30 protein-coding genes and 1 pseudogene (1 of these 31 only partly in view) are annotated in these 45,186 nt (G+C 60.8%); 13 read left to right on the top strand and 18 right to left on the bottom strand.

Annotated features, from left to right (window positions below):
* The 5 genes from AB4Z20_RS03080 to AB4Z20_RS03060 all read right to left on the bottom strand — a co-directional run.
* Positions 1-8,369, bottom strand: an 8,369-nt coding sequence (locus AB4Z20_RS03080) for an amino acid adenylation domain-containing protein (protein ID WP_442089315.1), incomplete at its 3' end; no start/stop codon positions are given.
* A 58-nt stretch (positions 8,370-8,427) separates the two neighbouring features.
* Entirely contained in the window at positions 8,428-11,490 is a 3,063-nt protein-coding gene (locus tag AB4Z20_RS03075; protein ID WP_442089314.1) for a non-ribosomal peptide synthetase, read from the bottom strand.
* Between the two features lie 111 nt (positions 11,491-11,601).
* Positions 11,602-12,648, bottom strand: a complete 1,047-nt coding sequence (locus AB4Z20_RS03070) for a TauD/TfdA family dioxygenase (RefSeq protein WP_253473885.1) — start codon at positions 12,646-12,648, stop codon at positions 11,602-11,604.
* A gap of 18 nt (positions 12,649-12,666) precedes the next feature.
* Complete coding sequence (locus AB4Z20_RS03065) at positions 12,667-16,095, bottom strand: condensation domain-containing protein (RefSeq protein ID WP_442089313.1); 3,429 nt, start codon at positions 16,093-16,095, stop codon at positions 12,667-12,669.
* 7 nt (positions 16,096-16,102) lie between these two features.
* The gene (locus tag AB4Z20_RS03060; protein WP_442089312.1) at positions 16,103-17,080 is read right to left on the bottom strand and encodes a TauD/TfdA family dioxygenase; all 978 of its coding nucleotides are present in this window, start codon (positions 17,078-17,080) and stop codon (positions 16,103-16,105) included.
* 248 nt (positions 17,081-17,328) lie between these two features.
* Here AB4Z20_RS03060 and AB4Z20_RS03055 point away from each other — a divergent pair, with 248 nt between their 5' ends.
* Both AB4Z20_RS03055 and AB4Z20_RS03050 read left to right on the top strand, forming a co-directional pair.
* Positions 17,329-19,392 (top strand): TonB-dependent receptor, encoded by a 2,064-nt coding sequence (locus AB4Z20_RS03055; RefSeq protein ID WP_442089311.1) that lies wholly within the window; start codon positions 17,329-17,331, stop codon positions 19,390-19,392.
* Between the two features lie 107 nt (positions 19,393-19,499).
* On the top strand, positions 19,500-20,921 hold the full coding sequence (locus tag AB4Z20_RS03050; RefSeq protein ID WP_320390325.1) for a diaminobutyrate--2-oxoglutarate transaminase: 1,422 nt from the start codon (positions 19,500-19,502) through the stop codon (positions 20,919-20,921).
* Positions 20,922-21,110: 189 nt separating this feature from the next.
* Here AB4Z20_RS03050 and AB4Z20_RS03045 read toward each other — a convergent pair whose 3' ends face one another.
* The gene (locus tag AB4Z20_RS03045) at positions 21,111-21,611 is read right to left on the bottom strand and encodes a methyl-accepting chemotaxis protein (protein ID WP_223471818.1); all 501 of its coding nucleotides are present in this window, start codon (positions 21,609-21,611) and stop codon (positions 21,111-21,113) included.
* Positions 21,612-21,983: 372 nt separating this feature from the next.
* Positions 21,984-23,138: pseudogene (locus AB4Z20_RS03040) on the bottom strand (FIST signal transduction protein); the annotation flags it as partial.
* A 455-nt stretch (positions 23,139-23,593) separates the two neighbouring features.
* Between AB4Z20_RS03040 and AB4Z20_RS03035 the strand changes: the two are divergent.
* The 10 genes from AB4Z20_RS03035 to AB4Z20_RS02990 all read left to right on the top strand — a co-directional run bounded on the left by AB4Z20_RS03035 (position 23,594) and on the right by AB4Z20_RS02990 (position 33,095).
* Positions 23,594-23,977, top strand: a complete 384-nt coding sequence (locus tag AB4Z20_RS03035; RefSeq protein WP_442089310.1) for an SMI1/KNR4 family protein — start codon at positions 23,594-23,596, stop codon at positions 23,975-23,977.
* A 74-nt stretch (positions 23,978-24,051) separates the two neighbouring features.
* Complete coding sequence (locus AB4Z20_RS03030) at positions 24,052-24,345, top strand: hypothetical protein (protein WP_442089309.1); 294 nt, start codon at positions 24,052-24,054, stop codon at positions 24,343-24,345.
* Positions 24,346-24,425: 80 nt separating this feature from the next.
* On the top strand, positions 24,426-24,695 hold the full coding sequence (locus AB4Z20_RS03025; RefSeq protein ID WP_442089308.1) for a DUF7660 family protein: 270 nt from the start codon (positions 24,426-24,428) through the stop codon (positions 24,693-24,695).
* 397 nt (positions 24,696-25,092) lie between these two features.
* Entirely contained in the window at positions 25,093-25,491 is a 399-nt protein-coding gene (locus AB4Z20_RS03020) for an SMI1/KNR4 family protein (protein ID WP_442089307.1), read from the top strand.
* A gap of 244 nt (positions 25,492-25,735) precedes the next feature.
* Entirely contained in the window at positions 25,736-26,374 is a 639-nt protein-coding gene (locus AB4Z20_RS03015; protein WP_442089306.1) for a T6SS immunity protein Tdi1 domain-containing protein, read from the top strand.
* Between the two features lie 607 nt (positions 26,375-26,981).
* Positions 26,982-27,476, top strand: a complete 495-nt coding sequence (locus AB4Z20_RS03010; protein ID WP_442089305.1) for a hypothetical protein — start codon at positions 26,982-26,984, stop codon at positions 27,474-27,476.
* Between the two features lie 551 nt (positions 27,477-28,027).
* Positions 28,028-28,477 carry a hypothetical protein gene (locus tag AB4Z20_RS03005; RefSeq protein WP_442089304.1) on the top strand — a complete coding sequence of 150 codons (450 nt, stop codon included), beginning with the start codon at positions 28,028-28,030 and terminating at the stop codon, positions 28,475-28,477.
* Positions 28,478-29,541: 1,064 nt separating this feature from the next.
* On the top strand, positions 29,542-29,832 hold the full coding sequence (locus AB4Z20_RS03000; RefSeq protein WP_053179162.1) for a DUF3077 domain-containing protein: 291 nt from the start codon (positions 29,542-29,544) through the stop codon (positions 29,830-29,832).
* Between the two features lie 147 nt (positions 29,833-29,979).
* On the top strand, positions 29,980-31,215 hold the full coding sequence (locus AB4Z20_RS02995) for a hypothetical protein (protein WP_442089303.1): 1,236 nt from the start codon (positions 29,980-29,982) through the stop codon (positions 31,213-31,215).
* A 353-nt stretch (positions 31,216-31,568) separates the two neighbouring features.
* Complete coding sequence (locus AB4Z20_RS02990) at positions 31,569-33,095, top strand: FAD-dependent monooxygenase (protein WP_442089302.1); 1,527 nt, start codon at positions 31,569-31,571, stop codon at positions 33,093-33,095.
* A 25-nt stretch (positions 33,096-33,120) separates the two neighbouring features.
* Here AB4Z20_RS02990 and yghU read toward each other — a convergent pair whose 3' ends face one another.
* The 5 genes from yghU to AB4Z20_RS02965 form a co-directional block, all read right to left on the bottom strand.
* Positions 33,121-33,960, bottom strand: coding sequence for a glutathione-dependent disulfide-bond oxidoreductase (gene yghU / locus AB4Z20_RS02985; protein ID WP_442089301.1), 840 nt, complete (start codon positions 33,958-33,960; stop codon positions 33,121-33,123).
* Between the two features lie 44 nt (positions 33,961-34,004).
* Positions 34,005-34,739, bottom strand: a complete 735-nt coding sequence (locus tag AB4Z20_RS02980) for a substrate-binding periplasmic protein (RefSeq protein WP_214511840.1) — start codon at positions 34,737-34,739, stop codon at positions 34,005-34,007.
* 26 nt (positions 34,740-34,765) lie between these two features.
* Positions 34,766-36,109, bottom strand: coding sequence for a diguanylate cyclase (locus AB4Z20_RS02975; protein ID WP_214511839.1), 1,344 nt, complete (start codon positions 36,107-36,109; stop codon positions 34,766-34,768).
* A gap of 1 nt (position 36,110) precedes the next feature.
* Complete coding sequence (locus AB4Z20_RS02970; RefSeq protein WP_442089300.1) at positions 36,111-36,869, bottom strand: substrate-binding periplasmic protein; 759 nt, start codon at positions 36,867-36,869, stop codon at positions 36,111-36,113.
* Positions 36,870-36,992: 123 nt separating this feature from the next.
* The gene (locus AB4Z20_RS02965) at positions 36,993-37,988 is read right to left on the bottom strand and encodes an aldo/keto reductase (RefSeq protein WP_442089299.1); all 996 of its coding nucleotides are present in this window, start codon (positions 37,986-37,988) and stop codon (positions 36,993-36,995) included.
* 113 nt (positions 37,989-38,101) lie between these two features.
* Here AB4Z20_RS02965 and AB4Z20_RS02960 point away from each other — a divergent pair, with 113 nt between their 5' ends.
* A complete protein-coding gene (locus AB4Z20_RS02960) occupies positions 38,102-39,025 on the top strand; it encodes a LysR family transcriptional regulator (RefSeq protein WP_442089298.1) in 924 nt (307 codons plus the stop codon).
* 681 nt (positions 39,026-39,706) lie between these two features.
* Here AB4Z20_RS02960 and AB4Z20_RS02955 read toward each other — a convergent pair.
* The 6 genes from AB4Z20_RS02955 to AB4Z20_RS02930 form a co-directional block, all read right to left on the bottom strand.
* Positions 39,707-39,892, bottom strand: coding sequence for a nucleoid-structuring protein H-NS (locus AB4Z20_RS02955; RefSeq protein ID WP_442089322.1), 186 nt, complete (start codon positions 39,890-39,892; stop codon positions 39,707-39,709).
* A 239-nt stretch (positions 39,893-40,131) separates the two neighbouring features.
* The gene (gene phnE, locus AB4Z20_RS02950; RefSeq protein ID WP_258690983.1) at positions 40,132-40,899 is read right to left on the bottom strand and encodes a phosphonate ABC transporter, permease protein PhnE; all 768 of its coding nucleotides are present in this window, start codon (positions 40,897-40,899) and stop codon (positions 40,132-40,134) included.
* Positions 40,896-41,723 carry a phosphonate ABC transporter, permease protein PhnE gene (phnE, locus tag AB4Z20_RS02945; RefSeq protein ID WP_258690984.1) on the bottom strand — a complete coding sequence of 276 codons (828 nt, stop codon included), beginning with the start codon at positions 41,721-41,723 and terminating at the stop codon, positions 40,896-40,898. The genes phnE (AB4Z20_RS02950) and phnE (AB4Z20_RS02945) overlap by 4 nt, the downstream gene beginning before the upstream one ends.
* The gene (locus tag AB4Z20_RS02940) at positions 41,717-42,514 is read right to left on the bottom strand and encodes a phosphonate ABC transporter ATP-binding protein (protein ID WP_253473923.1); all 798 of its coding nucleotides are present in this window, start codon (positions 42,512-42,514) and stop codon (positions 41,717-41,719) included. Before AB4Z20_RS02940 ends, phnE (AB4Z20_RS02945) begins: the two co-directional genes overlap by 7 nt.
* Entirely contained in the window at positions 42,511-43,362 is an 852-nt protein-coding gene (locus AB4Z20_RS02935; RefSeq protein WP_442089297.1) for a putative selenate ABC transporter substrate-binding protein, read from the bottom strand. The genes AB4Z20_RS02940 and AB4Z20_RS02935 overlap by 4 nt, the downstream gene beginning before the upstream one ends.
* Positions 43,363-43,902: 540 nt before the next feature.
* Positions 43,903-45,186, bottom strand: the 3' portion of a protein-coding gene (locus tag AB4Z20_RS02930) for an inorganic phosphate transporter (protein ID WP_258690986.1). Its footprint extends 336 nt past the window's final position; 1,284 of the gene's 1,620 nt are visible here — the last part of the coding sequence; the start codon falls outside the window, past its right edge; it ends in the stop codon at positions 43,903-43,905.

Below are 45,186 nucleotides of genomic sequence, written 5' to 3'. Positions count from 1 at the left end.
GTCTTTTGCAGCACACGGTCGTTCGGGCCAATCGGGAAGGCGTCCTGCATCCAATGCAGACGGTTCATCAAGGCGCCGTGTTCGTTCATCACGCCTTTGGGTTGGCCGGTGGAACCGGAGGTGTAGAGCACGTAGGCCAGGTCGTGGGCCTCAACACTGATCGGCTCGAAGGCTTCAGCGTTTGGCAATGCCTCCAGCGTCCAGGCGTCATGCCCGGCTGGCAGGCGCGATAGCCATTGTGCTTGGGTCAAGGTGACCCGGGCGTCGGCGTCTTCGATCAGGAACGCCAGGCGCACGGCAGGCAACGCTGGGTCCAGCGGCAGCCACGCGGCGCCGGCATGGACGATGCCGAGCAAGACCACGACCATCTCCACCGAACGTTCCATGCACACCGGCACGATGCTGTCGGTGCCCACGCCGGCGGCGCGCAGGGCGCGGGCGACGGCTTGTGCCCGTTGGTCCAGCTCGGCATAAGTCAGGCGCTGGCCTTCGAACACCAGCGCCGGGGCGTTGGGGCTCAGGGCGGCTTGTTGGCTCAGGGCGGTGTGCAGGTTGGTTGGGCCGCTGTAGTGGCGGTCGGTGGCGTTCCACTCGATCAACTGGCGATGACGCTCTACCGCCGGCAACGGTGTCCAATCCCTGAGGCGGGTTTGTGGTGCTTCGAGCATGGCCTCCAGCAGTTGTTGCCACTGTTCCAGCCAACGCCGGGCGGTGGTTTCGCTGAACAGCGCGGCGCGGTATTCCAGCAACACCGACAGCACCTCGCCGTCATGCACTTCCCAGTTCAGGTCGTACTTGGTGGCCTGGGCGGTCACGGCGCGTTCGCTGACTTGCAACTGCGGCCATGGCTGGCTCGACGAATCGGCGTTCTGCATGGCGAACAGCACTTGGAACAGCGGCGTCTGACCGAGGCTGCGCGAAGGTTTCAAATGCTCGACGACCTGGTCGAAGGGCACGTCCTGATGCTGCTGGGCATCCAGCACACGGTTGCGCACCTGGCCCAGCAAACCTTCGAAATCCAGCGCCGGATCAAGGTCGGCACGCATGACCACGGTGTTGACGAAGCAGCCGATCAGCGGCTGCAGCTCAGCGAATGGACGCTGGGCCACCGGGCTGCCAACGCGCACATCACGCTGGTTGGCGTAGCGGCCCAACAGCAACTGCGCAGCGCCGAGCATGAGCATGTACAGCGTGGCACCACGCTGTTGGGCGAACTGCCGCAGGCGTTCCACCAGGGCAGGCGGCAATTGCAGTTGCACCGCGCCGGCCGCCGGGGCGAGCTGGTTTGGCCGGCCCTGTTCGGTTGGCAGGTCCAGCAGGTAGTCGCCGTCCTCCAGTTGGTTGCGCCAGTATTCCAGTTGGCTGCTGAACGCGGTCTGTTGAGCGGGTTCGCGCTGCCAGAGGGCGTAATCGGGGTATTGCAGCGCCAGCCCTGGCAGTGCCGCCGGGGTGCCCTGGCACTGGGCGGTGTAGAGCTGTCGCAGTTCATCCAGCAGGTTCTGGCTGGAGGCGTCGTCGGTGGCGCAGTGGTGCACGCTGAGCAACAGCAGCGACTGTGCAGCGCCGCTGCGTTGCAGCAGCATGGCACGGACCGGCACTTCGGCGGCGAGGTCGAAGCGGCGGCCGGTTTCTGCGTGGATCGCGGCGCCGGTCAGTTGCTGCCATTGCTCGTCGCTGGTCGCTTGCAGTGCCGTTACCTGCACACTGATATCGACCTGCGGTTCGATCACCAGCGCCAACTCGCCGTCGCTCTCGCGCACGATGCGGCTGCGCAGGATCTCGTGGCGTTGGACCACGCTGTTCAGGGCCGTGCGCAGGGCCTGGACGTTGAGTTCGCCGTCCAGTTGCACGGCGCTGACCACGTTGTACTCGCCACCGCCGGTGCTCAGTTGTTCAAGGAACCACAAGCGTTGCTGTTCGAACGACAGCGGCAGGCGCGGCGGACGCGCTGCCGGGACAAAGGTCGCCGCCGGGGCGTGCAGGGGATCGCCCAGCAGCGCGGCCAAGGCGTCGAGGGTCGGGTGTTCGAACACCGCCCGCAACGGCGGCACGCTGGCGAACTGTTGGCGCAGGCGGGCAAACAGCGTCGCCGCCAGCAGCGAGTGGCCGCCGAGGTAGAAGAAATGGCTGTCTCGGCCGATCTGCGACGACGGCATCTTCAGCAGTTCGGCCCACAAGGCCGCCAGTTGCTGTTCGGCGGCACTGCGGGGCGGATCGAGGGCGTCTGGCGCGGCTTGGATGTCCGGGGCCGGCAAGGCCTTGCGGTTGAGTTTGCCGTTGTCGGTCAGCGGCAGTTCATCGAGCAGCACGAATGCCGAGGGCACCATGTAGTCGGGCAGGGCGGCGCCAATGGTTTTGCGCCAGGCGTGGATGTCGGCTTGCTGGTCGCACGTCACGTAGGCGACCAGGCGCTTGTCGCCGGGCACGTCTTCACGGGCCAGTACCACGGCCTGGCGCACGCCCGGTTGGGCGCCGATCAAGGTTTCTATTTCCCCCAGTTCGACACGGAAACCACGGATCTTCACTTGATGATCCATGCGTCCCAGGTATTCGAGCTGGCCGTCGGGCAACCAGCGCACCAGGTCGCCGGACTTGTACATCCGTGCCCCGGCCACCGCTGAGAACGGGTCTTCGATGAACACCTTCGCGGTCTGTTCGGCGCGGTTGAGGTAACCCAGGGTCACGCCGGCACCGCCGATGTGCAGCTCCCCCGGGACGCCCACCGGCATCGGGTTGAGGAAGGCATCGAGCACGTAGGTGCGCACGTTGGCGATAGGCCGGCCGATGATTGGCCGCTGCGGGAAGTCGTCCACCGCGCAACCGGTAGCATCCACCGTGCATTCGGTCGGGCCGTAGGTGTTGAAGAAGCGGCTGCCGGCAATCGACGGCAGGCGTTGCCACAGTTGCGCGTCCACCGCATCGCCACCGAACAGCACGAAGCGCGGCAGGTACACCTCGCCACGCCGAACGCCGTCGCTTTCAAGCAGAGCCTTGAGCTGTGCCGGGGTGCATTCGAAGGCGTCCAGGCGGGTGTCGCGGAAGAAACCGGCCAGGGCCTCGGGGTCGTAGCGCACGTCTTCCGGGGTCAGGTACAGGCTGTGGCCGTCGAGCAACAGGATCAGCTCGGCCACCGAACTGTCGAAGGCGAACGAGTAGTTGAAGCTGGTGCGCATCGGCTGGTCGGTGTAGCGGCGATACAAGCCATGGATACGCGCCCAGGCCAGGTTGACCACCGAACCGTTGGTCACCAAGGTGCCCTTGGGCTTACCGGTCGAACCGGAGGTGTACATGATGTAGGCCAGGTCTTGCGGCCCGGCGAGCGGGGCCGGGTTGCTGTCCGGCTGGTTGGCGAACAGGGCTGCGTCGCTGTCCAGGCGCAAGCGTGGCAGTTCGGCGCCCAGCTGTTCCAACAGGCCTTGCTGGCCGAGGAACAGTGCCGGTCGGGCGTCCTCGAGCATGTACGCCAGGCGATCCACCGGGTAGGTCGGGTCCAGCGGCACATAGGCGCCACCGGACTTGAGGATGCCCAGCAGGCCGACCAGCAGTTCCAGCGAACGCTCGACACACAGCGCCACCGGGCTGTTGGCGCCGACGCCGCGGCTGCGCAGGTAATGCGCGACCTGGTTGGCGCGCCGGTTGAGTTCGCCGTAGCTCAGGCTGCGGCCTTCGAAGCACAGGGCGTCACGTTCCGGGGTACGTTCGGCCTGTTGTTCGAACAACTGGGCGAAGGTCAGGTGTGTCGGCACCGCCATCTCGGTGCGGTTCCACTCGACCACGGTGCGTTGCCATTCCGCTTCCATCAGCAGCGGCAAGGCCGCGACCGGACGCTGCGGCTCGGCGAGCATGTGTTCGAGCAGGTGTTCCAGGCGTGCCAGGGTCTGGCGGGCGCTGTCGGCGACGAACAGGTCGAGGGCGAACATCAGCTCCAGCTGGATCGGCGCATTGGCCGGGCACAGCACGTGCAGGTCCAGGTCGCATTCGGAGTGCCGCAGCGGCGTGTCCAGGGCTTCGAATGCCAGCCCGGGGAAGCGCAACCGCGACTCCATGGCCAGTTGCTGGGCGACCATCACCTGGTACAGCGGCGCATGGCTGAGGCTGCGGGGCAGTTGCAGGCTGTCCACCAGTTGCTCGAAGGGCAGGTCCTGATGCAGCAGGCCACTGCGCAGACGTTCGGCCACCTGTTTGACCAGGGCGGTGAAGCCGGCTTGCGGCTCGAAGTCCGCACGGATCGCCAGGTTGTTCAACAAAATGCCCAGCAGGCCTTCGGTGCCTGGCTGTTCACGGTGGGTGACCGGGGTGCCGACCAGCACCGTGGCATCGCCGCTCAAACGGTGCATCAGCACGGCGAAGCCGGCGAACAGGACGGTGAACGGCGTGGTGCCGAGGCGGCTGGCAAAGGCCTGTACCCGAGTGCTGAGGTCGGCGCTGAGTTCACGCTGCACGATCCCGGCGCGGTAGCTTTGCACCGGCGGCCGGGGATGATCGGTGGGCAAGGCCAGCAACGGGCTGGCGTCGCTGTCGCGCCGGTCCAGGGTGGTGGTCCAGTAGTCGAGTTGGCGCTTGAGTTCGGCGCCTTGCAGGTGTTCGCGTTGCCAGAGGGCGAAGTCGGCGTATTGCAGCGCCAGGGCCGGCAGTTCGGCGGGAGCGCCGTTGCAACGGGCTTCATAACCCAGGGCCAGCTCGCGCAGGGCGATGGTGGCCGACCAGGCGTCCGAGACCAGGTGATGCAGGGCGATGCCGAGCACGTGCTCGCCCGGCGCCAGGCGCAGCAAGCGCGCACGCAGCAGCGGCGGGCAGGTCAGGTCGAACGGCTGCTCGAAGGTGTCTTGCAGGGCATTGAACTGCGCGCCGGCGCGAGCGGTGGCGGTCAGCCCCGACAAGTCTTCGAAGGGCAGCGCGATGTCCAGCGCTGGGCTGATGCGCTGGCACGGCACGCCGTCGGTGCTGTGGATGCCGGTGCGCAGGATTTCGTGGCGTACCAGCAGGTCGTTCAGGCTGGCGTGCAGCGCCTCGACATTGAGTTCACCCTTGAGGTGCAGGGCGAACGGGATGTTGAACAGGGTGGTGCCCGGCGTCAGTTGCTCGATGAACCACAGGCGTTGTTGCGAGAACGACAGCGGCAGCAACGTCGGGCGTGGCTGGGCCTTGGGCACGCTGATCGCGCTGGCTTGCGGTGCGGCGGCCTGGGCCTGGCGTGCGGCGATGGCCACGGCCAGCAAGGCCACGGTCGGCTGTTCGAACAGCACCCGCAACGGCAGGTCGAGCTTGAATTGAGTGCGCAGGCGGGCAACGATCTGGGTCGCCAGCAGCGAGTGTCCGCCGAGGGTGAAAAAGTTGTCTTCCACGCCCACCGTATCGCGTCCCAGGACCTCGGCCCAGATCGACGCGACGGTGGTTTCCAGCGCGTTGCGCGGGGCGATGCTTTGCTGGGTGTCGGCCTGCCAGTCCAGCTCCCGGGCGGCCAGGGTCTTGCGATCGACCTTGCCGTTATTGTTCAGGGGCAGTTTGTCCAGGCAGACGAAGGCCGCCGGCACCATGTACGGCGGCAGTTGCGTGCGCAGGTGTTCGCTCAGGCCGTCGCTGCCCTGGGTCTCGTCATGGGCCGACCAGTACGCCACCAGCCAGGCTTCGCCGACGGTGTTTTCCCGCAGCAGGACGGCGGCTTCGCGTACGTTGGGGTGCTGGGCGAGACGGTGTTCGATTTCCGTCAGTTCGATCCGGTGCCCGCGCAGTTTTACCTGCTGGTCGCGGCGGCCGAGGTATTCGATCACCCCGTCTGCACGCCAGCGTCCCAGGTCACCGGTGCGGTACAGGCGACCTTCAAATTGAGGGTGTTCGATAAACGCGTCTGCGGTGCGCTGCGGGTCGTGCAGATAACCGCGGCCAACGCCGACGCCGCCGACACAGATTTCCCCGGCCACGCCCACCGGCACCGGACGCAGGGCTTCGTCCAGCACATACAGGCGGTTGTTGGCCGTCGGTTGGCCGATGGGCATGTGGCTGACCTCGGCCCCCGGTGCTGTGAAGATCGGCTGGAAGGCCACGTCGTCGGCGCATTCGGCCGGCCCGTAGGCGTTCATCAGGGCGATGTCGGGGAACCGTGCGAACCAGTCGCGGGCCACGGTCGGCGGCAGGGCTTCGCCGGTAGGCAACACCCAGCGCAGGTCCGGCAGTTGCAAGTCGCACGGGCACAGCGCGAGCAAGGTGCGCATCAGGCTCGGGACGATTTCCAGCACGTTCAGGCGCTCGCTGGCGAGCACTTGCAACAGGCGTTGCGGGTCGTGGGCGACTTCATCCGGAAGAATGTGCACCGTGGCACCGAGCACCGGCGCGGCGAGGAACTGCCACACCGAGATGTCGAACGCCACCGAGGCGGTCTGGGGAATCCGGTCGGCGGCGCTGAGCCCCAGGGCCGGTACTTTGCCGAAGATGTTGTTGAGCATGCCGCGCTGTTCGATCATCACGCCCTTCGGCGTGCCGGTCGAACCCGAGGTGAACAGCACGTAGGCCAGGCTGTCGGGGTTTGCGAGCACCGGCAGTGGCGCATCGTTGCCGGACGTCCAGCAGGCTTCGGCGAACAGCGCCTCGGGTGCCTGGTCGAGGCCGCTGAGCAGTTGATCGAGCAGGCCGCTGCAGGCTTCGCTGGCAACCAGGAGCGGGGCGCGGGACAGCCCGAGGATTTCCCGCAGGCGCTCGGGCGGGTGATTGACTTCAAGGGGCAGCATCGCCGCACCGGCCTTGAACACGGCCAGCATCATGGTCAACAGCGCCAGGCCACGGGGGGCCACCAGCGCAACCAGTTGGTCTTCAGCGGCGCCGGCCTCGCGCAAGGCGTGGGCCAGGCGTGTGGAGCGCAGGTCCAGCTCGGCGTAGGTCAGCAACTCCCCGTCGCAGGTCGCGGCGACCTGATCACTGCGCTGGGCGACCTGGGCGGCAAACAGCTCGGCGTAGCTTTGCTCCAGCGGAAAATCATGCGGGTTGAGCGCCCACTCACCCAGCAACTGCTGGCGTTCTTCGGCGGCCAGCAGCTCAAAGCTGGCCAACGGCGCCTCGGGTGCGGCGAGCATGCTGCGCACCAGGCTGGCGATGTGGCCCAGCAGGCGTTGCACGGTGGCGGCTTCGAAACGTTCGCGGTCATAGGAGACGCGGATGCCCAGCTGTTCACCCGGCAGGATCACCACGGTCAAGCCGTAGTGGGTGTGCACGCTGTGGTCCATGCCTTCGAGGCTGAACTGGAAGCCGCCTTCGAGAATCTGTTCGTCGATGGGCGCGTTTTCGAACACCAGGATGCTGTCGAACAGGGTTTCGCCCCGGGGGAAATCGCTCCAACCCTGGATGTCGGTCAAGGGCGTGTGTTCGAAGTCGCGCATGTCGACGTTGAGCTTTTGCAGGTCGCCCAGCCAACTGCCGAGCGCGGCGTTCGGGTCCACCGAAACCCGCAGCGGCAAGGTGTTGATGAACAGGCCGATCATTTCCGCAACGCCGGTCAGGTCGGCCGGACGCCCAGCCACGGTGACGCCGAAGACCACGTCCTGCTGCCCGCTGTAACGTGACAGCAGCAGCGACCAGACGCCCTGGAAGAACGTGTTCGGGGTGATCCGGCGACTGCGGCAGAACGCCGCCAGTGCCTGGGTTTGCTGTTCGTCGAGGTGGATCAGTTGGTCGTCCACCAGCACCGCATCGGTGTAGCGGTCGCGGGTCACGCCGTTGTCCACGGTCAGTGGCGTGGGGGCATTGAGACCTTGCAGCTGGCCGCGCCAGAACTGTTCGGCCTTGCCCGCATCCTGGCGTTGCAGCCACTGGATGTAATCGCGAAACGGCCGCGGGCTTTTCAGCTCTGGCGTGCGGTCGTTGCACAGTGCTTCGTAGACTTTGAGGAAGTCCACGGTCACCAGGGAAATGCACCAGGCGTCCATCAGGATGTGGTGGAAGCTGCGAATGAACTCGTAGGATTCATCGCCCAGGCGCACCAACCGGAAGCGAATCAGCGGAGGCTTGGACAGGTTGAAGCCGACTTTCTGCTCGTCTTCCAGCAGCGTACGGATCCGCGCTTCCTGCTCATGGGGGGCGAGCCCGCGCAGGTCGAGGGTATCCAGCGGTACCTTGACCTGGCGATGGATCACCTGCACCGGTTGCTTCTGGCTTTTCCACTGGAAACTGGCGCGCAGGGAAGGGTGCAGCGCCACCACCTGGCGCCACGATTCGAGGAACGCCCCTTCATCGATGGCCCCGCCGATGCGGTAGCGATCCTGCATCAGGTACACACCGGAGTCTTCGTGCAGCAGGGAGTGGAACAGCATCCCTTGTTGCAGCGGCGACAGCGGGTAAATGTCTTCGATCGGGTTGCCGGTGGTTTTTTCGGTGGTCATTGAAAGCGTCCTGCGTAAAAAGGGGCAACGGTGATGGCGGGGCGACGGGACGAGCCGCTCACAGGTCGGCCTCGTCCAGTTCGGCCATCAGCGCTTGCATTTCGTCATCGGACAGGCCCGAGGCGCTGAACTCGGTGCTGTCGGCTTGCGGCTCGGCGGCGCTCGGCGCCAGCGGTTGCGCGACCTCGGCCATGGCCGCGATGGTCTGGCGTTCGAAGACTTGCTTGGCCGACAGCGCGATGCCTTGCTCGTGAGCCTGGGCCACCACTTGCAGGCTCAGGATCGAGTCGCCGCCGATGGCGAAAAAGTTGTCGGTGACGCTCACCGTCGAGAGCTTCAAGACCTTGGCGACGATGGCTTGCAGGGCGGTTTCCATGGCGTTGCGCGGCGCCACGTGGGCGCTTTCGTCGAACGAGTCGGGGTCGGGCAATTGGCGGGTGTCGAGCTTGCCGTTGGGCGTGCGCGGAAAGCTCGCCAGGGTCAGCACCAGGGCCGGCACCATGTATGACGGCAGGCGCTCGCCGAGGAAACGCTTGATCGCCTCGGAGTCCGGTGCGTAGCCGTGGGCGGCCAGGATGTAGGCGAGCAGGCGCTTGCCGGCGGCGTGTTCCTGGACGATCACCGCGGCTTCGCGCACGTCGCTGTGGCTGCACAACTGGCGTTCGATTTCACCCAGCTCGATGCGGTAGCCGCGCACCTTGACCTGATGGTCCTTGCGCCCCAGGAACGCCAGGCGCCCGTCGGCCAACCAGCACGCCAGGTCGCCCGTACGGTAGGCGCGAGTGCCGTCGGCCAGGGTGACGAAGGCCTTGGCGGTTTCTTCGGGTTTGTGGCGATAGCCGCGGGCCAGGGTCGGGCCGGCGAGGACGATTTCCCCTGGCTCGCCGATGCCGCAGGCGCTGTCGAATTCGTTCAGCAGGCGCAGGTCCATGCCGGCGATGGGGCGGCCAATGCTGACGTTCCGGTTGGGCTCCAGCACCTCATAGGTGGCCCAGACGGTGGCTTCGGTAGGACCGTATTCGTTCACCAGCCGGGCGTGGGGCAAGGTCTTGCTGTGTTGCGCGATCAGTGATGGCGGGCAGGCTTCACCGGCGACGATCCAGCAGGCGAGGCTGTCGGTGCCTGGGCTGCGCTGCAATTGATCGAGCAGGGCCTGGTACAGCGATGGCAGCGACAGACCGTGGCTGACCTGATGCCGGGCAATCAGTTGCGCCAGGCGGGACATTTCCAGCTCTTCCCCCGGGGCAGGCAAGACCAGGCGTCCGCCTTGGGCCAGGGTCCAGAAAATCCCGGCGACCGAGCTGTCGAAGGCAAACGACGACAGCAGCAGGTAGGCGCGCACCGGGGTGTCATAGGTGGTCATGCGCACCTGGGTCGAGAAGCTCAGTGCGCCGTGGCTGATTTCCACGGCTTTCGGCGCACCGGTAGAGCCCGAGGTGTAGATCAAGTAGGCGAGGTCGTTCGCGTCCGGCAACGGCAGCGCCGGCCAATCGCCGAGGTCCGGCGCTGCCAGGTCATCCAGCACGAAACGTTGCAGGTTGGCCGGCACGCTGTCGGCCAGTTTGGCGCTGACCACGATGTGGGCAATGGCGCTGTCGGCGAGCATGTAGGCGCGGCGGTCGGCTGGGTAGGTCGGGTCGATCGGCACGTAGGCGCCACCGGCTTTCAATACGGCGAGCATGGCGACAATGGCCGCGTTGCTGCGGGCGAACAGGATGCCGACGGGCACGCCAGGACCGATCCCGGCGGCGACCAGTCGATGGGCCAGTTGCGTGGCGCAGGCGTCGAGGCGGCTGTAGCTCAGGTCACCGTCCTGGTCGCTGAGGGCGATGGCGTCCGGTTGCTGGCGAACCTGGCGGGCAATCAGTTCCACCAGCGTCACCGGTTCGATGGACGGCACGCTCGTGCTGGTGCCGATCAACTGCGATTGCAGCGTTCCACCCAGGGGCAGTTGGGCCCAGGCCCGTTGCGGTTCCGCCACGGTGCCTTGCAGCAGTTGCAGCCATTGCTCGGCGAGGCAGCCGGCGGCTTCGGCGCTGAGGAGGTGGCGGTCGTAAACCAGCTGCGCGTGCAGGCTGTCGGGCAACCGGCGTACGTTCAGGCACGCCTTCAGTGGGTTCATCACCGCGCTGGCATGACGCTCCTGGGCATCGCCCGAGCGCCAGGCAAAGGCATAGCCGGTGTTGAGGTGGCCGGTGTAATAGTCTTGCCAACCGACTGCCCGCTCCAGGGTGGCGGCCACTTGCGTGCTTTGTTCCCGCAGGGTTACCTGGGCATCCAGTTCGATGCTCACGGGCAGGCACTGCTCGAACAGGCCCAGGGTGTTTTCCAGTTCCGCGCCGCGACTTTCATGGATCAGGGTGAGCGGCACCTGTTGCTGGCCGGCCAATCGTCCCAGTACCGCCGCCCATGCCGCGAGCAGCAGGTCCGGGGTCAGGGTCGGGTGACGGGCGAGGTCGCTCGGCAGGCTCAGGTCCAGTCGGGTCGGCGCGAACCCGCCATCGAGGGCCACTTCGAGCGGCAGCTGCAAGGTGGCCTGTTCGGTTTCGCCCGAGGGTTTCCAGAAACTCACGCCCGGATGGTCCGGCGCGTCTTCAACCAGGCTCCAGCGCCATTCGGCGTAGTCGGCGTACTGCAAGGTGTCGGCCAGGTCCGTGGTGATGTCTTGCTGCAATGCACCGGCCAGCCACTTCAGGCTGGCGAGGTCGAAGTGGCTGCTGGCCGCCGCCAGGTCCAGGACCGCATGTTCATCGGACAGCCGCACCAAGGTCACCCACAGTGGCGTCGTCCAATCGCGGGGCTGGGCAGCGAGCCGGGCCAGCGTGGCGTCCTGATCGGCACGGCTGTGCTGGCGCAGGTCCTGGAGATTCACCGCCAGCGGCGCGGTTTCGTCGATCACCTGCACCGGGTGGCGCAGGCCGGGCACGGGCATCAGGCGCGTGCGCAGGATTTCACTGCCGGCCACCAGGGCTTGCAAGCGGTTGTTCAGTGCAGCGACGTCCAGCGGCTGTGACAGCGACCATTGCAAATGGCAGCTGAACGGGTGCTCCGCCGCGCCGTTGATGTGGGGGTAAACCGATGCCTGTTGCGGCGAAATACGAAAACCTTGAAGTCCGCTCATGTTCATCTCGACTGGAAAAGGGCTTGAGCCTGGATCACCGCACAGACGTCGGGGCTTGCTGGACACGTGTCAGGCAAGCCTCCTGCGAACGGCGGGTGGCCCCGTTGAATGTCAGACGGCAACGTCGCTCGACAGCAGGGCTTCAGCCATGCCGGTCATGATGGCGCGCTTGCCGGTAAAGGGTTCGCGACCGTGCACGGCGAGCATGTTGTCGATGAACAACACGTCCCCCTGTTGCCAACTGAACCGCACCAGCGAGTCGAGGTAGGCTGTACGCAGCGATTCCAGGACCTGCGGCTCGATGGGTTCGCCGTCGCCATAAAAGGTGTTGGTGGGCAGGTCGAGGTCGTTGAAGTTGCTTTGCAGCGAATCGCGGATTCGCTCAGGCAGGGTGCTGATGTGGAAGAACGTGGCGTGGTTGAACCAGACCTCTTCGCCGGTGCGCGGGTGGCGCACCACGGCCGGCCCGCGTTGGCGGGTGCGCAGGCGATTGTTGTCTTTCCACTCCACTTCGATGCCGACGCTGGCGCAGTAGGCCTCCACTTCGCCGCGGTCTTCGGACTGGAACACGGTCTGCCATGGCAGGCCGAAACCGTCGCCGTAGTTGCGCACGTACAGCACGCCTTTTTCCCGGAACCGCGCTTCGATCTGCGGGCTGATCCTGGCCTTCACGGCGCGGGTCGAACCAATCGGTGTTTCACCACCGGTCTCGGACGGCAGTTGGCAATAGAAGAACAGCCGCAGTGGAAAACGCGGCGAATAGGAGTGCTCGTTGTGGGGGAAAATCATCTGGTCGGCCGGGTAGTCGGTCGAGGTGTAGATGTTGCCGCCGACCCGTGTCCGGGGCGAGGCGCGGAACATGTATTCCAGAGCGCCGGGAGAGAGGGCGGCGATCACCTGGTCGAACTGCTCGACGGACGCGACGTTGAAGCCGCGAAACAGCAGGGCGCCGTACTGCAGCAGTTTCTGTTCCAGCGACTCGCGTTCCCGGGCGGCCCAGGCGATCAGGTCGACGCCGCTGACCGCCGGTTCGATCACCAGGGGCAGGGCGTGGTCCGGGCTGAGCAGGCGCTCGGTGACCAACTGTTGTTCCGAGACGCTCATGGCTTTGCGACGCACGGCGCCAAGGGCGCGTGGCGATGGGGGCACGATAGACATAATTGGCATCCGACTCGGTTAAAGGGACAAGGAGCGACGTTTGGCTTGCATCATCTGGCTGCGACCGGCCAGCGCCTGTGACTGTTGTCGCTCACGGGCAAAGGCCTGGTCCCAGGTGTCGATGCGCTCGGCCAATGCCGGCAGCGGCTCGTCCAACAGGGTGTGTAGCTGTTCCAGCAGGCCCGTCCACAGGTGTTGCAGGCGCAGGGCACGCTGCTGGTCGAAGTATTCGCCGCGATACTTGAGGGTCGCGGCGAGGCCTTCGCTGCCGTGCACGAGGTCGAGCACCAGGTGGAAATCTCCCGGTGCCTGGGCCACGTCCAGCGCGGACAGTTGCGCGCCGGCGATGGCGGTCGGGGTCACCCGTGACGGTTGATAGTTGAGCTTGACCTGGAACAGCGGCGAGTGACCGGGGTGGCGTTGCGGCGCGAGGGCCGAGACCACCAAGTCGAAAGGCAGGCCTTGATGGGCATAGGCCAGGCGCGCTTCATCGCGAACCCGCTCAAGGAAACCGGCCAGGGTCGGTTCGCCACGCAAGTCGCAACGCAGGGTCAGCTGGTTGACGAAGAAGCCGATGACGTCGCTGTGCTCGGCCAGTGGCCGGCCGCTGACGTCGGTGCCCAACAGGAATTGCTGCTGGCCGCCCAGTTGCTTGAGCACCAGTTGGTAGCTGGCCTGCAACAGCATGAACAAGGTCATGCCTTGCTCGCGGGCCAACTCAGCCAAGCGCTCGCAGCGGGCCTGGGGCACGCTGAAGTCCAGGCTGTGTTCGCCCGGGGCCTGGCCGCTGCCACCGAGTTCCAAGGTTTGCGGCATGCCGGCCAGGTGTCCGCGCCAGAAGTCCTGCTCGGTGGCGATCCGTTGTTCGCTCCAGTACCGGGCTTCCCATTGGGCGAAGTCGAGGTATTGCCCCGGCAGCCCCACGTCCGTCGAGCCAGCCAGTTCCGCCAGCAGCACTTGCGCCGAACGCCCATCGAAGGCGATGTGGTGCAGGGTCAGCAGCAGGTCATGCTGTTGCTCATGTCGGCTAAGCAACTGTGCTCGCAGCAGCGGGCCGGCTTGCAAATCGACAGGGGTGGCGTGTTCGTGGGCCAGGTGCTCGCTCAGCGCCCGCTGTTGCTGCGCTTCATTCTGTTCACGCAAATCATGATGGACCAGTGCTACCGCCGTGGCCGGCAACACCTGTTGTTGCGGGCCATCGACACCGTCGCGGTACACCGTGCGCAACACGCCATGCCGCTCGACCAGCGTGTTCAAGCGCAGGGCCAGCGTCTCGATGTCCAACGGCCCTTGCAGGCGCAGATGCAGCACCAGGTTGTGGCGGGTGTCGTCCGGGTTCAGTTGGCGCAGGAACCACAGGCGACGCTGGGCGAACGACTGATGGCCCTGGATGAGGTTGGCCTGCTCGGTCGAGGCTTCGGCCGTGGGCGCCGGTTCATTCAGGAAACCTTGCAGGGCCAGCGCCCATTGCCCGAGGGTGGTGCCCCCGAACAGGCTTTGGGTATCGAGGTTCCAGCCCAGGTCCCGGTGCAGGCGCGCAGAGAAGTCGGCCACGCCGATGGAGTCCAGGCCCTGGCCGATCAGGCTGCGTTCGAAGTGGGCCGACAAATACGGGTTGACCGCGTGCAGCGTCTGTTCCAGCCATTGGCGGCAGGCAATCTGGGCCTGTTGCGGCGTTTCGGCCACCAGGTGCTTGAACTGGACAAGGTCAAGGGTCTCGCTGTGCGAGGCATGCTGGCCACCGCTCTGGGCGATAATGCTCAACGTGCCCGCGGCCAGTTGTTTGCGTGCGCCTTGACGGGCGATCTTGCCGCTGGTGGTCATCGGGATGGTGCCGGCTTGCACCAGCACAATCTGGTCGATGCCGCAGTCGGCGACTTCGCGCACGGCGTTTTGCATCGACGCGAACAGCGCCGGATGATGCGCCGGGTCGACGAACTTGCGCTGCGGCTCGGCGACGATCACCAGTTTCTCGCGGCCCAGGGCCGGGTCCATTTCCGAGAAGGCGGCGATGCGGCCGGTGCGGATGCCTGGCTCGGCGTCGGTAATGGCGAATTCGATGTCGTGGGGGTAGAGGTTGCGTCCGTTGAGAATCAGCAGGTCCTTGAGGCGTCCGCAGATCACCACCTGGCCTTCGTGCATGAAACCCAGGTCGCCGGAGCGCAGGTAATGCTCCGATGAACCGACAATCCGTGCTTCAAAGGCTTCGCGAGTGGCCTCGGGGTTCTTCCAATAGGACTCGGCGTTGCTCGGGCCCTTGAGCCAGACTTCGCCGATGCGGTCGGCGGCGCAGCGCTCAAAGGTGTGCGGGTCGACGATGGCGATGCTATGCAGGGCTTGCGGGTAACCGCAGGCGACGAACTCCACGGCGGCGGCATCGGCCATCGCCAGGGCCACGCGACCGGTTTCCAGCACGGCCTTGTCCAAGCGCAGCACCACCGGCAGCGCATCGGCCGGCGTGGCGCTGACGCACAGGGTCGCTTCGGCCTGGCCGTAACCGGGGCTGATGGCCAACGGATTGAGGCCACACGCGGCAAAGCGCTGGGAGAACGCTTCCAGAGTGCCAGGATGGATCGGTTCGGCGCCGTTGATCGCGTGTTTCCAGGCGCTCAGGTCGAGCTGCGCGATCAGGTTGTCGCTGACTACGCGGTTGCACAGGGCATAGGCGAAGTTGGGGGCGAAACTGGCGGTGGCGTGGTAGCGACTCAGCGCCTGCAACCAGGTCGACGGCGCATTGACGAAGGTCTGGGACGCCATCAGGTAGCACGGCATGCCGCTGTAGAGTGGGGCCAGCATGCCGCCGATCAGGCCCATGTCGTGGTACAGCGGCAGCCAGTTGACCATGGCGCCGTGCTCATCGAACGCGTAGGCCTGGCGCATCAGCTCGACGTTGGCGATCAGGTTGCGTTGACGCACCTCGACGCCTTTTGGCGAGCCGGTAGAGCCCGAGGTGTATTGCAGGAAGGCCACGGTCGAACCGTCGATGGCCGGGCGTTGCCACTGGCTGGCCGGTGGCGTGCCCAGGTCCTGGACGGTCAGCACATCGACGCGTCCCTCCACCAGCTCCAGCAAGCCTTCGCAATAGTCTGCCGGTGCAAGAATCAGCGCCGGTTCGGCATCCACCACCACGTTGCGGACGCGATCGAGGTGGCGCGGCTTGCGCGACGGTGGTGGAAACAACGGCACGGCGATCAGCCCCGCATAGAGGCAGGCGCAGAAGGCGCGGGCGTAGTCGAGGCTGGTGGGCAGCATCAACAGCACCCGATCACCCGGTGCATAACGCGCTTGCAGCGCGGCCGCCAGGGATTGGGATTGCTCGTGCAGTTGGGCAAAGGTCAGGGTTTCGCCGATCTCTACGCCGTCCGGCAGAAAATGCAGGGCGGCACGCTGAGGGAAGTGCTGGGCGTTGGCTTCCAGCACGTCGATCCAGTGTTCGAATGAAAACATGTGCAATTCACGCCATGGCCACGATGACTTTGCGGTCACCGGTGAAAGGATTGCGACCGTGTGCAACCAGTCGGTTGTCGAGCATCAGGATATCGCCGGGCTGCCAGGGGAAACTGATGGCAGTCTCGCGGTAGACCTCGCGCACGGTGTCGAGCATGTCGTCGGCAATCGGCGAACCGTCGCCGAAATAGACATGGCGCGGCAGGTTCTCTTCACCCACCGCCGCCAGCAGGCTGGCGCGTACGCTAGGTTCGATGGCCGAGACATGGAACAGGTGCGCCTGGTTGAACCAGACCCACTCACCGGTCTCGGGATGCTGCTGCACGGCGGCGCAACGCTGGCGGGTGCGCAGGTCGCCATCGGCTTTCCATTCCCACTCGATGTCGTTGTCCTGGCAGTAGCGTTCGACCTGGGCGCGGTCCTGGGTGTTGAAGACTTTCTCCCAGGGCAGGTCCAGGGCGCGACTGTAGTTGCGCACGTAGAGCAACTCGCGGCTGGCGAACAGCTCGCGAATCTCGGCAGGCATGCGCTGGTAGATCAGGCGGCTATCGGCAATCGGGGTCTCGCCGCCGGTTTCACTGGCCTTGATGCAGTGGAACCAGATGCGCGAAGGCCAGGGACGGGTGTAGGCCTGTTCGTTGTGCAGCGGGATGAATTGATGGGCCGGATACTCGGTGGAGCTATAGACCCCGGCGAAGACTTTGCTGCGCGGTGTGGAGCCGAATTCGTAACTGGCCAGCGGTGCACCGAAGCTGGCAGCGAAGCGCTTGAAATCAATGGGCGTGGCGACGGTGAAACCGCGAAACAACACGCCGCCAACGGTACTCAGGAGATGGGCCAGGCTGTCGCGGATCGAAGTGTCCAGATCGTGGATCGACTGCCCCGATGTCCCCTGCACCAGCACGGGTAGCGACTGGGCGCTTGCATCCGTGGGCGCCATTGAAAAAAGCTCGGAACGCCCGTTCAGGTGTTCGATTGAGGTCATCCTTGTGCATCCTCTTTTGTCTTCTTCGACCAGTCACAAGACCATGAAAGCAGGGCAGCGGTCAGTGTTGTAGGACTTGTCTGTAATGTATGTAAGGCAATACAAGACGACATACTAGGTACAAATGAGATGGATTATCAATACTATTTATTTAAATTTTTTTTTGGATTAGACTCCGCTCCGCTGGCGCCAAGCAGCCTTCGGCCAGTTAAAAAAACCTAAAAATATCTGTCGCAGGGGAGCGGGGCGTGAATTTCAAAAAGAACACAATTGCGTTGGCTGTAGGGTCGGCCATCGGCCTGAGCAACGGCGCATGGGCGGCTGAAGAAACCGGCAAGATGGAGATCGCTCCGATCACCGTGACGGGTGAAAAAATCGACCGCACCCTCGAGAAGACCCAGTCCAGCGTCGTGGTCGTTACCGACAAGAACCTGCGTGAACACGGCGACAAGGACCTGGTGGATGTGTTTGCCCGCACGCCCGGCGTCTTTAGCCAGGCCGGCAATGAGAACTGGGGTATTCGTGGCGTGCCGGTGTCCGGTTTTGACGACCAGGGCCCGGCGACTCTCAACGGTGCGGTATCGGTGTATGTCGACGGCGCCGTGCAGCCAAACCGTGCGCTGACCCTCAGCCCGGTTCCGCTCTGGGATGCCGAGCAGGTCGAGGTTTTCCTTGGCCCGCAATCCACCACCCAGGGCCGTAACTCCCTGGCCGGTGCGGTGGTTATCCAGACCAAAGACCCAACCTTCGAACCGAGCTTCTCGGCGCAGACCAACGTGGGCAACTACGGTGAGCATGGTGCGGCCGTGGCGGGTGGCGGGGCCATTGTGGATGACAAGATCGCCGGCCGTATCGCCGTGGATTATTCCGACGGTGACGGCTACATCCGCAACACCACGCTCGATAAAGACGCCAACCCGCATCGCACCAGCAACGCCCGCGGTAAATTGCTGATCCTGCCCAATGACGACACTGACGTCTTGCTGACTTATGCCCATAACGAACATCGCCAGGGCGACCGCTCGACGATGCGCGGCACCGATGGCAAACCGAGCTATTACGACATCGCGTCCAACACCGAGGCCTTCGACAACCTCAAGCAGGACACCCTCAGCGCCAAGGTGGACTACCGGCTGAACGATGCCTGGTCGTTGACGAGCATGACCGCCAATACCAGTACGGACTACAGCGCCCGTCTGGACTTTGACCAGACAGCCGTGGACGACCAAGTCGTTTTGCGTAAACAGGATGGCAACCTGTTCAGTCAGGAACTGCGTTTGAATTACGCGTCCGACACCGTCAAGAGTTTCGTCGGTGCCTACTATGGGCGTAACACCAACGACTTCCATGACCGCTTGTTGTTCGATGGCGCGCTGTTCGGCACGGTCAAGGGCGATACCACGATCGAGAACAAGGCAGTGTTCGGTGAAGTCAACTGGACGTTCGCACCGCGCTGGACCTTGATCACCGGCCTGCGTTATGACCACGAGACGAACGACACCGACGTCGAGCAGGATGATTTCTCCGAGCCGGCCAAAGTCAGCAAGTCTTTTGATGCCGTACTGCCGAAACTCGGCATAGATTATGAACTGGCCACCGACCAATACCTCGGCTTCATGGTGCAGAAGGGCTATCGCGGTGGCGGCGTCAACCTGCGCTCCGGTAGTGGCCACCAGGCCTACGACCCGGAATACACCACCAACTACGAGTTGTCCTACCGCGGTTCGTTCTTCGACAAGACCCTGCGTACCCGCGCCAACCTGTACTACACGGATTGGAAAGACCAGCAGGTCAGTGTTCGGCGCAACGGCAGCAACTTCATTGATGTCTTCAACGCTGGTCGCAGTGATGTCAAGGGCCTGGAAGTCTTCGTCGAAAAAGACATCAGCGAACAGCTGACGCTGAACCTCGGTGGGGCCGTTACCGATAGCAAATACAAAGACTTCGTCACCGGTGATGGCCAGGACATGAGTGGCGAGTCGTTCCTTTCATCGCCGAAATACAAAGTGTCGGTGGGCGGCGTCTATCGCTTCGACGACCGCCTGATATTCGGCACGGATGTGGTCTACCAGAGCACCGCGCCTTCGGAATATCAGTTCGATGCCAGCGGCAAGGTCACTGGCGAGCGCCGGAGCGACAACTACGTGCTGGTGAACTTCAACACCGAGTACAAAGTCACCAAGAACGTTGCGGTCTCAGCCTATGTGAAGAACGCGTTCGACAAGGAATACGTCACCAACAACCGAAGCGACGACATCATCGACGTCGGTGCACCGCGCACGGTGGGGATGATCCTGCGCTACGACATGTAACCCATGGGCGCGGGGAGGCAATCTCCCCGCGTCTGCTCTGCAACGTTTCGGATGTTTGTTTCCAGGCTGTTCGTTCCCTTCCAAACCCAGCCTCCATGGAGGAAATCATGAGTGCTTTTTCGAATGTCACAGCAGGTGGCGCGCAACAGCTACGCCTGTTGCACACCGGTCTGTCGAGTCCTTACTGCCTCGATTCCACGCCGTTGCTGGAACGTCAGCAACAGCAGGAGTCCAACGCCCGCAGTTACCCGCGACGCATTCCCCTGGTGCTTGAAAGGGCCCATGGCATTTATGTGCAGGACAGCCGAGGGCAAGTGTTCGTCGATTGCCTGGCCGGTGCCGGGACCCTGGCGCTGGGCCACAACCACCCGGTGATCATCGAAGCCATCACCCAGGTCATGGCGGCCGGCGTGCCGATGCATACCCTGGATCTCATGACCCCTGTGAAGGATGCATTCGTCCAAGAGATTTTCGCTTGCCTGCCCAGCGAGTTCGCTCGCCATGCACGCATTCAGTTCTGCGGCCCGAGCGGGGCCGATGCGGTCGAGGCCGCGCTCAAGCTGACCCGTACCGCCACCGGGCGGCACTCGGTCCTGGCGTTCGAAGGGGCCTATCACGGGATGACCCTGGGCACGCTGGCCATCAGCGGCAACCTGTCGCCGAAAAATGCCCTCGGCGCGCTGATGCCCGGCGTGCAGCGCCTGCCGTTTCCCCACGATTATCGTTGCCCGTTCGGGGTGGCCGGCGATCAGGCGGTCACCTTGAACGTGCGCTACTTGGAACACTTGCTCAACGACCCGGAAAGCGGGGTGACCGCACCGGCGGCAATGATCCTGGAGCCGATCCAGGGCGAGGGTGGGGTGATTGCCGCGCCGGACCGCTGGCTGCAGGAGTTGCGCCGGTTGACCCAGGCCCACGGCATTCCGCTGATCGTCGACGAGATCCAGTGCGGCATTGCCCGCAGTGGACGGATGTTCGGCTTCGAGCAATCGGGCATCACGCCGGATGTCATCACCCTGTCCAAAGCCATCGGCGGCGGGTTGCCGCTGTCGGTCATGGTCTACCATGAGTCGCTGGACGTCTGGCAGCCGGGTGCCCACGCCGGCACATTCCGCGGCAATCAACTGGCGATGGCGGCGGGTACCGCGACCTTGCGTTTTATTCGCGATCAAGGCCTGGTCCAGCACGCTGAAACGGTGGGCGCCCACCTGCAGAAACAATTGCAGGCGCTGCAAAACGAGTTCGCCTGGATCGGCGACGTGCGTGGACGCGGCCTGATGCTCGGCATGGAAATCGTCGACCCGCACGGCACCCCAGACGTACAGGGCCATCCGCCGGTGGACACGGCCCGGGCCAAGGCGTTTCAGCAGGCTTGCCTGAAGCACGGCTTGATCGTTGAACTGGGCGGACGCCACGGCGCGACCGTACGCTTCCTGCCGCCGCTGATCATCACCGAACAGGAAATCGATTTCGTCGCGAAAATCCTGTTCCAGGCTGCGAGCACAATCAACGAGCACCCCGCAGGCTGATCATCCAGGTCCGGACCAGCATCCGGACYCAACACCAAACCCTGTGGGAGCGAGCYTGCTCGCGAAGACGCCGGCCCCATCCAACATCACCACAAGCTGACCCACCGCTATCGCGAGCAGGCTCGCTCCCACAAGGGATTACGGGTGCCCACAGCATCCGGAYTCAACACCAAACCCTGTGGCAATTGCTCAAGCGCTGGCGTGAGTCAGCCCCGTCAAGGTGTCCGCGATGGCCTTCGTGCGTTGTGCGGTGCCTTCGGTGGTGCGGCTCGAGTCTTCCAGGGCATCGAGCATCTCGCGCAGGGCGCTGACGGCGACGGACTGGTCTTCGATCTGTTGGGCGACGCCTTGGATCTCCGTCGAGAGCAAGTCAATGTCCACGCCGATTTCCGCAGCATTTTTGCGGGTGATTTCCGCGAGCTTGCGGACCTCATCAGCCACCACCGCAAACCCTCTGCCCATCTCACCGGCACGCGCTGCTTCGATGGCGGCGTTGAGGGCCAACAGGTTGGTCTGTCCGGCGATTTGCTGGATGACCTGTACGATCGACTGAATGCGCAAGCTTGAACTGGCAAGCGCACGGGCGCCGACCACCGCTTCACCCGCTTGGGTGGCAAGCTGTTCGACGGTCGTACCGGCCTGCTCGGCGACGCTGTTTTGCCGGTCGATCGTGCCCGTGAGGTCATCCATCGACAAGTGCAGTTCGCCAGAGTAGTGCTTGATTTGCGTCGCCATCTGCGCCTGCTGCTGGCTGGCCTGGGCCAATACCTGCCCCAGATCGGTCAGGCCGTCGAACACCGGCAGGATGGTGTTGTCCAGGCCGCGAGTGTCCAAGGCGCTGCCGAAGTCATTCATCTTGAACGCCATGATCTGCTTGACCACGACATGGTTCAGGCCGGCCAGCTTCTTGATCTGGCGGCGCAGGAAAAACGCCTTGAACTCGCCATAGTGGGCGATGAAGTTGTCGACGTACTCATCGACAAAATTGGCGCCCTTGGTGACTCTGAAGAAGAAAATCGCCGTAAGGGTCTGGTTAAGGTTCAAGCCGAGGATTTCACCAAACGTCGAGAACCCGGCCAGAGGCACATCGCCGAAAATGCCGGCCATGCTACCCAGGTCGCTGCTGTTGTTGAGTCGCCGCAGGATGCAATCGTTGAGAATGGCGGCCACCGGACGGCCGCCTTTGCCCTTGAGGAATTTCTCGTAGTCGAGTCGGGTCGCCTCGCGAAGGGGCGTGCGCTTGACCATCACCAGCTCTTCGCCGGGCGCCACGTCGCAGAACAGCTGGATGATCTGCTGCTGATAGTCGATACGGGCAATGGAGCGCACGAACAGCTCATCGCCCACACGGATGGCGAATGAATAATCGGCCAGCTTCTTTTCCAGTGCCTGCGCACTGCACTCGAATGCATCGCACAGCGCCTGGACCATGCTCTTGATGTTGCCACGGCTGTCGATGACCTGGTCGATGGTGCGGTCTTCGACCGACGCGGTCAGCACGCTGAACGTCAGCCCGGCAGGTTGGAAGTTCTGGCTCTTGAACACCCCGAAGCGCACATCCGCCGCGGTTTTCAGGAAGACAATCTGCGCGTGGTTCTGATAACTGCGCTGCCCATCACTGATCAGGGTCTTTTTGAAATCCGTCTTGCCACCGGCAGAACCGCCGACAAACAGGCAAGGGAAACGTCCCGACTCATAGAGCGCCTCCATAAAGAACGACTCGGAAGCCGAAAGACCATCGAACACCACGTAGGCCAAGGTGTCGCGATGATCAATCGGCGTGCTCACTTGCGCCTGCTTGATGTTAGTCACCAACCTGGCGATTCGCTCACGCATGGCCAAGCGCTTGCCGCCACCGCGGATGTCCTCGCACTCCAGCGGCACCATCACCACCTCGGCCGACACAATCACACTGGCATCAAACAGCTGTAGCACCACCCGATCCCAGGTCTCGCCGGTCTGGCAATACAGCGTGTTCTCGCCGTTGCACAGTTCGCCCGACGTCGTGCACAGGCTGATGGCGCTGTGGGCGAAGCGCTTCTTGACCTTGGCGGCGACTTGATCGATGTCCAGGTGAGGGGAGATGAATCCGGTGATCAGCACTGGGGTGATACGTACGTTGGCCAGCGCCTGGACGAGTTCACCCGAAGTGCAGGCCACGCTGACCGTCCCTTGAGTGCGGGTTCGGGCTTTGTTGAAGAGGTTCGGTAGGTTCATGGCTGGACTCGGTTGAGCGCGACGTGATGCGTACGAGGTATGCGTGCGGAGTCCATTCTCTGTGGCGGTCACGGCTGGGGGGCTTGTATGGGCGTGAGCTTGTGCTATTTGCGGGGGTGGCCCATAGGGGCTTTTGGTTGGGGTTTACTACGTCTGTTGGCCAGCGACTTTCGTATGGGTGCCAGGGGAGGGCGATGAAAAAACAGTCTCTGACCTCTAGACGAAAAAATGGCAGCCGCTATGCTTCGGTGATGGCCTCTTGCCGCTTGTTATGGCCGCCACAAGCAATACTTGGCGCGAGACGGCCCCCCCCTTCATGAGGCGGTGATAAGTATGAGGCGAATTTTTGAGGGTGGATTGGGATGTTTTAGCGGAGTCTTTTGAGTTAATGGTTGATGAGTGAAAGGAGGTTCGGTAAGGGTAGCGGGAGAAGACCATGTTTCTGGGAGGGGTAAATGAATATTTCGAATGTTGGAGGAGTTGCTATAGTCAATGGTGCTATCTCGAGTGTTAGGTTGGTTGAGTTGCAAGAAAATTTTCACGTGCAACTGCCGGATGCTTATGTGCAGATGCTTAATTTGGCAGATGGTTTTTCATTGAAAAATGGTGTGATTTTATATTCTTCCAGTGAGCTTATTGAGAGGAATAAGACCCTAGAGGTGGAAAAATATGCATCAGCCTATCTTGCTATAGGTGACGATAGTGGTGGCCGTTCTATAATGCTTCCGCTTGCTGGTAAAGGTGTCTACTTGGTGGATCAAGGCAGTATGGATCCTGATGAATTTAAAAGGATCGGTATGTCGTTAACTGATTGGATTGCTGACGGGTGTGTGCTTTAAATATGTCGGGCGGGGTGCCGTTGTAGTGGGAGCGCGGAACAGAATAGACAAAAAAACAGTTAAGGACGAGAAATATGGCAATGCCAGATTGGCAGTTTAGTGATCCTCCGAACGTCGCAGTTATTGCAAATCAGAAAATAGTTTTATCGGGTGACTGGATAGCATATGTTTCGCATGATGGCGATGATGGTGCTTGGCAGTTTCATACCAATCAATCGGAGCCTGTCAGCGAAGACGATGCAATGATGGTTAGTTTGCAAAGTATTGTGACGCTAGATCCAACTATTATTGAGCTGGCTGATCTTCCGCTTGGGTGGCATGCGTGGCGGAGCTCTAAGTCAAGTGTTTGGCAAAGAAAGATAATGTAAGGGGGCAAGGATAGGTCGAGATTTGAATTCACCTGTAATTGGTCCGTTTCATAATCGTGATCTGTTCCCGGGAATAAATTATGACGAGTGATGAGTTGTGTGAATGCGCAAAGGCTGTTTCAACAAGAGAAGGTTTTGTCGATTTTGTTGAGATATTAAGTCGGGATTATGTAAGTAATCGTGATGAGTGGCAGAACGATACTCTGGATCAGTTTCTTTTGGGGCTCTCAGGTTTCGCGAATGACATGGGTGGGTATTACAAAAATATGGGGGAGGCTGTTGATGTTGATAAAATAACTTGGCGGATTGCTGCGGAAATGTTAATTGCTGCTACTGTTTACGAGGGATAATGGATTCTCGGGACCTGTCCCTACATGTGTCTGCTATTGGGAGAGCTTGCTTGAGCATTCAATGTTAACTTAAATCTGCTCTGTTTCGATATCTTGAGTCTGGTGATAGTGCAGAGTTGTTTAAAGTGCTCAGCATCCATCCAGAAATAATTTCGGAAAAGTATGGTGAGTACCCTGACGTACATCGATTGATAGATCTTAGGGTAGGGGGGCGAGGTTTTTGAGTTTGCCGTCAAATATCACAGGGTGAGTTAATAACTCTGGTTTCTATTGAAGAAGTATTTGATACGCCAGGAGTTCCCCTTTGGTTGACGGGAGAGAAATTGGTGCTGTGGGCTATAGATGAAAAGGAAAGTCCGTCAGACGAACCAACTGATTGGAGTAGGTATTGTTAGCTATGAAATATCATTTGACAGAGGGGGAGTTCAATGACCCAGCTGAATCCGAGATCCTCAATGACCTCTCGACTCACTCGGGTATGGCACTTCCAAAAAGTTATATCGACTTTCTCAAGCAGCATAATGGTGGCGAGGGTTTCATAGGCGAGAATTACATTATTTTTTGGAGTGCAGAGGAATTGGCCGACTTCAATCGGGAGTACGAAGTAGAAGTCTATGCTCCGGGCATCTTCTTGTTCGCTTCGAGCGGAGGCGGAGAGGGGTATGGCTTCGATACCAATGACGCAGCGATGCCGATAGTACGCATCCCGTTTATAGGCATGGATCGACGGTATGCCGAAACGCTAGCCTACGATCTCCCCGATCTATTTGCTCGGTTGGCAAACGAGGATGAATAAGCCAGGGCGCCCCAAGGGAATGGAGTTGTTCGAGATCGTACCGGTCATTTTAGGTGGCGATCCAATAAGCCCAGAAAACAAAACATGGTTGACGAGGCAACAGCATTTTGAAGCTGTGCGCTATTGAAATCAAGTTGTCAGCGGTAGGCGAAAGGAGCAGGGGTAACAAAAGCGGATACTGTAGAAAATGTGAACTGCTCCAATGTTTTTTAAAGTTGACAATATGAAGATCGGAGATTGATGAATGTATGATGTTTTCCGCAGTTCTTTCTCCGAGGATTATCGTGTAGTCGATAAAGGCCTGACTGCTCTGGATATTAAAGGCGACGCTTATGGGGTGTCTGAACTGATGTCGGAGTTTGGAGGGTGTTCATTTGATAGAGCATTATATCGAGTGATGGCGCCTAGCTCGATTAGTGAGTGGAACCAAGTCATTGAATATGCGTTTCCCAATTTCGATGGGCGTGTGCAATGCTTTGGTTACGATTGGCTAGGTCGCATATTTGCGCTGGATTCAGGTCGGTTGGAAGGGGGGCATTCTGGAGTTGTTATGTTTGAGCCAGGAACCGGAGAGGTGCTAGAGATTCCCTGCAATATCGTGACTTTTCATAACGAAGAATTGATGGAGTTCCGAGAAGAGGCCTTAGCTGTTAGCTTCCATATTCAATGGTTAGCTCAAGGTGCTGCTCCTAGCTATGAAGACTGTATCGGCTATAGGGTGCCATTGTTTCTCGGTGGTAAAGATGTTGTCGAAAACCTAGAGGTTTCAGACCTTGATGTCTACTGGACATTAATAGGCCAAATAATTAGGAAAACGAAGGAGCTTCCTCTAGGTTCATTGCTGGCGAATATTGTGCTTACTGATGAGGGAGAAGGAGCGTAGAGCCACATTTTCACTTGACGCATACTAGGGAATCTATGGTGAAGTCTGATGAGGCTAACAATGCAGTCGAGAATTTTTATGGTGTCTTCAATAGATGTTGAAGTGGCTAATAAGATAATGTCTTGAAAATATTCCCAATCTATCGCGAGTGAGAGTGGTGTCGAAAATTTTATCTATATTTTTACACGTTATTAAAGTGACTGTTCTGCCACTGGCGTTGTCTAGTTGTTGTCTGATAGAGATGGAGCAGGTTTTTCTTGACGAGCTTCGTATTGAAAATAAGCTGGCAATACCAATAACATATTGCAACGAATTCGATGCTACGACCTGTTCTGAGGTAGTCCAAAGCGGCGGAAGCTACAGCGTAATTTTCGTTTCGCACGTTGATAATGACGATGACGAAGAGAATTTAGAGGCATTTGATCGACAAAACATCAGGGTCTGTGGAAAGGTCCTTGATCTCAAACTGATTCGCTCAGTGTCGCCAATAGTTAAGCGTGACAAGGACCATTCCGAGATCATCATTAATAGGGCGGTAAGCGATAAATTTTGCCAAGGGTAAATTAGGTCAGACCCTGAGGGGCCCCGGTTTAAGGAGGTTGGCTAGATGAGTTCTTCAATTGTTTTTAGCTTGAGCGAAGATGATAAGTCAATGAGGTTGGTTTATCGTCTTGAACATGACTTGGAAAGAGATCACGAAAGAGTATCTTTGACTCAAGCTTTAACATTGGATAGAACCCGCCCGCTTAGGGGTCTTAAAGGAATCTATGGACTTTTTGGATCAGCAGATTGGTGGGATAGCATCCGCCAAGGACGAATGCCACTGTTATTCGTTTCTGGCGTCATTTTGCGGGCTTATGTTGCGGGGCAAGATAAGCATCAAGCAAATAATATGCTTGATTTAAAGCTAGAAGACGGCTCGGTGCGAGCTGTTGGTATTTATGTCAATGACAGGGAAGACGTTCGGTTGTTTCGGTCTGGTTACAAAGCTAGTGTTGTGTATGCGTTAGATGAATTGAAACAGCAGCCGGCTTCTGATGGTAGTGTGAATTATTCGAAGGTTGCATTGGAGATGGCGGTTTCGTTGCAGTCTGTTATATAGCGAAAACCAGTTGGCAGCTTTGGGGCAGTGCGCGCAGATCAAGTCTTCTGATGTATTTTTATTGACTGAAACAGTAGGGGAATAGAAAAGGGTGCTGTCTCTTCTGGAGTTGACTAAGTTTTTGGTCCGACTTGTACGAAAGGACTCTCCATATGCCACGCAGAGCATGCGTCTCGATACCTGGCGTATCCTTGCGTTCAATTCTATGGGGCAACGAGGCATATTTGTTCCGAGGGGTGATAGCTTGAATGGGTGGAAGCCATGGTGATGAAGAGGTTGATGAGCTTGGATGAAATGGAGCCAATCGCTAAGGAGGCTACGCGTCTGGCGTTAAGTGAGTATCCGGAACCGTCGAAGGGAAGCGGGGACAGACCACGTTTTCTGATGAAACTGAAGCAATGATCGAACGGGGAGTTCAGCGAGGTCGACCGGAGGGCGGGACAGCGATTGTCGTCTTAGTTTAGAAAACGTGTTCTGTCCCCGTTTTCTCTGTCCCCGTTTTCTAGAACTGGTTCGAGTCCACGATTGACTCAGCCAATAAGACGATTGGGGTGAGTATTAATTTGAAGTACGACACCGGTACGTTAACGGAGGCGCAAGCGACCAAGCTGATGTCTTTAACCCAGGATGGGGTATCTAGGTTCTGGAGCCGCACTATTGACCTGAATGGCGATACATATGCTGTTAATGTTAACGTGAGCAAAAATGAAGAAGGTATGCCGATTAGCCTGAAAATCGAAAGTGGAAAAGATTATGCGCGCTCGCTCAATACGAATGGCGCGTTCTTTCCATTCTCGATTCCGGGCGCCACCATCTATTGTCAGCAAGGGTATAGTAGTGGCAGGCTGGAGCGGGCTGACAATGACTATAAACTTGTTGCGGCACACGAAATCGGGCACCCAATCCTTACGCTGGCAGAAGGTTTGAAGTATTCGTGGGGCCACGAGGGGACTTCCGGGATCTTTGGAGGCGAAAACGGTACGCGGGCCTCTGCTTCCTGAACGGGCGAAATAAATCTGATGAAATACTACGAGCGAGTGAGCGATAAAGCAAAATATGACCGATCTATTGCGAGTGAGAGTTATGTCAAAAATCTTATCTATATTTCTACACGTCGTTAAAGTGTCGGTTCTGCCACTGGCGTTGTCTAGCTGTTCTTTGATAGAGATGGAGCAGGTTTTTTTTGACGAGCTGCGTATTGAAAATAAGCTGGCAATACCAATAGCCTATTGCAACGAATTCGATGCTACGACCTGTTCTGAGGTAGTCCAGAGTGGCGGAAGCTACAGCGTAATTTTCGTTTCGCACGTTAATAATGACAGTGACGAAAAAAAGTTAGAGTCATTTGATCGTCAAAACATTAAGGTCTGTGGAAAGGTCCTTGATATCAAGCTGATTCGGACAGTGTCGTCAATAGTGAAGCGTGACAAGGACCATTCCGAGATCATCATCGATAGGGCGGTAAGCGATAAATTTTGTCAATAAAGGAAACGGGAGCAGACCCTGAGGAATCCCCACAAATCTACTCCAATACCCGCGCCTCTTGATGGGCCTCTGCTCGCAACGCGTGCTCAAGCCTCTCAAAGGTGCTTCGAGAATTTGAGCCGCGTCCACAAAACGTGTCTGTCCCTGATGGACTGCGAGCATTGGGTCCTCGCGTAGGAAACTTCTGAAAATCCCACCAAAAGCACTATTCTGACCCTAAGCCTCTCGCCGGAGGTTTTCTGTCGCGTTACGCTCTGGATGTCGCTGCACATTCAGCGACCGGGCTTGGTAACCCGGTGGAATAAGGCGTAACAGTGCACAGACAGGATTGCAGGCTTTCAGGCCTGCGATTTTGTTTTATGGCAGCTGTGCGTGGGACGTCTTCTGACGTGCCGGTTTCCTTGATTCCCCGGTTTACCAACCTGCGCACAGCTGCCACCCATTCGCTTGGTGACGGATGCGGCAGCTCTTCGAATCAAGGGAGCTGAACAATGCATATCAATAGATCAAGAAAACGGCCTCATCTGCTCAGCAGTTCTGTATCGCAGTCCCGCTGCATCTCAGTCAGTGGAGATAGCAAATGACTGAACAAGCAGAAGCAAAAACCATCGGCTACACCCCATTCCATTATTGCTCCGATCGTCCACTGTTCCGCGTTAACGGCGGTGTTCCGTTAAATGAAGCGTTGCAACAAGCGTCAGATCTCTTGCATCTCGCCTACCGGCTTGCAGAGGATGCAACCTTCGAAAGGAAAACGGACCGTCATGCTTGGGCGGCTCATTATTTAATGGAGATGAGCAAAGCGGTGATTGATGATGTAGTGAAAGTCATGACAGTTAGACCCGGGGAATCAAAACACTCCAATAGCTAACGACGCATCCCACTTAGTCGGGAAGGGGAAAGGCGGGGGCAGGCCACGATTATGGGGCGGACCGATTACAGGTGAACTCAAATCATGGCCTGTCCCCGGTTTCTTCGGGTTGGTGGTGCAGCACCAGAGCGGTGAAAAATCAGCTCCATGACGCCTGGACGGCAAACCGACACCCGCTATGCTATCGACGATGGCGTCTTGCCATTTACCACGCCCACCACAACCCCAGGCGCGAGACGAGAACCTGCCCGTCATCGCCCTTTGCAGAGACAATCCATGAATACATACAAAGCCGTGTCCGGAGTGGCCTGGGGTGTTTTGTTGGGTTGCATCGGCCAGGCCAACGCTTTTCAGCTTTCGCCGGATGGCACCTTGGCTGAGCGGGAGATGGCCAAGAAATACGGGGTTTCCTATAAGGCGACGGTGCCTTTCGCCAGTTTTGCGCTGCACAATTTTTCCGATCCTGCCCATGAGGCGCTGACGCAGAAGATCTATGGGTGCGACGGGGATTGGCAGGAGTGCAGCAACCCCAACCTGGAGAATGCCGGTGCCTACATCATTGCCGGGGTTCGCTGGAACGATGATCCGGTGTTCATGCCGGGCGCGGAAGATGCCAAGACCAAGGGCTGCGATGGGCGTTATTCGGTTGGTTTTATCTCGCAGACGCGGTGCTGGGTAAATCTCTTCGAGAAAGCCGAGAGCAAAAGCGCTTCTGATCCGATGGCGTTCATGGGCGCGGGGAACTACATCTCTCGTTCGCATTTTGGCGACCTGCAGTTCTTGCATTCCATGGCTTCCCAAGAGGGCGCCACGCCAGAGCAGACCAAGCGTGAAATCATGATGTGGGCCGAGTTCGCCTGGGGTGTTGCCGATGGGACCTATCCCATCAATACCTATTTGAAAGACATCAAGATCGAAGGCTGGGAGCAGCATTTCAGTAACGGGCAGACCGTGCAGGATCTTTTTGCCGTGGGGCGTCCATGGCTGCGGGCGAATGTGAACCAGGTGGCGTTTGGCAGCTTGCTTCACCTGGTCCAGGACAGCTTTGCCGGTGGGCATGCGCAGCGGCGCGAAGAGGTGCTGGGTGACAAGTGCATGGGCGGTGCCGAGGCTGTGCTGGGGCGAATCGAGGAGTTTCATTCTTACGCCCGGCAGGATCATGCCAAGCACAAGGCCGATGACGCCAGTTCAGTCGCCAGGATCATGCTGATGGCCCATGAACCGGACGTCGTGGATGCGGGCAAGAAGCTGAGAGGGTTTATCGCCGATCACAGGAAATGGGCGGATGTCAGGCCTTATCTGGATGAGTGTGTTTTTGCGCTGGCCAATGAAACGACTCCGGCGTCGGCGGGTGATGGATATAAGCTGGAGACCAGCCGCTGAGCACCTGACGAAAAACTGGTGGGAGCGAGCTTGCTCGCGATAGCGGTGTGTCAGGCAACTTCGATGTTGATGGTCATGACGCTATCGCGAGCAAGCTCGCTCCCACACTGGGTTAGCAGTGGGACCTCGGCTTTTCGACTTGCACAGCACTCTGTGGGAGCGAGCTTGCTCGCGATAGCGGTGTGTCAGGCGACTTCGATGTCGACGGTCATGACGCCTTCGCGAGCAAGCTCGCCCCCACAGTAGCCGCAGAACGATGTGCCTTACTTACCCGCCGGCCGTTCGTTGACATTCGGCCTTCCTCGACCATCATTAAGTGCCTCCAGAGTCATCATTCCTCCAGAGGCACGATCATGGCGCAAACGGACATTCTCATTGTGGGGGCCGGCCCTACTGGATTGGTCCTGGCTTTGTGGCTCACCCGGCAGGGGCTTGCTGTCAGGATTGTCGACAAGAGCAGCGGGCCGGGGGAAACCTCGCGTGCCATGGCCGTCCAGGCCCGCACACTTGAGCTGTATCGCCAGCTTGGCATGGCCGGTGCGGTCATCGACGCTGGGTACAAGACCCCGGCCATGAACATGTGGGCCCGGGGGAAACGCAAGGCGCGGATTCCCCTGGTGGACGCTGGCGGGGATGTATCGCCTTATCCTTTTGTCCTCATATACCCCCAGGATCGTCATGAGCGGCTGTTGGTCGAGCAGCTTCAGTCCCTGGGCGTCGAAGTCGAGCGGCAGACCGAACTGCTGTCCTTCGAGGACCGTGGCGATCACGTTACCGCGCTCTTGAAACACGCTGATGGTCGCGAAGAAACGCTGACGACCGCTTACCTCGCAGGATGCGATGGCGCGCGTTCGCTCGTGCGTCATCAGGTGGGAAGCGGCTTCGAGGGCGGCACCTATAAACAGCTGTTCTACGTGGCGGATGTGTCTGCCAGCGGTTTCGAGCCTGCGGAGGAGGCTCATATCGCTTTTGATAAATCCGAATTCGTGTTGGCGTTTTTCTATGGCGAAACTGGCCAATATCGCCTGATCGGTACGGTTCGCGACGAGCGCGCAGAACATCCAGAGACGCTCACGTTTGAGGACGTTGGCCATGACGCCATCAACGGCCTGAACATCAGGATCAATGGCGTGAATTGGTTCTCCACCTACCGGGTCCATCATCGCGTCACGGATCAGTTCCGCTGGGGCAGGGCGTTTTTGCTGGGGGATGCTGCGCACGTCCACAGCCCGGCCGGTGGACAGGGCATGAACACCGGCATCCTCGACGCGATCAATCTGGCCTGGAAACTGGCGGCGGTCGTGAAGGGACAGGCACCAGACGCGTTACTCGACAGCTACCAGGTCGAACGCCAGGCGTTTGCGCAAAAGCTTGTGGAAACGACGGACCGGCTGTTCACCTTTGCAACCGCCCAAGGCAATTTTGCCGACTTCGTGCGCACGCGCATCGCACCGCTTTTTGCGAGTGTTGCCTACAAAAGCGAGAACGTGCGTGAGTACCTGTTCCGGATGGTGTCCCAAACCACCTTGAATTATCACCAGAGCCCGTTGAGTGCTGGCAAGGCGGGTGACGTGCTGGGCGGTGACCGTTTGCCCTGGGTACCGGTGCCGGGCGCTGACAACTACGAACCGCTCGCATCCATCGGCTGGCAGGTGCATGTCTACGGCGAGGCCGGGGCGGAGCTGAAAGCCTGGAGCAGCCAGCACCAGATCCCTCTGCACACGTTCACCTGGCGGGATGAGCATCATAAAGTCGGGCTCTGTCGGGACGCCGCCTATCTGCTGCGTCCCGATACTTACGTCGCCCTGGCGGATCCCCAAGCGTCTGCGGCAACGTTGAGCCGGTATTTCAGCGACCGGGGCCTGACGCTGCCGGCTTGAGCGCGGTAGGTGTGGCGGTTGGCCCTCAGCCCAGATCCCCAGCGTCATGCCGCTCCGGCACTTGGCTCGCCTCATCCCCCCACGTGCGGTTGACCCGCTGTCCGCGCTGGACGGCCGGTCGCTTGGCAATCGTCTCTGCCCAGCGCTGCACATGGGTGTATTCGTGGGCACTCAGGAATTCGGCGGCGCCGTACACGTTGTTGCGCACCAGTTGGCCATACCAGGGCCAGACCGCGATGTCGGCGATGGTGTAGTCATCGCCTGCCAGGTATTGGCTTTCGCCGAGGCGGCGATCCAGGACGTCGAGTTGACGCTTGGCCTCCATGGTGAAGCGATTGATCGGGTATTCGAATTTTTCCGGTGCATAGGCGTAGAAATGCCCGAAGCCGCCACCCAGGTACGGGGCAGAGCCCATCTGCCAGAACAGCCAGTCCAGTGTTTCGGTGCGGCCTGCCAGGTCGGTGGGCAGGAGGGCGCCGAATTTTTCCGCCAGGTAGAGCAGGATCGAACCGGATTCGAAGACCCGGAGGGCAGGCTCCACGCTGCGATCCAGCAGGGCCGGGATCTTGGAGTTGGGGTTGACCTCGACAAAACCGCTGGAGAACTGGTCACCTTCGCTGATGCGGATCAGCCAGGCGTCGTATTCCGCGCCCGTATGACCTAACGCCAGCAGTTCCTCCAGCAGGATGGTCACCTTCACGCCATTGGGCGTGGCCAGGGAATAGAGCTGCAACGGGTGCTTGCCAATCGGCAAGGTTTTTTCGTGAGTCGGCCCAGCGATAGGGCGGTTGATGCTGGCGAACTGGCCGCCAGACGGGGCGTCGTTTTTCCAGACCTTGGGCGGAACGTAGGACGCTTGGCTCATCGGGACATACCTCATCGTTTGCTTGTGGTGTGATCCCCCAGAGTCTACCGCTGTTCGTTCATGATCCGCGCCACTTCACCGGAAGCCTTGAGCTGCTCGAAAGCGCGCTGGGCCTTGGCGACGACTTCGTCAGGTGTGCTCAGGCTGAACGCCAGGTGGACCTTGTGGGGTTGCTCGTCGAGGGTATAGACCTCTTCCAGCGAAGTGAAATCCACTTGGGCATCCTTGCTCATCAGGCGCGCGGTGTTCTCCGGCAGCGGCAGCATTTGGATCTGGTGATTCAGCAGCTTTTGAAAGTTGTCGTGGTTGTTGGCCGAGATGACCAGCCGGGTAAACCCACGCTGTTGCAGGTAAATCTGCTTGGCGTCATTTCGCACCACGCCGATGCTGTACTGCTTGGCATCCTCAAGGTTGTTGACGGCGATGCCCTCACTGTCTCGCATCTTGTAGAGCCGGCTCGCCACCCGGTGTATTTCACCGACCCATTTGAACAATTGCTCGCGGGCCGGGGTGCGGTCCAGCGGGAAAATCAACACGTTAGGCTCGTGCAGCGCCTTTTCGTAGGCCCGGGCCCACGGGTACAGCGACAGGCTGTAGTCGGTGAGCTGCGCGTTTTTCAGCGTTTCTTCGGCGATGCGACTGCCCGGCCCGACGACCTTGTCGTCACGCTGGTAGGCATAGAGGGAATCTTCGGTCACGACTTCGATCGTCTCGGCGTGGCTTTGCAGGCTGATCGAGGTGAGAAGCAGGCACGAGCAGAGTATCAGGCGATAGTGCATATACAGACCTCATGGCACGCGATGGTTTACAGGGCGACGCAATCGCGTCCCTTGTGTTTGGCCCGGTACAGCGCCTGGTCGGCGCGTTGCAGCAGTTGATCGAAATGGTCCATGGTCTCCGGGTCCAGCTCGGCGACGCCGATGCTCACGGTGACAAACGACGAGACCTTGGAACCGCTGTGGGGCAGTTCACGTTCCGCCAGGCTTGCACGGAAACGTTGGGCGGCCTCGCAGGCCTGGGCGGCATCGACGTTGGGCAGGACCACGACGAACTCTTCGCCGCCGACGCGCGCGGTCAGTTCGCCAGAGCGGCCGAACACGCTGCGCAGGGTCTCGGCGATCTCTTTCAAGCACAAGTCGCCCTGCATGTGGCCGTAGGTGTCGTTGTAGATCTTGAAGAAATCGACATCGCACATGAGCACGGCCAGCGGGGTCTTGTGGCGGATCGCCCGGCGAAACTCGATGTCCTTCAATTCGTCGAAATAGCGACGGTTGGCCAGCCCCGTCAAATCGTCGTGACGTGACAGGGCTTCGAGGGCCTGGTTGGCCGCCTTCAATTCTGCGGTGCGGGCCTCGACCAGTTCGGCCATTTGGTCGCGGCTGGCGGCAAGGGCCAGTTCGTCCGAATGCTGGCGTTCCAGATGGGCGCGCAGATTGTCCTGGAGTGTATTGACCTGGTGTTCGAGCAGGCTCAGTTCGTCCTGGCGCTGCACCGCCCGTTGCAGCTTGAGGTGCCGCTTGAGGGTTTGCGGCGCCAGTTCGCCCAGGTGCCGGGCGATGTGCACCACATGCACGGTCACCAGCCGGTTGAACACGGTCATGATCAACCCGGCCAGCAGCAAGGACTGGATGAGCTGGGTGATGACGATGCTGCGTGCTTCGCCCCAGAGGCGCTCCCACAGCAGGTTATTGTCGCCTTCGATGGTCAGCTCGCCGACTTTTTCATGGGCCCCGGCATAGGGTTGTGCGATGAGTTGGCGATGCAGCACCGGCACCACGCCCGATTGACCGACGGGGTATCGATTGAGCTCGATGACTTCAGGCGCTTGCCCGGGGCGAAGGATGTTCAACACCAGGCGTCCCACGGGCGCTGCCATGGCGACGCTGGCGATTTGCTGGTCGAGGGATTCACGGTCCAGTTCCCAAATGGCATGGGCCAGGGTGTTCTGGAACACTTGGTCGATCAGGGCCAGCTCCGAATTCATTTCCGCCAGGTTGTTTTCCCAGGCCATCCAGGTACGCCAGGTGACCATCACCAGGGTAAAGAGCAGGCAGAACAACAGCGTTGCCAGTACCAGGCGGCGTCCCAGGGAGCTGAACGCCTTGGTCTGTGGTTGTAAGGAGGACGCCCTACGGAAATTGGCATCCATGTCATAACCATTTGCGCAGGATGGCATCGTAGACGCCATTGCGCCGGATGGTCTCCAGGCCCGCACGGAACTTCGCCACCGTATCGGCCGGCGTCTTGCGGCTGAATGCCATGCTCAAGCCGTCGGCGCTGCTTAGCTCGGGCAGCGCCAGCGAGCGGATCAGCAGCTTGTCCGGGTCTTCGCCATTCTGGCGCGTCAGGTACAGCGCGTTGAGCTCATTGGAAATCCACAGCTCCACGTGATCGACCTTGAGCTTGCGGTAGTTGTGTTCGTACTTGGTGCTCGACTGCAGTTCTTCGCCGATGCGAAAGCCCTTCGAGACCAGGTATTGCTCACCCACATCCTGATTGACCGTGGCGATCTGGTGCCCATGGGCATCGGCCAGCGAGTCGAGTTTCACCGGCCGGTCCGCCAGCGAGTAGATGTACCACTGCGTCGGGCCGATGCTGCCGACCCACTGGAAAAGCGGCTCGCGTGCAGGCGTGCGGACGATCGAGTAGATCAACACGTTGCTTTCATTGAGCGCCAGTTCGTAGGCCCGGGCCCACGGCATGGAATGGATAGGCGCGTCCATGCCGACCTCCTTGAGTACAGCCTGGACCACCTCGGTGCTCATGCCGGTCATTCGGCCGTTCTGCGTCATGTTGTAGGGCGGTAGCTCCTCGGTCACGATGCGCAGCGGCGCCTCTGCCGCACAAGCGCTTGCAGCGAGGAACATCAGGACGCCCCACATCAGCAGGCGATTCAGCGGCCAATCCATTGATCATTACCCTATGCAACTGGCAGAACCCGGAGGTCTGGGAGCTATTATTGTATAGGGTTATCGGCTGGGCTGGGGCCTGCTTGAGTCCGGCCTGTCGAAACTGCCAGCCCAGCCGAAGGATCAACCGTTCAACAACGTCATCGTTTGCGCCTGGTATCGGTCGCCCGCCACGGCACCTTCGCCTGCGAAAATCCCGTCCAGCTGGGCCAATTCACCAGCGCTCAACACCACTGAAGAAGCTGCCACGTTGCTTTCCAGGTACTTGCGCTGCTTGGTGCCCGGGATCGGGATGACATGGTCACCCTGGGCCAATACCCAGGCCAAGGCCAATTGCGCAGCGCTGATGCCCTTGTCCAAGGCCAATGCCTTGACCCGCTCTACCAGCACCAGGTTGCGATTGAAGTTGTCGGCCTGGAAGCGCGGGTTGAAGCGGCGATAGTCATCGGCGGCGAAGTCCTCCGGTGATTTCAGCTCGCCGGTCAAAAAGCCCCGGCCCAAGGGACTGTAGGCGACGAATGCAATGCCCAGTCGCTGGCAAGTCGCGAGCACGCCATTGTGTTCAGGCTCACGGGACCACAGCGAGTATTCGCTTTGCACCGCTGCCAGGGGATGCACGGCGTGGGCTCGCTGGATGGTCTCGGCGCTGGCTTCCGAGATCCCGATGTGGCGGACCTTGCCGGCCTTGACCAGCTCGGCCATGGCGCCGATGGTTTCTTCGACGGGCACTTCAGGATCGATGCGGTGCTGGTAGTAGAGGTCGAGGTAATCGGTATCGAGACGCTTGAGGCTGCCGTCGACAGATTGCCGGACGTAGTCGGGGCGACCGTTGACGCCGCGGGCATGGGGATCGCTGCTGCGCACCAGGCCGAACTTGCTCGCCAGGTACAGGTTTTCACGCTTGCCACGCAGGGCCTGTCCGAGCAGTTCTTCGTTGGTGTGCGGCCCGTACATGTCGGCGGTGTCGAACAGCGTCACGCCCAGTTCCACGGCGCGATGGAGCGTGGCAATCGCTTCGCGCTCGTCCACACCCGTGGTGTAGAAATCCGACATGCCCATGCAGCCCAGGCCGATGGAGGAAACGTGAGGGCCGCGATGGCCGAGTTGGCGAGTCTTCATGCTGATATCTCCTGGAAATGAACGACCTGTGCAGTCTCTATCAAGCGGTTTCCTGGATAAATCCATGATTATTGGTTTAACTATTCGTGATATCTAAATAGTGAGGCGCGAGATTGGACCGATTACAGGCCATGCAGGTGTTCCGGCGCATCGTTGAACTGGGCGGTTTTGGCAAGGCGGCCGATGACCTTGGACTGCCCCGGGCCACTGTCAGCCTGCTGATCCAGCAGTTGGAAGCCCATCTGGGCGTGCAACTGTTGCAACGCACCACCCGGCAGGTGCGCGCAACGCTCGATGGGCAAGCGTATTACCAGCGCAGCGGCCAGTTGCTGGACGACCTTGATGACCTGGAAAGTTCGTTATCGGCGCAACGCAGCCAGCCGCGCGGCACCTTGAAAGTGGACATGCCCATCGCCTTTGGTTGCACCTGGATCATGCCGCGCCTGCCGGATTTCTATCGCCGCTACCCGGCGTTGCAACTGGACATGGGTTTTCATGACCGCCAGGTCCATCTGCAGCGCGAGGGCGTGGATTGTGCAATCCGCGCCGGCAATGTCGTCGACCAGGCGCTGGTGGCGCGGCCCATCGTGCGCCTGCACCAACTGACGTGCGCCAGCCCTGGCTATCTGGCCCGCGCCAGCACGCCCGGGCGGTTGGAGGATTTGACGGCGCACCGGGCCATAGGGTTTGCGTCTGGCAATGGACGGTTCTTCCCGTTCGAATTCGAGGTGGCGGGGCGGGTGCGTGAAATGCAATTGCCCAGTGACTTGAACGTCAACAATGCCGACGCCTATGTGACGGCCTGTGAAGCGGGATTCGGCCTGATCCAGGTGCCGCGCTATCACGTGCAACGGCAATTGGCCGAAGGCCGGTTGGTTCAGGTACTTGAGGATTACAACGTGCCAACGTGGCCGATCTCAGCGGTGTACCCGCCCCATCGACAGTTGTCGCCCAGGGTGCGGGTGTTTATCGACTGGGTGATCGAGCTGTTGCAGGGAGAGGCGGATGCCCAGCAGACGTTGATGGATAGGGTGTAGATGGTGCTTGTTTCAGGAATGGAAAGCGCCGTTTTTTGAGCCGGTATCTACTTGCTTTGGTGTGTATATCCGTTTCTTCGGTAACGGCCACTGACGGTTCCGCTCTTACAGCGGCTCACTTTTGAGACGCCCGGAAGCTGGCCCAGTCAAAAGTAAGCAAAACGCTTCTGCCCCACCACTCGGTGCCTCGCTTAGGCTCGGCATGCCCTCACTCCGGCATTGCTCCGTGGGCCCACTGCGCAATGCCTGCGTTCGGCCATCGTGGTTAACGGGGCGCCCGAGATCCACGTCCACGCCGAGGCGGCCTAGTAGCCGACCTGGCTCTCCCGGTCGTACACCCATCAGATCTGTGGGAGCAAAGCTTGCTCGCGAGGCGGCCTGATAGCCGGCCTGGTTCTCCCGGTCGTACTCCAATCCAATTAATGTGGGAGCGAGCCTGCTCGCGAAGGTGCCACAATCAGCATTGATGCAAGCAGATCCACCGCCATCGCGAGCAAGCTCGGCTCCCACAGGGATCGGCGGTGGACACTGATCTTATAAACGACCAAGAACCTGTGTGGGAGCGAGCTTGCTCGCGATGGCGGTGGTTCAGTCACATGGATGTTGGGTTTACTGGCCCAATCGCGAGCAGGCTCGCTCCCACAGGAAAAACGCGGTCCCCATCAAGAACCAGGTCGGCTATCAGGCCGCCTCGTGGCGGACGTTGATCTCGGGCGCCCCGTTAACCACGCTGGCCGAACGCAGGCATTGCGCAGTGGGCATCCCGGCATGGATGCCGGGATAGCCGCGCTGGGCCATGGATGGCCCTTCGCGGCGGGCCCACGGAGCAATGCCGGAGTGAGGGCATGCCGAGCCTAGGCGAGGCACCGAGTGGTGGGGCAGGAGCGTTTTGCTTACTTTTGACTGGGCCGGCTTCCGGGCTTCTCAAAAGTGAGCCGCTGTAAGAGCGGAACCATAAGTAGCCGTTACAAAGAAAACGGATATACACACCAAAAAACTATGCCTCTCGGAACGGAAGACCAGAATCTCGGGAAGGCTTAAGTGAACAGCATTACGCTCCCACAGGTTGCGTGGTTTCATCGAACGTGTTGGTTTTGCCAAAGACCTCAAGCCTTGACCCAGCGCTGGCGACTCCAGCTGCTCAAAGTATCGACCGCGAAAACCAGTAGCAACATCGCCAGGATCACCGTGCTGCCTTGGGCTTCCTGGAACAGGCTGAGGCTGACGTAGAGCATTTGCCCCAGGCCCCCGGCGCCGACGAAGCCGAGCACGCTGGCCATGCGGATATTGTTTTCCCAGCGGTACAGGACATACGCCAGTAGCTGGGGCAGGAGGTTGGGCAGCGTGCCGTAGCAGAACGCCAATACCGCATTGCCACCTTGCAGGCGGATGGCGTCGGCCGGTTCGGACGGGGTATTTTCCAGGGCTTCGGCGAACAGCCGGCCGAGCACGCCCGTGGTGTGCAGGGCCAAGGCCAGGGTGCCGGCATTGGGGCCGAGCCCGGCGGCCAGGACCATCAGCGCCGCCCACACCAGTTCTGGAACCGCGCGCAAGGCATTGAGTACCAGCCGCGAAGCGCTCTGCAGGGGCCAGCCGAAGCGCCCGGCCGCAGGCAAGGCCAACAGCAGGCCGAAGACCGCTGCGAGCAGGGTGCCAAGGGCCGACATGGCGAGGGTTTCCAGGGCGCCGTGGCCGATCGCCTTCAGGTGGCCCAGGCTCAGGTCCGGGCTGAGAAAGCGCTGCGCATAAGCGCCCATTCGGTGCAGGTTGCCGCTGTCGCCGAGCTCGCCCAGGTCGATGCCCAGGTAGACGAACGAGGCGACGACTGCCGCACCGATGCCCAGGACAATGACCGCGTTGATCAGGCGATTCATGCCAGCCTCCAGCGCAGCAGGCGGCTGAGTTGATCGGCGAGCAGCACCAGCATCAGGAACGTCAGCAGCAGGCTGGCCACTTCACCGCCAGCGAACATTCGCAGCGACAGGTCCATTTGTTGGCCCAGGCCTCCGGCACCGACGAAGCCCATCACCACCGAGGCGCGGATGGCGCACTCCCAGCGATAAACCGTGTATGACAACAGTTCCGCCGCGACATTGGGCAGGATCCCGTAGCAGAAAGCGGCGAGCCGGCTGCTGCCCGATTGCAGGAGCGCATGGGCCGGACGCTGGTCGACCGACTCGTAGATTTCCGCGTAGACCTTGCCCAACATGCCGCTGTAGGTAATGGCGATCGCCAGTACGCCGGCCGTGGGGCCGAGGCCGACGGCACGGACGAAGAGCAAGGCCCAGACGATTTCCGGGACGCTGCGCAGGAAGATCAGCAGGCCGCGCACCGGCCAGCGCAGCAGTTGACCCCAATAGCCCGGGTGCCCGGCACGGGAGGCCGCCGACAGCGACAGGGCGCGGCTGGCCAGCAGGCTCGCGGGCACCGCCAACAGCAGCGCCAGGGCCATGCCGGCCGTGGCGATCGCCAGCGTCTGCAAGGTGGCCTGCCACAGCAGCTCGACAAATTCGTCGCCATGGGCTGGAGGCCAGAAGGCCGCTACAAACCGGCCCATTTCGCTCTGGCTGTCGCTCGCCACCAGCACGCGAAGGTCCAGTTCGCTGAACTGGATGCCCGGCCACAGCAGGACGAGGGCCAGCAGAGTGAGCAGCAGGCGCGGGCGGGTAGCGGGGTCTCGGGTATCGCGTGTCAGCATCGGGGGATCTGCACGCTCAAGGACGAGGGGGGCGTCGGCGAAGACTGTAGCTGTTCGTTGGCGTAGAGCGTGTCGAGCAACTGACGGTCCACGGCTTCGGTTGGCAGGTCGAACAGGATCTGTCCATCGCGCAGGCCAATGACCCGGGAAAAGTGTGCCAAGGCCAGCTCCACCGCGTGCAGGCTGGCGACCAGGGTCACGTTGTGCTCCCGGGCATGGCGGCACAGCACCGAAAGCGTGTGCTGGGCCAATACAGGGTCCATGGCCGAAACCGGCTCGTCGGCCAGCAGCACCTCTGGCGCCTGGTACAACACCCGGGCAATGCCTACGCGTTGCAGCTGTCCGCCCGACAGCTGCTGGCATTGCGCGAACAATTTGTCGCCCAGGTCCAGCCGGGCCAACGCCGCCCTGGCGCCTGGAATATCCAGCGGATGCAGCAGGTTCAACAGGCTTTTGCCGATACCCCACTGACCGAGCTTTCCCGCCAGGACCGCGGTGACCACGCGTTGACGTGGCGGCAGCGGCGGCGATTGGTGGATCAGGCCGATGCGCGCACGCAGGCGCTGACGCTGGCGGGCAGACAGCTGCCAGGCGCGCTCACCGAGCAACTGCAGCTCGCCGCTACCCGGGCGCAGGGCGGTGGCCAGCAGGTTGAGCAGGCTCGACTTGCCCGCGCCCGATGGGCCGATGATGGCGACCTGCTCACCTGTGCCGATGTGCAGGTCGATGCCCCGCAGCGCCTGGACGCCGTTGGCATGGGTAACGCTGACCTGGGTCAGTTGCAGGGTCATTTGAGCAGTTCGGCGGCGCGTGCGGCTTCCTCGATGCCCTTGTAGTTCTCAGGCTTGGTTTCGATGAAGCGGCTGGCGGCCTGCAGATCGAGGATTTCCTTGTCCTTCGGGTTGGCCGGATCGAGTGCCAGGAAGGCTGCCTTTATCTTGGCCGCCAACGCTGGGTCGAGGGTACCGCGCACCGTCCAGTTGTAGTCGAAGTAGGCTGGGGTGGTGGCGAAGACCTTGACCTTGGTCGTGTCGACCTTGCCGGCAGCGACCAGTTTTTCCCAGACACTGGCATTCAGCACGCCAGCGTCGACCTTGCCGGCCTGGACCCAGGCGACGGTGGCATCATGGGCGCCCGAGTAGCCCACGCGACTGAAGTAGCTTTCAGGCTTGATGCCGTCCTTGAGCATGAAATAGCGTGGCATGAGGCTACCGGACGTCGACGACACCGAACCGAAGGCAAAGGTCTTGCCCTTGAGGTCGGCGAGGGATTTGACGGCCGGGTCGGCGGTGATGAATTTACTGGTGAACTGGGCGTCCTGTTCGCGCTGGACCAGGGGGATGGCGTTGCCGGTTTTCAGGCGTGCCTGCACGAAGGTGAAGCCGCCCAGCCAGGCCATGTCGATCCGGTCGGTGGCCAGCGCTTCGACCACGGCGGGGTAGTCGCTGACGGGTACGAACTCGACTTTCATGCCGGTTTGCTGTTCCAGATAGGCACCCAGCGGCTTGAACTTGCGCAGCAGCTCGGTCGGGGCCTCATCGGGAATCGCACTGACTTTCAAGGTGTCGGCGGCCTGGGCCAGCAAGCTGCTAAAAGACAGGGCAACGCCGACGGCCAATGCCAGGGAACGCTTGAGCATGGGGGATCTCCGGTACATGAAGGCAAGGAATGGTGAAGCATCACGCCCACGTGGATGGCGGTACGCCGCTCTGTGAGGGTAGACGAAGGAGAGGGATGTTAACCGTTTCTGGCCTTGAACTCACTCATTCACCCGTGGCGAGGGAGCTTGCTCCCGCTGGCCTCTGTAGGAGCTGCCGAAGGCTGCGATCTTTGATCTTTCGCTTGATACTCAACCGGCTTTGAAAAGATCGCAGCCTCGCTTCGCTCGGCAGCTCCTACAGCGCAGCCGAGCGGGAGCAAGCTCCCTCGCCACAGGTTCTGGGTTGTCTGGGTTGACGCTATCGCGAGCAAGCTCGCTCCCACATTGGCAGGTGGCGGGCAGGAGATCTCAGTCATATGAGGCCTCTCTGCTGCCAGATGAAGAAGATAGGGCCGGGCGACGATCCCAGGCTCACCGACAACCCTTGTGGGAGCGAGCTTGCTCGCGATAGCGGAGTGAGCCGTTGCAAGGTTTGTGACTGACACACAGCCATCGCGAGCAAGCTCGCTTCCACATTGGTCAGAACAGCTTGGTGAACAACCAGTAGAGGCTGCCGGAAAGGAGGATGGCAGCAGGCAGCGTCAGTACCCAGGCCATCACCAGGTTACGGATGGTGCGCATCTGCAATCCAGAGCCGTTGGCGACCATGGTGCCGGCCACGCCGGAGGACAACACATGGGTCGTGGACACTGGCAAGCCGAACATATCGGCGGCGCCGATGGTCAGCATGGCGACGGTTTCGGCCGAGGCACCTTGGGCATAGGTCAGGTGGGTCTTGCCGATTTTCTCACCCACCGTCACCACGATGCGCTTCCAACCGACCATAGTGCCCAGGCCGAGGGCGATGGCCACGGCGATTTTCACCCACAGCGGAATGAAGCGCGTGGAGTTGTCGATCTGCTGCTTGAACAGCTGCAGCTTGGCGGTGGTGTCGGCGTCGAAGTTGCCGACTTTGTTCTTGTCCATCAGGCGAATGGTTTCGCTGGTCAGGTACATATCGTTACGCACGTTGCCCACGGCTTCTGCGGGTACCCGGGCCAGCGAACCGTAGCCCTTGACCTCGGTACCGATGCTGCCCGCCAAGGCGGCAAGGGCCGGCACCAATTGTGGCGTCGCTTCCTTGCTGCCTACATAGGCAGAAAGGATCGCTCGCGGATTTGCCGGGGCCGGTAACGGTGAGCCTTTGACCAAGGCTTGTTGAGTGACTTCGGCCACGGCGGCGAATTGCAGTGCCTGGTCGGCCGGCATGGTGCGGTTCAGCGCATACGCCATCGGCAGGGTGCCGACCAGAATCAGCATGATCAGGCCCATGCCTTTCTGGCCGTCGTTGGAGCCGTGGGCGAATGACACGCCGGTGCAGGTCAGGATCAGCATGCCGCGAATCCACCAGGGCGGCGGCGTATTGCCTTCCGGGGCCTTGTACAGCGAGCGGTTCTTGACGAAGGCCCGCAGCGCCAGCAGCAGCAACGCAGCGCAACCGAAGCCCACCAGCGGTGACAACAGCAACGCATAGCCGATCTTGGTCGCCTGGGCCCAGTCCACACCGCTGGTGCCGTCACGCCCGTGCATCAGCGCATTGGCGACACCCACGCCGATGATCGAGCCGATCAGCGTGTGGGACGACGACGCCGGCAAGCCCAGCCACCAGGTGCCCAGGTTCCACAGGATGGCGGCGATCAGCAGGGCGAAGATCATCGCGAAGCCGGCGGAGGAACCGACTTGCAGGATCAGTTCCACCGGCAGCAGGGCGATGATGCCGAAGGCCACGGCGCCGCTGGAAAGCAGCACCCCGAGGAAGTTGAA

Origin of the sequence: Pseudomonas sp. KB_12 (genome assembly GCF_052114545.1) — a bacterium.
Taxonomy (GTDB): domain Bacteria; phylum Pseudomonadota; class Gammaproteobacteria; order Pseudomonadales; family Pseudomonadaceae; genus Aquipseudomonas; species Aquipseudomonas brassicacearum.
Note: the sequence above shows the minus strand (reverse complement) of the source record. Positions and strands in the feature narration are given on the sequence as shown.

Excerpts from the sequence above, each read along its gene's own strand:
- phnE (WP_258690983.1), bottom strand. The coding sequence starts at position 40,899 with ATGAATCGCCTGATCAACGCGGTCATTGTCCTGGGCATCGGTGCGGCA.
- AB4Z20_RS03060 (WP_442089312.1), bottom strand. The coding sequence starts at position 17,080 with ATGACCTCAATCGAACACCTGAACGGGCGTTCCGAGCTTTTTTCAATG.
- AB4Z20_RS03070 (WP_253473885.1), bottom strand. The coding sequence starts at position 12,648 with ATGTCTATCGTGCCCCCATCGCCACGCGCCCTTGGCGCCGTGCGTCGC.
- AB4Z20_RS02980 (WP_214511840.1), bottom strand. The coding sequence starts at position 34,739 with ATGCACTATCGCCTGATACTCTGCTCGTGCCTGCTTCTCACCTCGATC.
- AB4Z20_RS03025 (WP_442089308.1), top strand. The coding sequence starts at position 24,426 with ATGACGAGTGATGAGTTGTGTGAATGCGCAAAGGCTGTTTCAACAAGA.
- AB4Z20_RS03075 (WP_442089314.1), bottom strand. The coding sequence starts at position 11,490 with ATGAGCGGACTTCAAGGTTTTCGTATTTCGCCGCAACAGGCATCGGTT.
- AB4Z20_RS03045 (WP_223471818.1), bottom strand. The coding sequence starts at position 21,611 with ATGGATGACCTCACGGGCACGATCGACCGGCAAAACAGCGTCGCCGAG.
- phnE (WP_258690984.1), bottom strand. The coding sequence starts at position 41,723 with ATGCTGACACGCGATACCCGAGACCCCGCTACCCGCCCGCGCCTGCTG.
- AB4Z20_RS03015 (WP_442089306.1), top strand. The coding sequence starts at position 25,736 with ATGTATGATGTTTTCCGCAGTTCTTTCTCCGAGGATTATCGTGTAGTC.
- AB4Z20_RS03035 (WP_442089310.1), top strand. The coding sequence starts at position 23,594 with ATGAATATTTCGAATGTTGGAGGAGTTGCTATAGTCAATGGTGCTATC.
- yghU (WP_442089301.1), bottom strand. The coding sequence starts at position 33,960 with ATGAGCCAAGCGTCCTACGTTCCGCCCAAGGTCTGGAAAAACGACGCC.
- AB4Z20_RS02940 (WP_253473923.1), bottom strand. The coding sequence starts at position 42,514 with ATGACCCTGCAACTGACCCAGGTCAGCGTTACCCATGCCAACGGCGTC.
- AB4Z20_RS02990 (WP_442089302.1), top strand. The coding sequence starts at position 31,569 with ATGGCGCAAACGGACATTCTCATTGTGGGGGCCGGCCCTACTGGATTG.
- AB4Z20_RS03050 (WP_320390325.1), top strand. The coding sequence starts at position 19,500 with ATGAGTGCTTTTTCGAATGTCACAGCAGGTGGCGCGCAACAGCTACGC.
- AB4Z20_RS03000 (WP_053179162.1), top strand. The coding sequence starts at position 29,542 with ATGACTGAACAAGCAGAAGCAAAAACCATCGGCTACACCCCATTCCAT.
- AB4Z20_RS03020 (WP_442089307.1), top strand. The coding sequence starts at position 25,093 with ATGAAATATCATTTGACAGAGGGGGAGTTCAATGACCCAGCTGAATCC.
- AB4Z20_RS02975 (WP_214511839.1), bottom strand. The coding sequence starts at position 36,109 with ATGGATGCCAATTTCCGTAGGGCGTCCTCCTTACAACCACAGACCAAG.
- AB4Z20_RS02970 (WP_442089300.1), bottom strand. The coding sequence starts at position 36,869 with ATGGATTGGCCGCTGAATCGCCTGCTGATGTGGGGCGTCCTGATGTTC.
- AB4Z20_RS03030 (WP_442089309.1), top strand. The coding sequence starts at position 24,052 with ATGGCAATGCCAGATTGGCAGTTTAGTGATCCTCCGAACGTCGCAGTT.
- AB4Z20_RS02995 (WP_442089303.1), top strand. The coding sequence starts at position 29,980 with ATGACGCCTGGACGGCAAACCGACACCCGCTATGCTATCGACGATGGC.
- AB4Z20_RS03065 (WP_442089313.1), bottom strand. The coding sequence starts at position 16,095 with ATGTTTTCATTCGAACACTGGATCGACGTGCTGGAAGCCAACGCCCAG.
- AB4Z20_RS02935 (WP_442089297.1), bottom strand. The coding sequence starts at position 43,362 with ATGCTCAAGCGTTCCCTGGCATTGGCCGTCGGCGTTGCCCTGTCTTTT.
- AB4Z20_RS03010 (WP_442089305.1), top strand. The coding sequence starts at position 26,982 with ATGAGTTCTTCAATTGTTTTTAGCTTGAGCGAAGATGATAAGTCAATG.
- AB4Z20_RS02965 (WP_442089299.1), bottom strand. The coding sequence starts at position 37,988 with ATGAAGACTCGCCAACTCGGCCATCGCGGCCCTCACGTTTCCTCCATC.